This is a genomic window from Delftia sp. Cs1-4, from assembly GCF_000214395.1.
Lineage (GTDB): Bacteria > Pseudomonadota > Gammaproteobacteria > Burkholderiales > Burkholderiaceae_C > Comamonas > Comamonas acidovorans.
Genome location: NC_015563.1, coordinates 4,233,721 through 4,288,478 on the forward strand (window position 1 = coordinate 4,233,721; position 54,758 = coordinate 4,288,478).

At 66.5% G+C, this 54,758-nt stretch carries 55 protein-coding genes and 1 tRNA gene (2 of these 56 only partly in view); 25 read left to right on the top strand and 31 right to left on the bottom strand.

Going from position 1 to position 54,758, the window contains the following annotated elements:
- Positions 1–211, bottom strand: the beginning of a protein-coding gene (guaB, locus tag DELCS14_RS18440) for an IMP dehydrogenase (RefSeq protein WP_013803023.1). It extends 1,265 nt beyond the left edge of the window; the window shows 211 of its 1,476 coding nt (coding positions 1–211); the start codon lies at positions 209–211; its stop codon lies off the left edge, out of view.
- Positions 212–347: 136 nt separating this feature from the next.
- On the opposite strand from guaB, the gene DELCS14_RS18445 reads away from it, so the two are divergent.
- Complete coding sequence (locus tag DELCS14_RS18445; RefSeq protein ID WP_013803024.1) at positions 348–905, top strand: DUF4124 domain-containing protein; 558 nt, start codon at positions 348–350, stop codon at positions 903–905.
- A 13-nt stretch (positions 906–918) separates the two neighbouring features.
- Here DELCS14_RS18445 and DELCS14_RS18450 read toward each other — a convergent pair whose 3' ends face one another.
- Together DELCS14_RS18450 and DELCS14_RS18455 are read right to left on the bottom strand one after the other, a co-directional pair.
- Positions 919–1,263, bottom strand: coding sequence for an RnfH family protein (locus DELCS14_RS18450; protein WP_013803025.1), 345 nt, complete (start codon positions 1,261–1,263; stop codon positions 919–921).
- Positions 1,256–1,708 carry a type II toxin-antitoxin system RatA family toxin gene (locus tag DELCS14_RS18455; RefSeq protein WP_034398355.1) on the bottom strand — a complete coding sequence of 151 codons (453 nt, stop codon included), beginning with the start codon at positions 1,706–1,708 and terminating at the stop codon, positions 1,256–1,258. Before DELCS14_RS18455 ends, DELCS14_RS18450 begins: the two co-directional genes overlap by 8 nt.
- A 168-nt stretch (positions 1,709–1,876) precedes the next feature.
- On the opposite strand from DELCS14_RS18455, the gene smpB reads away from it, so the two are divergent.
- The 4 genes from smpB (at position 1,877) to DELCS14_RS18475 (ending at position 4,323) form a co-directional block, all read left to right on the top strand.
- A complete protein-coding gene (gene smpB / locus DELCS14_RS18460; protein ID WP_013803027.1) occupies positions 1,877–2,350 on the top strand; it encodes an SsrA-binding protein SmpB in 474 nt (157 codons plus the stop codon).
- Positions 2,351–2,459: 109 nt separating this feature from the next.
- Positions 2,460–2,876 (top strand): hypothetical protein, encoded by a 417-nt coding sequence (locus tag DELCS14_RS18465; RefSeq protein WP_012204847.1) that lies wholly within the window; start codon positions 2,460–2,462, stop codon positions 2,874–2,876.
- A gap of 30 nt (positions 2,877–2,906) precedes the next feature.
- Positions 2,907–3,473, top strand: a complete 567-nt coding sequence (locus DELCS14_RS18470) for a sigma-70 family RNA polymerase sigma factor (RefSeq protein WP_013803028.1) — start codon at positions 2,907–2,909, stop codon at positions 3,471–3,473.
- Positions 3,474–3,483: 10 nt separating this feature from the next.
- Positions 3,484–4,323: an anti-sigma factor gene (locus DELCS14_RS18475; RefSeq protein WP_013803029.1), complete on the top strand. Its 840-nt coding sequence runs from the start codon at positions 3,484–3,486 to the stop codon at positions 4,321–4,323.
- A 15-nt stretch (positions 4,324–4,338) separates the two neighbouring features.
- On the opposite strand, the gene DELCS14_RS18480 is transcribed toward DELCS14_RS18475, so the two are convergent.
- On the bottom strand, positions 4,339–5,034 hold the full coding sequence (locus DELCS14_RS18480) for a hypothetical protein (RefSeq protein ID WP_013803030.1): 696 nt from the start codon (positions 5,032–5,034) through the stop codon (positions 4,339–4,341).
- Between the two features lie 156 nt (positions 5,035–5,190).
- On the opposite strand from DELCS14_RS18480, the gene DELCS14_RS18485 reads away from it, so the two are divergent.
- Positions 5,191–5,856, top strand: a complete 666-nt coding sequence (locus tag DELCS14_RS18485) for a TetR/AcrR family transcriptional regulator (protein ID WP_013803031.1) — start codon at positions 5,191–5,193, stop codon at positions 5,854–5,856.
- Between the two features lie 73 nt (positions 5,857–5,929).
- On the opposite strand, the gene DELCS14_RS18490 is transcribed toward DELCS14_RS18485, so the two are convergent.
- The 4 genes from DELCS14_RS18490 to DELCS14_RS18505 all read right to left on the bottom strand — a co-directional run bounded on the left by DELCS14_RS18490 (position 5,930) and on the right by DELCS14_RS18505 (position 9,933).
- Entirely contained in the window at positions 5,930–7,021 is a 1,092-nt protein-coding gene (locus tag DELCS14_RS18490; protein WP_013803032.1) for an enoyl-CoA hydratase/isomerase family protein, read from the bottom strand.
- 142 nt (positions 7,022–7,163) lie between these two features.
- Positions 7,164–8,195 carry a tripartite tricarboxylate transporter substrate binding protein gene (locus DELCS14_RS18495; RefSeq protein WP_013803033.1) on the bottom strand — a complete coding sequence of 344 codons (1,032 nt, stop codon included), beginning with the start codon at positions 8,193–8,195 and terminating at the stop codon, positions 7,164–7,166.
- 42 nt (positions 8,196–8,237) lie between these two features.
- Entirely contained in the window at positions 8,238–8,735 is a 498-nt protein-coding gene (locus DELCS14_RS18500; protein WP_013803034.1) for a MaoC family dehydratase, read from the bottom strand.
- A gap of 1 nt (position 8,736) precedes the next feature.
- Entirely contained in the window at positions 8,737–9,933 is a 1,197-nt protein-coding gene (locus DELCS14_RS18505) for a CoA transferase (protein ID WP_013803035.1), read from the bottom strand.
- An 83-nt stretch (positions 9,934–10,016) separates the two neighbouring features.
- On the opposite strand from DELCS14_RS18505, the gene DELCS14_RS18510 reads away from it, so the two are divergent.
- A complete protein-coding gene (locus DELCS14_RS18510; RefSeq protein ID WP_012204838.1) occupies positions 10,017–10,904 on the top strand; it encodes a LysR family transcriptional regulator in 888 nt (295 codons plus the stop codon).
- Between the two features lie 153 nt (positions 10,905–11,057).
- Here the strand turns inward: DELCS14_RS18510 and typA are convergent, their stop codons facing one another.
- The 9 genes from typA to DELCS14_RS18555 all read right to left on the bottom strand — a co-directional run bounded on the left by typA (position 11,058) and on the right by DELCS14_RS18555 (position 22,157).
- Positions 11,058–12,884 (bottom strand): translational GTPase TypA, encoded by a 1,827-nt coding sequence (typA, locus tag DELCS14_RS18515; RefSeq protein ID WP_034398352.1) that lies wholly within the window; start codon positions 12,882–12,884, stop codon positions 11,058–11,060.
- Between the two features lie 23 nt (positions 12,885–12,907).
- Positions 12,908–13,873 carry a tRNA pseudouridine(55) synthase TruB gene (truB, locus tag DELCS14_RS18520; RefSeq protein WP_012204836.1) on the bottom strand — a complete coding sequence of 322 codons (966 nt, stop codon included), beginning with the start codon at positions 13,871–13,873 and terminating at the stop codon, positions 12,908–12,910.
- 4 nt (positions 13,874–13,877) lie between these two features.
- On the bottom strand, positions 13,878–14,249 hold the full coding sequence (gene rbfA / locus DELCS14_RS18525) for a 30S ribosome-binding factor RbfA (protein WP_012204835.1): 372 nt from the start codon (positions 14,247–14,249) through the stop codon (positions 13,878–13,880).
- Positions 14,250–14,255: 6 nt separating this feature from the next.
- Positions 14,256–17,117: a translation initiation factor IF-2 gene (gene infB / locus DELCS14_RS18530; RefSeq protein WP_013803037.1), complete on the bottom strand. Its 2,862-nt coding sequence runs from the start codon at positions 17,115–17,117 to the stop codon at positions 14,256–14,258.
- Between the two features lie 23 nt (positions 17,118–17,140).
- On the bottom strand, positions 17,141–18,628 hold the full coding sequence (nusA, locus tag DELCS14_RS18535; protein ID WP_012204833.1) for a transcription termination factor NusA: 1,488 nt from the start codon (positions 18,626–18,628) through the stop codon (positions 17,141–17,143).
- 87 nt (positions 18,629–18,715) lie between these two features.
- On the bottom strand, positions 18,716–19,294 hold the full coding sequence (gene rimP / locus DELCS14_RS18540) for a ribosome maturation factor RimP (protein WP_012204832.1): 579 nt from the start codon (positions 19,292–19,294) through the stop codon (positions 18,716–18,718).
- Between the two features lie 266 nt (positions 19,295–19,560).
- Entirely contained in the window at positions 19,561–19,962 is a 402-nt protein-coding gene (locus DELCS14_RS18545; protein ID WP_013803038.1) for a thioredoxin family protein, read from the bottom strand.
- A 9-nt stretch (positions 19,963–19,971) separates the two neighbouring features.
- Positions 19,972–21,315 (bottom strand): cytochrome c, encoded by a 1,344-nt coding sequence (locus DELCS14_RS18550; protein WP_013803039.1) that lies wholly within the window; start codon positions 21,313–21,315, stop codon positions 19,972–19,974.
- Positions 21,312–22,157 carry a c-type cytochrome gene (locus DELCS14_RS18555; RefSeq protein WP_013803040.1) on the bottom strand — a complete coding sequence of 282 codons (846 nt, stop codon included), beginning with the start codon at positions 22,155–22,157 and terminating at the stop codon, positions 21,312–21,314. Before DELCS14_RS18555 ends, DELCS14_RS18550 begins: the two co-directional genes overlap by 4 nt.
- A 168-nt stretch (positions 22,158–22,325) precedes the next feature.
- Between DELCS14_RS18555 and DELCS14_RS18560 the strand changes: the two genes are divergently transcribed.
- Both DELCS14_RS18560 and DELCS14_RS18565 read left to right on the top strand, forming a co-directional pair.
- The gene (locus tag DELCS14_RS18560) at positions 22,326–23,321 is read left to right on the top strand and encodes a J domain-containing protein (protein ID WP_013803041.1); all 996 of its coding nucleotides are present in this window, start codon (positions 22,326–22,328) and stop codon (positions 23,319–23,321) included.
- Positions 23,318–23,653 carry a chaperone modulator CbpM gene (locus tag DELCS14_RS18565; RefSeq protein ID WP_013803042.1) on the top strand — a complete coding sequence of 112 codons (336 nt, stop codon included), beginning with the start codon at positions 23,318–23,320 and terminating at the stop codon, positions 23,651–23,653. Before DELCS14_RS18560 ends, DELCS14_RS18565 begins: the two co-directional genes overlap by 4 nt.
- An 88-nt stretch (positions 23,654–23,741) precedes the next feature.
- Here the strand turns inward: DELCS14_RS18565 and DELCS14_RS31025 are convergent, their stop codons facing one another.
- Entirely contained in the window at positions 23,742–23,903 is a 162-nt protein-coding gene (locus DELCS14_RS31025) for a hypothetical protein (RefSeq protein ID WP_012204826.1), read from the bottom strand.
- Positions 23,904–24,147: 244 nt separating this feature from the next.
- Between DELCS14_RS31025 and DELCS14_RS18570 the strand changes: the two genes are divergently transcribed.
- Positions 24,148–24,774, top strand: coding sequence for a lipocalin family protein (locus DELCS14_RS18570; protein ID WP_013803043.1), 627 nt, complete (start codon positions 24,148–24,150; stop codon positions 24,772–24,774).
- A gap of 18 nt (positions 24,775–24,792) precedes the next feature.
- Here the strand turns inward: DELCS14_RS18570 and DELCS14_RS18575 are convergent, their stop codons facing one another.
- The 4 genes from DELCS14_RS18575 to DELCS14_RS18590 all read right to left on the bottom strand — a co-directional run bounded on the left by DELCS14_RS18575 (position 24,793) and on the right by DELCS14_RS18590 (position 30,691).
- Positions 24,793–26,481, bottom strand: coding sequence for a dipeptide ABC transporter ATP-binding protein (locus DELCS14_RS18575; RefSeq protein ID WP_013803044.1), 1,689 nt, complete (start codon positions 26,479–26,481; stop codon positions 24,793–24,795).
- Entirely contained in the window at positions 26,478–27,605 is a 1,128-nt protein-coding gene (locus DELCS14_RS18580) for an ABC transporter permease (RefSeq protein ID WP_085929073.1), read from the bottom strand. Before DELCS14_RS18580 ends, DELCS14_RS18575 begins: the two co-directional genes overlap by 4 nt.
- A gap of 143 nt (positions 27,606–27,748) precedes the next feature.
- On the bottom strand, positions 27,749–28,777 hold the full coding sequence (locus DELCS14_RS18585) for an ABC transporter permease subunit (RefSeq protein WP_013803046.1): 1,029 nt from the start codon (positions 28,775–28,777) through the stop codon (positions 27,749–27,751).
- 96 nt (positions 28,778–28,873) lie between these two features.
- Positions 28,874–30,691 (bottom strand): extracellular solute-binding protein, encoded by a 1,818-nt coding sequence (locus DELCS14_RS18590; RefSeq protein WP_082848181.1) that lies wholly within the window; start codon positions 30,689–30,691, stop codon positions 28,874–28,876.
- 124 nt (positions 30,692–30,815) lie between these two features.
- On the opposite strand from DELCS14_RS18590, the gene fabI reads away from it, so the two are divergent.
- The gene (gene fabI / locus DELCS14_RS18595) at positions 30,816–31,616 is read left to right on the top strand and encodes an enoyl-ACP reductase FabI (RefSeq protein ID WP_012204820.1); all 801 of its coding nucleotides are present in this window, start codon (positions 30,816–30,818) and stop codon (positions 31,614–31,616) included.
- Here fabI and DELCS14_RS30745 read toward each other — a convergent pair.
- Positions 31,613–31,771, bottom strand: coding sequence for a hypothetical protein (locus tag DELCS14_RS30745; protein WP_157158299.1), 159 nt, complete (start codon positions 31,769–31,771; stop codon positions 31,613–31,615). The two genes, fabI and DELCS14_RS30745, sit on opposite strands and share 4 nt — an antisense overlap.
- Positions 31,772–31,891: 120 nt before the next feature.
- On the opposite strand from DELCS14_RS30745, the gene DELCS14_RS18600 reads away from it, so the two are divergent.
- From DELCS14_RS18600 to DELCS14_RS18610, 3 genes are all read left to right on the top strand, one after another.
- Complete coding sequence (locus tag DELCS14_RS18600) at positions 31,892–32,344, top strand: hypothetical protein (RefSeq protein WP_228676792.1); 453 nt, start codon at positions 31,892–31,894, stop codon at positions 32,342–32,344.
- 62 nt (positions 32,345–32,406) lie between these two features.
- Positions 32,407–33,042 carry a superoxide dismutase gene (locus DELCS14_RS18605; protein ID WP_012204818.1) on the top strand — a complete coding sequence of 212 codons (636 nt, stop codon included), beginning with the start codon at positions 32,407–32,409 and terminating at the stop codon, positions 33,040–33,042.
- A 35-nt stretch (positions 33,043–33,077) separates the two neighbouring features.
- Positions 33,078–33,998: a ZIP family metal transporter gene (locus tag DELCS14_RS18610; RefSeq protein ID WP_012204817.1), complete on the top strand. Its 921-nt coding sequence runs from the start codon at positions 33,078–33,080 to the stop codon at positions 33,996–33,998.
- 27 nt (positions 33,999–34,025) lie between these two features.
- On the opposite strand, the gene DELCS14_RS18615 is transcribed toward DELCS14_RS18610, so the two are convergent.
- Positions 34,026–34,757 carry an IclR family transcriptional regulator gene (locus DELCS14_RS18615; RefSeq protein WP_013803049.1) on the bottom strand — a complete coding sequence of 244 codons (732 nt, stop codon included), beginning with the start codon at positions 34,755–34,757 and terminating at the stop codon, positions 34,026–34,028.
- A gap of 157 nt (positions 34,758–34,914) precedes the next feature.
- Here DELCS14_RS18615 and DELCS14_RS18620 point away from each other — a divergent pair, with 157 nt between their 5' ends.
- The 3 genes from DELCS14_RS18620 to DELCS14_RS18630 all read left to right on the top strand — a co-directional run bounded on the left by DELCS14_RS18620 (position 34,915) and on the right by DELCS14_RS18630 (position 38,362).
- Positions 34,915–35,868 (top strand): hydroxymethylglutaryl-CoA lyase, encoded by a 954-nt coding sequence (locus tag DELCS14_RS18620; protein ID WP_043781550.1) that lies wholly within the window; start codon positions 34,915–34,917, stop codon positions 35,866–35,868.
- Between the two features lie 39 nt (positions 35,869–35,907).
- A complete protein-coding gene (locus tag DELCS14_RS18625; RefSeq protein ID WP_013803050.1) occupies positions 35,908–37,155 on the top strand; it encodes a CaiB/BaiF CoA-transferase family protein in 1,248 nt (415 codons plus the stop codon).
- A gap of 145 nt (positions 37,156–37,300) precedes the next feature.
- Positions 37,301–38,362 (top strand): tripartite tricarboxylate transporter substrate binding protein, encoded by a 1,062-nt coding sequence (locus DELCS14_RS18630; protein WP_013803051.1) that lies wholly within the window; start codon positions 37,301–37,303, stop codon positions 38,360–38,362.
- A gap of 96 nt (positions 38,363–38,458) precedes the next feature.
- On the opposite strand, the gene DELCS14_RS18635 is transcribed toward DELCS14_RS18630, so the two are convergent.
- Positions 38,459–41,062, bottom strand: coding sequence for an arginine/lysine/ornithine decarboxylase (locus DELCS14_RS18635; RefSeq protein WP_013803052.1), 2,604 nt, complete (start codon positions 41,060–41,062; stop codon positions 38,459–38,461).
- 149 nt (positions 41,063–41,211) lie between these two features.
- Here DELCS14_RS18635 and DELCS14_RS18640 point away from each other — a divergent pair, with 149 nt between their 5' ends.
- Together DELCS14_RS18640 and DELCS14_RS18645 are read left to right on the top strand one after the other, a co-directional pair.
- Positions 41,212–41,637: an NfeD family protein gene (locus tag DELCS14_RS18640; protein ID WP_013803053.1), complete on the top strand. Its 426-nt coding sequence runs from the start codon at positions 41,212–41,214 to the stop codon at positions 41,635–41,637.
- Between the two features lie 100 nt (positions 41,638–41,737).
- On the top strand, positions 41,738–42,655 hold the full coding sequence (locus DELCS14_RS18645; protein ID WP_013803054.1) for a stomatin-like protein: 918 nt from the start codon (positions 41,738–41,740) through the stop codon (positions 42,653–42,655).
- Between the two features lie 45 nt (positions 42,656–42,700).
- On the opposite strand, the gene DELCS14_RS18650 is transcribed toward DELCS14_RS18645, so the two are convergent.
- Complete coding sequence (locus DELCS14_RS18650) at positions 42,701–43,105, bottom strand: tautomerase family protein (RefSeq protein WP_012204809.1); 405 nt, start codon at positions 43,103–43,105, stop codon at positions 42,701–42,703.
- Between the two features lie 212 nt (positions 43,106–43,317).
- Between DELCS14_RS18650 and DELCS14_RS18655 the strand changes: the two genes are divergently transcribed.
- A complete protein-coding gene (locus tag DELCS14_RS18655; RefSeq protein ID WP_013803055.1) occupies positions 43,318–44,289 on the top strand; it encodes a LysR substrate-binding domain-containing protein in 972 nt (323 codons plus the stop codon).
- A 13-nt stretch (positions 44,290–44,302) separates the two neighbouring features.
- Positions 44,303–44,392, top strand: a tRNA-Ser gene (locus DELCS14_RS18660).
- Between the two features lie 127 nt (positions 44,393–44,519).
- Here the strand turns inward: DELCS14_RS18660 and DELCS14_RS18665 are convergent.
- Entirely contained in the window at positions 44,520–45,587 is a 1,068-nt protein-coding gene (locus DELCS14_RS18665) for a 2,3-butanediol dehydrogenase (protein ID WP_013803056.1), read from the bottom strand.
- A gap of 69 nt (positions 45,588–45,656) precedes the next feature.
- On the bottom strand, positions 45,657–47,459 hold the full coding sequence (locus tag DELCS14_RS18670) for an NAD(P)/FAD-dependent oxidoreductase (RefSeq protein WP_013803057.1): 1,803 nt from the start codon (positions 47,457–47,459) through the stop codon (positions 45,657–45,659).
- Between the two features lie 320 nt (positions 47,460–47,779).
- Here DELCS14_RS18670 and DELCS14_RS18675 point away from each other — a divergent pair, with 320 nt between their 5' ends.
- From DELCS14_RS18675 to DELCS14_RS18680, 3 genes are all read left to right on the top strand, one after another.
- Entirely contained in the window at positions 47,780–49,729 is a 1,950-nt protein-coding gene (locus DELCS14_RS18675) for a sigma-54-dependent Fis family transcriptional regulator (protein ID WP_013803058.1), read from the top strand.
- Positions 49,730–49,865: 136 nt separating this feature from the next.
- Positions 49,866–49,988 carry a hypothetical protein gene (locus DELCS14_RS31425; protein WP_013803059.1) on the top strand — a complete coding sequence of 41 codons (123 nt, stop codon included), beginning with the start codon at positions 49,866–49,868 and terminating at the stop codon, positions 49,986–49,988.
- Between the two features lie 135 nt (positions 49,989–50,123).
- On the top strand, positions 50,124–50,738 hold the full coding sequence (locus DELCS14_RS18680) for a hypothetical protein (protein WP_013803060.1): 615 nt from the start codon (positions 50,124–50,126) through the stop codon (positions 50,736–50,738).
- A gap of 45 nt (positions 50,739–50,783) precedes the next feature.
- On the opposite strand, the gene DELCS14_RS18685 is transcribed toward DELCS14_RS18680, so the two are convergent.
- Together DELCS14_RS18685 and DELCS14_RS18690 are read right to left on the bottom strand one after the other, a co-directional pair.
- Positions 50,784–52,727: a PAS domain-containing sensor histidine kinase gene (locus DELCS14_RS18685; RefSeq protein ID WP_013803061.1), complete on the bottom strand. Its 1,944-nt coding sequence runs from the start codon at positions 52,725–52,727 to the stop codon at positions 50,784–50,786.
- Positions 52,728–52,813: 86 nt separating this feature from the next.
- Positions 52,814–53,107 carry a DUF2789 domain-containing protein gene (locus DELCS14_RS18690; protein ID WP_013803062.1) on the bottom strand — a complete coding sequence of 98 codons (294 nt, stop codon included), beginning with the start codon at positions 53,105–53,107 and terminating at the stop codon, positions 52,814–52,816.
- Between the two features lie 207 nt (positions 53,108–53,314).
- Here DELCS14_RS18690 and DELCS14_RS18695 point away from each other — a divergent pair, with 207 nt between their 5' ends.
- Positions 53,315–53,578: a hypothetical protein gene (locus DELCS14_RS18695; protein WP_013803063.1), complete on the top strand. Its 264-nt coding sequence runs from the start codon at positions 53,315–53,317 to the stop codon at positions 53,576–53,578.
- A gap of 78 nt (positions 53,579–53,656) precedes the next feature.
- Here the strand turns inward: DELCS14_RS18695 and DELCS14_RS18700 are convergent, their stop codons facing one another.
- On the bottom strand, positions 53,657–54,758 hold the final stretch of the coding sequence (locus DELCS14_RS18700; protein WP_013803064.1) for a TonB-dependent siderophore receptor. The gene runs 1,277 nt beyond the window's last position; 1,102 of the gene's 2,379 nt are visible here — the last part of the coding sequence; its start codon lies beyond the right edge, outside the window; it ends in the stop codon at positions 53,657–53,659.

Sequence of the window (54,758 nt, forward strand, 5' to 3'; positions counted from 1 at the left end):
TGTGGATGACGCCGATACCGCCCTCTTGCGCAATGGCAATGGCCAGACGCGCTTCGGTCACGGTGTCCATGGCGGCGGACACAAGGGGGATGTTCAGGGAGATGTTGCGCGAAAAGCGCGTCTTGAGCGAGGTGTCCTTGGGCAGGACCTGGGAGAAAGCGGGGACCAGGAGGACGTCGTCGAAGGTCAGGGCTTTACCGAGAAGGCGCATGTGAGAGCTCCAAAAGAAGGATTGTACCCGTGCGCCGGATCACAATGTATGCTGTAGGCCATTGTTCCCCGCTATCGCTGCCCGCCATCATTTCCTGCTATTGCTACCTGCAACCGGCCCGATCACCCCAATCACCATGCATGCCACCAAGCTTGTTTTGCTAGCCGCGCTTGCCGCCTGTTCGCTGTCCGCAGCCGCCCAGTGGCAATGGGTCGACGCCACAGGCCGCAAGGTCTTCAGCGACCGCGCGCCACCCCCTGACATTCCGGCCAAGAACATCCTGCGCCAGCCTGGCGGCAGCGCACCCGCTCCAGCAGCGGCGGCGCCATCCACTGCACCGGCAGCTACAGATGCGGCCACGCAGCCCGCTGCAGATGCAACGGCACAGACAGCGCCTGCCGCCACCGCCAAGGACGCCAAGCCCGCAGGCACCGACAAGGCCCTGGAAGAGCAAAAGCGCAAGGCCGAGGCCCAGGAGGCCGCCAAGGCCAAGGCAGAAAAGGACCGCATTGCCAAGGATCGCCAGGAAAACTGTGCGCGGGCAAAACAGGCCAAGACGGCACTGTCATCGGGCGGCCTGCTGGCACACACCAATGCACAGGGCGAACGCGGCTTCATGGACGAAGCCACGCGCAACAGCGAACTCAAGCGCGCCGACGCCACCATCGCCTCGGACTGCGGCCCGGTGCGCTGAGCGCCTCCCTCCTTCAGTAACCGGCCTTGGCCCCGGGCCTTTGGCGCTGGAACAGGCCCGTGGCGCGGGCTCCCTGGCGCGCAAAGCGCTCGCGGCGCGCCACCTTGGGGTCCACGGTCAAGGGCCGGTACAGCTCCACGCGATCGCCGTCGCGCAAGCCTTGCGTCAAAGGGGCGCTGCGGCCCCAAAGGCCAGCGGGCCCCTCCTGTGCAAAGCCCAGCGCCTGCCAGCCACCAGCGGCCTCGACTGCGTCGGCAATCGAGGCACCGGCCGGCAATTGCAGGGTCAGCTCAACGACTTCACCAGGGCGCGGGCTGCATGCCAGCGTGATGCACAGAAACGGCCGGGGTTCAGCCATAGACCTGCTCGGCGCGCTTGACGAAGGCATCGACCATGGAGCCCGCGATGCGGTCGAACACCGGGCCGACCACGGCGGCCAGCGCCATGTTGTCAAAGCCATAGTCCAGCTGCAGCTCCACGCGGCAGGCCCGCTGCGAGCCGTCGCCCACGGGGCGGAACATCCAGTTGCCCTCCAGCCGCGAGAACGGCCCCTTGATCAGGCGGATGCTGACCTGGCGCCCGCCATCGTCGAGCACGCTGTGCGTGTTGCGCGTGACGAAGGACTTGCGCATGCCGCCGAATGCAATGCCCACCTCGGCCGTCATGCCCTGCTCGTCCTGCTCCAGCACCCTGGCCTGGTCGCACCAGGGGAGGAAGTCGGCATAGTGGGCCACGTCCGTCACCAGGGCAAACATTTCTTGGGGGCTGTACCAGATCAGGACGGACTTGTTGACTTTTTTCATGAATGGGGCGGGCTGCACGGCATGCAAAACACCGGCTGCGCGGTCATGGCGCATACGGCTGTCACAATGACGGCAAGGCGAAACTAAAATCCCGCACGGAGGCGAGACGGCAATCCAGTATTGTATGGAGAGCTTTCATCTCCAGGTTTTCGCCGCATCTATTACTCCATGGCCAAGAAACCTGAAACACAGTCGCGCATCGCCGACAACAAAAAAGCCGCGTTCAACTACTTCTTCGAGGAACGCTTCGAGGCCGGCATCGTGCTGCACGGCTGGGAAGTGAAGGCACTGCGCAGCGGCAAGGTGCAGCTGACCGACGGCTACGTCATCGTCAAGGACGGCGAGCTGTTCCTGCTCGGCTGCCAGATCAACCCGCTCAAGACCGCCTCCACCCACGTCAACCCCGACGCGGCGCGCATCAAGAAGCTGCTGCTCAAGAAGGACGACATCCTGCGCCTGATCGGCAAGGTCGAGCAAAAGGGCTTCACGCTGGTGCCCATCAACCTTCACTGGAAGAACGGCTTCGTCAAGTGCGACATCGCCCTTGCCAAGGGCAAGGCCGAGCACGACAAGCGCGACGTGATCAAGGACCGCGAAGGCAAGCGCGAGGTCGAGCGCGCCATGAAGAGCTTCAACCGCTGACGGGCATCCGCAGCTTTTTTTGCACTGCTGCGGAATAAACCGGCACGGCCCAGTGTTCATTGCAATGTCCGGCCGCAATTTCGCGCGCCGGCAAGCACCGGAGACAGCGATGAAGAAGCTCGGCATGAAACTTGGTACCTGTGCCTTCACGGCAGCCCTGACATTGACCCTGGCAGGCTGCTATTCCGCGCCTGCGGCCAACGCCTCTGGCCAGACCCCGCCCAGCGCGGTCAGCGTGCAAAACGGCATGCTGGTCGGCGCCAACGGCATGACGCTCTACACCTTCGACAAGGACACGGCCGGCAGCGGCAAGTCCGTCTGCAACGGCCCCTGCGCGACCAACTGGCCGCCGCTGATGGGCAAGCAGGCGCCCTCTGGCGGCAACTACAGCGTGATCCAGCGCGACGATGGCAGCAGCCAGATCGCCTACAAGGGCAAGCCGCTGTACTACTGGGTGAAGGACGGCAAGGCCGGTGACACCACGGGCGACGGCGTCATGGGCGTCTGGCATACCGCACGCCCCTGATTCCAGTCGCATCCGCCTTCGGACCTGCCCATGGACCGCAGCCAGATCCTGGAGCACCTGCCCGGCCTGCGCCGCTACGCGCGGCTGCTGGCAGGCGATGCCTGGGCCGCCGACGACCTGGTGCAGGACACACTGGAGCGTGCCTGCCGCAAATGGCTGCTGTGGCGCCCCGACGGCGATCTGCGTGCCTGGCTGTTCACGCTGATGCACAACCTCTACCTGAACCAGCGGCGCTCTGCCGCGCGCGGGCAGTGGCTGGACATAGACAGCCTGTCCGAGACCCTGGCCGCACCCGAGGACAGCAGCGATGCGGCCCTGGACCTGGAGCGCTGCCTGCAGCGCCTGCCCGCCGAGCAGCGGGCCGTGCTGCTGCTGGTCAGCGTGGAGGACATGAGCTACGCCGACACGGCGCGCGTGCTGCATCTGCCCCTGGGCACCGTGATGTCGCGGCTGTCGCGCGCACGGTCCCGGCTGCGCGAATTGATGGAGGCCCCATCGGCCACCTCGGCCTCCTCTGCAGCGCCTGCACAGTCAGCACCGACTGCCAAGGCCGCAACACCCCAAGCCGCAGCCCCCGCGCTGCGCCGGCTCAAATGACGAGGCCGCCATGACCGCATCCGCCCCCACCCCTCTTTCATCTTCCTCGCCCTTGCCCCCGCCCATTTCCGACGAGCAGTTGCACGCCCTGGTCGATGGCCGCCTGCCCGCGCAGCAGGCGCAGGCACTGCGCGACCAGCTGGACGAAGACAGTGCCGCGCGCGTGGAGCAATGGCAACGCCAGCGCCAGTTGCTGCGCGCCCTGCATGCCGCCCGGGATGAACCCGGCATGCCCGACGAAATGCGCGCCGCCGCCGAACAGTTGCAGGGCCTGCACCAGCGCCAGCAGCAGTGGTGGCGCTGGGGTGGCATGGCCGCGGGCTGGATGCTGGCCTTCGGCCTGGGCTGGCTGGTGCATGGGCAGCAGGCGGTGCCAGCCGCCGCGCCATCAACGGCGGCCACGCTGGCTGCCGCCACCCCGGCCCGCTTCGCCCACCAGGCGGCCGTCGCACACGCGGTCTACCAGCCCGAGCAACGCCACCCGGTCGAGGTGGAGGCCGCGCAGCAGGCCCATCTGCTGCAGTGGCTGTCCAAGCGCCTGGGCCGGCCGCTGAAGCTGCCGGCCCTCACGGACCTGGGCTATGAGCTGGTGGGCGGCCGATTGCTGCCCGGCGACAGCGGCGCACGCGCCCAGTTCATGTACCAGGACGCGGCCGGCGAGCGCATCACCCTCTACCTGGGCGCGCTGCAGGACCCGGCCACGCGCGGCGAGACTGCCTTTCACTTCAGCAGCGACGGCCCCGTGCCCAGCTTCTACTGGGTGGACCAGGGCTTTGGCTATGCGCTCAGCGGCGCCCTGCCGCGCAACCGGCTGCTGCAGCTGGCCACGGCCGTGCACCAGCAGCTTTGAAGCCTGGGGCCACGTCTACCAGGGCAGCGGCGCCGCCTCGCCGTTGCCATGCTCGCCGTAGTACAGCGAGGGCAGGAAGCGCGACAGGTAGGTGAACTCCGTGTAGCAATGGCGCAGCAGGCCCAGGCCCAGCGCGTCGGGCAGCTCGGCCGCCGGGTCGGCGCAGGACTGGCCCAGCAAAAAGCGGCTGCGCAGCACGCAGCCAAAAGGCGTGTCACGCGCCAGGTGCACCATCTGCCCGTCCATGGGGTCCCCGCTGGCGTCCAGCTGCACATGCTCGCCGAAGCCGATACGCGCATACACGGCGGCCGATGCGCGTTTTTCGGCAAAGGCCAGCTCCAGCTGCGCAGGGTCGAACAGCTCGCGCGGATCGTGGAACTTGAGCCTGGCCGCCACGGGCGGAATATCGGCCAGGGACTCCACGGCCTCGATGGACGCGCCGATGTAGCTCTCGCCCTTCTTCCATTGCGCATCCCAGCCGCGATGCGCGATGTGGTCGTGCGGATGCCACCACTTGATGTGCTGCGTGGTCTCGAAGAACTTGAACCACCAGTCCAGCATGCGGCCGCTGCAGCCATGCAGGTCGGTGCGGCAGGCCACCACCAGGCAGCCGCTGGGCAGGCGCTGGATTCCCGTCTCCAGCCGCAGCGGCGTGATGTGCAGCAGCTCGTCGATGCGGGAAATGTCGGGCTCGAAGGCATGGGGGTTCATGGGTGTTTTCCGTTCCTGGGTTGATGAGGAAAAGCCATCTTATATTAAAGAAACGAACAACGTTTCCAAAAAATCGGATAATCCCTGCCGGGTAACAAAATGCTGCACAACCAGGCACGACCCTGCACAACACCGAACGGAACGACAAGAAATCCAATGGAATCCGAAATCACTCCTGCGGCCCCCAGGCCGCGCGGGCGGCCGGCCCGGCCCGAGCACGAGGCCAACGACGCCGCCCTGGCCGCCGCCACCTGGCTCTTGCTCAACGAAGGCTATGCCGCCACCACCATGGAAGCCGTGGCCAGGCGCGCGGGGCTGGCCAAGAAGACGCTCTACCGCTTTGCAGCCAACCGCGAGGACCTGGTGGCCCTGGTGGTGCGCGGCTGGACCGACGGTTTCCGCCCCGCCCTGTCGGCCGATGCGCAATCGGCCGCAGAGGTGGCGCCAGCGCTGGCCGAGATCCTGCGCGTGATTGCCGCGCGCGTGCTGTCGGCCGAGGCGGTGGGCATGTTCCGCCTGCTCACCACCGACTTTCCCGCCAAGCCCGAGTTGCTGGAGGTCTACCAGCGCAACGGCATTGAGCGCGGCCGCGGCATGCTGGTGGACTGGCTGCGGCGCCAGTGCAGCAAGGGATTGCTGCGGGCCGAACAGCCCGAAGTCGTCTGCGACCTGCTGCTGTCCATGGTCATTGCCGAGCCGCTGCGGCAGATGGCCCTGGGCCTGACGCCGCCCGTGCCCGAATGGGATCCGGGCCCGCGCATTGACGACGCGGTACGGCTGCTGGCAGGCCATTCCTGCCGCATGGAGCCTGCGGATCGTTGAATGCAAAAAGGCCACCCGGCATGGCGCCGGATGGCCTTTTGGAAGCCTGAACGCTGAACGCTCTGCGCCGCGATCAGTCCAGCGCCGCCAGCGGATGCGAATGCGCAGGCCAGGGGCTGTCGAAGAAGGCGCGCCACTGCGCTTCCTGCACATCCTCGATGCGCGCAGGGTTCCAGCGCGGTTGGTGGTCCTTGTCCACGGCCAGTGCGCGTATGCCTTCGATGGTCTCGCTCTGGCCCGGGCGCAGGTAAAAGCAGTGGCGCACCATGTCGCGCTCCATGCGCAGGTCCTGGGCCAGCGTCATGCCGCGCGCGCGGCGGATCTGCTCCAGCACCACGTGCAGCATCAGCGGCGAGCGCTTGCGCAGCGTGGCAGCCGTGTGCTGGGCCCACTCGCCATCTGCCGCTTCCAGCGCCTGCACCATGGCAGCCACCGTAGGCAGGGCAAACACGCGGTCGATCTCGGCGCGGGGCTGGGCCGCTGGCTTGGCCAGGGCCGTGAACTTCGACTTCACCAGGGCCTCGATGGCCGCTGCATCGGCAAAGCTGCCGGCGGCCAGCGCGTCCCACAGCGCAGGCTGCTGGTCCGAGGGCAGGTAACCATCGGCCAGGCCGAAGTCCAGCGCATCGGCCGCGCCGATCACATCGCCCGTCAGCGCCAGCCACTCACCCGCGTGACCCGGGCAGCGCGAGAGGAAGTAGCCGCCACCCACATCGGGGAACAGGCCGATGGCCGTCTCGGGCATGGCCATCTTGGTGCGTTCGGTGACGATGCGCAGCGTGCCGCCCTGGCTGATGCCCATGCCGCCGCCCATGACGATGCCGTCCATGAAGGCGATGTAGGGCTTGCCAAAGGTGTGGATCAGGTGGTTGAGCGCGTACTCCTCGGTGAAGAAGTCCTCCAGTTGCGGATTGCCCGTGCTGCCCGCGCCATGCAGGAAGCGGATGTCCCCGCCCGCGCAGAAGGCGCCGAAGACCCCTTCCTTGCCCATGCCTCGGATGGCCACGGCCAGCACCTGCTCATCCTTTTGCCAGGCCAGCAGGGTGGCCAGCAGATCGCGCACCATGCCCAGCGACAGCGCATTCAGCGCCTTGGCCCGGTTCAAGGTGATCATGCCCATGCGGCCCCGCACTTCGCTGAGGACTTCGCCGGCAGCTCCCGTCATATCTTGCTCCTTGTTGCTATGCATGCCCTGCCCCGGCAGCCCGGGGCAATGAGCCGCAACCATAGCTGAAAAACCGCGCCCGCCCCTGACAAACAGGTGCCAATTTGCGCAACTGCGCGACAGGCGCCGCAACGCCCCGCACTCAGTCCAGAGAGACGCCCGTGCTCTTGACCACGCCGGCCCAGCGCTTGATCTCGCTGCGGATATAGGCGCCGTATTCCTCGGGCGTGGAGCCCAGGCCTTCGGCGCCCTGCAGCTGCAGCTTCTCGACCACGCCCGGGTCCTTGAGCGCGCGCATCAGTTCCTGGTTGAGCCGCTGGATGATGGCGGCCGGCGTTTTGGCCGGCACCATCACGCCCTGCCAGGCACCGGCCTCGAAGCCGGACATGCCGCTTTCGGCCAGCGTGGGTGCATCGGGGAAGTTGGGCAGGCGCTTGGAAGAACTCACGGCCAGCAGCTTGAGCCGCCCCTCCTTGATGAAGGGTGCGACGGAGTTGATGGTGTCGGTCATGAAGTCGATCTGCCCGGCCACCAGATCCACGTCGGCCGGCGCGCTGCCCTTGTAGGGCACGTGGCTGGCCTCGATCTGGTAGTGCTGCACGACCTGGAAGGCCGCCAGGTGGGTGACATTGCCGTTGCCGGCCGAGCCATAGGACAGCTGGCCGGTCTTGTCCCTGGCATGGCGCACGAACTCCTGCACGTTCTTCACCGGCAGCTTGGGGTTGACCACCAGGCCCAGCGGCACCACGGCCGTCAGCGCCACGGGCATCAGGTCCTTGCCCACGTCGTAGCTCATCTTCTTGTAGAGCGACGGGCTCAGCGCAATGGACGAGGTGTTGTAGAGCACGGTATAGCCATCGGGCGCGGCCTTGGCCACCAGGGCATTGCCGATGTTGCCATTGGCTCCGGGCCGGTTGTCCACGATTACGGTCTGGCCCAGTTGCTGGCCGACCTGCTGGGCCAGCACGCGCGCCACCAGGTCGGTGGGCCCGCCCGGCGGGAAGGGCACGACCATCGTGATGGGCTTGCTGGGCCAGGGCTGCTGCGCCTGCGCGGCGCCGGGCAGTGCCGCCCCCACTGCCACCGCCGCAGCCGCCGCAACAGGGGCCGCCAGGGTGACCAGCGCCATGCGGCGCCTTCTATTGCGGGCCGCCTTGTCGATCTGCTTGTCCATGCTTTTGTCTCCTGATGTCGTTATGGGAATGCTTGTGGCCGCCTAGCTGCGCCCGGCCAGCAGGCGCACGGCCGTGTATTCCATGACCTTCTGGTGGCCCTGGTTGAAGACCTCGATGCGCGAGGTGACGACGGCGCGGTTGCCCTTGGAGGTGGGCTTGATGGCGGTGACTTCGACCAGCGCCTCGATGGTGTCGCCCACCAGCACGGGGCCGAGGATCTTCTGGTGCAGCTCCAGCATGGCCAGGCCCGTGCCCTGGATCATGCTTTGCAGGATGAAGCCTTCGATCAGCGCATAGGTCATGGCGCCCGGCACGGGGCGGCCGGCAATGGCGCCGCCGTCGTAGCCCTCCTCGATGAAGATGGCCTCCAGCATGCCCGTGGCGTTGATGAAGGCGACCAGGTCGGACTCGGTCACGGTGCGGCGGAAGGTGCGCAGCTGCTGGCCAACCTGCAGGTCCTGCCAGAAAAAGCCCTGGCCCATGCGGGGCACGGCGTTCCAGGCGGCGCCAGGGTGGGGCTGCGGGGTGTTCACTGTCATCTCATGTCTCCTGTTGCGTGATCTGCAGGCCGGCGATGCGCTCGGCGCTCCAGCCCGCCTGGGCCAGCAGCGCCGCCGTGTGCTCGCCCAGGCGCGGTGGCATGCCCATGGGGGCCTGCCAGCCATCCATGCGCACGGAGGAGCGAGGCAGGTGCACGGTGCCCATGGCGGCGTCGTGCAGCGGCACGAAGAACTCCGTGGCCTGCAGGTGTGGATCGGCGGGCAGATCGTCCATGCGCGCCACCGGGGCGGCGGGAATCTCCAGGCGCTGGCAGGTATCGAGCCAGTACTGGGTGCCGTGCAGCGCCACATGCTCGCCTGCGGTCTCCAGCAGCTCGGCAATGTGGGCAGTGCGGCTGGCCTGGCTGGCAAAGCGCGCGTCCAGGGCCAGCTGCGGCTGGCCCACGGCGGCGAAGAAGCGCTGCCAGTGCGCATCGGTGTACGGCATCATGCAGACGTGGCCGTCCAGCGTTCGGTAGGGCTTGCGCCAGGGCGCCATCACGCGCGGGTAGCCTGCGCCGCTGAGCGCGGGGCTGAAGTGCATGCCGTAGAAATGCTCGACCAGGTTGAAGCCCACCATGGTCTCGTACATGGGCACTTCCACAAAGCAGCCATGGCCGCTGCGCTCGCGCTGGAACAGCGCCGCCAGCACGGCATGCGCGGCCACCAGGGCGCAGGTCTTGTCGGCCGCAATGGTGGGCAGGTAGCGCGCCTCGCCCGTCTGGCGTTCCATCAGGTCGGCCAGGCCGCTCATGCCCTGGATGACGTCGTCGTAGGCGGGCATGCCTGCATAGGGGCCGTCCTCGCCAAAGCCATGAAGGCCTGCATAGACCAGGCGCGGATAGCGCTCGCGCAGCGTTGCGGGGTCCAGGCCCAGCGGAGCCAGCTTTTGCGGGCGCATGCTGTGCATGAACACATCGGCCGTGGCCAGCAGCGCATGCAGGGCCTGGCGCGACTCTTCCTGCTTGAGGTCCAGCACCACGCTCTTCTTGCTGCGGTTGGTGCCCATGAACATGGCCGCCATGCCGGGCTCCACGGCCGGGCCGGTATGGCGCGTGGAGTCGCCGGCCGGCGGCTCGATCTTGATGACTTCGGCGCCGTAGTCGGCCAGCACCTGGCTGGCCAGCGGCCCGAACACCACGCTGGACAGATCCAGCACCCGAATCCCTGTCAACGCAGCCTGCACTGTGGTCTCCATGTTGCTTCAGGAAGCCAGTATTTGATATCTTCAAAGCTGCGTCTAAGACTTAATTCAGCATCTCTGATACACGGTGGATATTAATGGACCTGCGCCAACTGCGTCACTTCGTCACCCTGGCCCGCACGCTCAACTACCGGCAGGCGGCCGAGCAGCTGCACATGTCGCAGCCGCCGCTGTCCCAATCCATACGACGGCTCGAAGACAGCCTGGGCGTGCAGCTGTTCCAGCGCGACCGCCGGGGCACGGCGCTGACCGAGGCAGGCCTGGCGGCCCTGGAAAGTGCCGAGCTGGCCCTGCACCATGCGCGCCAGATGCAGGAGGTCTCGCGCGCCACGGCCGGCGGCGAGCGCGGGCGCCTGCACATAGGCTTCATAGGCTCGGCCACGTTCTCGTTGATTCCGCGGCTGGTGCAGGCCTTTCGCAGCGAATATCCGCTGATCGATCTGGTGCTGACCGAATCGACCACGCGCGAGATCTGCGCGCAGGTGGCCAGCGGCGATTTCGATGCCGGCCTGCTGCGCTACCCGGTGACGCAGGCCACCGACCTGTCCATCACACCCGTGGAAAAGGACGAGCTGGTGGCCGTGCTGCCCGAAGGCAACCCGCTGCTGCAGCGGCCCGCCTTGCGGCTGCGGGACCTGGCGGACCAGCCCTTCATCAACTACCGCCCCAGCGAGGTGCCAGGCCTGCATGCGCTGGTGGTGCTGGCCTGCCAGAACGCGGGCTTCATGCCCCAGGTCAAGCAGCATGCCGTGCAGGCGCAGACCCTGGTCAGCCTGGTGGGTGCGGGCCTGGGCGTGGCGCTGGTGCCAGCCGTGGTGGCCAAGGGCAGCACGCCGGGGGTGGTGTTCCGCGCGCTGGCAGATACCGAGAACCTGCCCTCCATCGGCCTGGCCCTGGCGCTCAATCCGCAGCAAAGCGCAGCGGCCGGGCAGCGCCTGCGCGAGTTGCTGCTGCAGCTGCAATAGCAAGCAGTTGCAAGCAATAGCAGCAGCAGTTCCTTTGCCGTTGCGCCCGCACGCCTGAACGGCGCGCCACAAAAGACAAAGGCCGCAGATGCGGCCTTTGACAGTCAGGGCGGTGAAGCCATGCGGCTTGCGTGCACCCTGGCGCAACAGCGCTTATGCGCCGCGCGAAGCGCGCTTGCGCTCGTTCTCGGACAGGTGGCGCTTGCGAACGCGGATGCTCTTGGGGGTGATTTCCACCAGCTCGTCGTCCTCGATGAATTCCACCGCGTATTCCAGCGACAGGTCGATCGGGGGCGTGATCTTGATGGCATCTTCCTTGCCGGACACGCGGAAGTTGGTCAGCTGCTTGGTACGCGTGGCGTTGACCACCAGGTCGTTGTCACGGCTGTGGATGCCGATGATCATGCCTTCGTACACGGGATCGTTGGCCTTGACGAACATGCGGCCACGGTCATCCAGCTTGCCCAGGGCGTAGGTGAAGATTTCGCCTTCGTCCATGGAGATCAGCACACCGTTCTTGCGGCCGCCGATTTCGCCCTTGTGCGGCTCGTAGCTGTCGAAGATGTTGGAGATCAGGCCGGAACCACGGGTCAGGTTCAGGAATTCGTTGGTGAAGCCGATCAGGCCACGCGCAGGAATGCGGTACTCCAGGCGCACGCGGCCGCGGCCATCGGGTTCCATGTTGACCAGCTCGCCCTTGCGCTCGCCCAGGGCCTGCATCACGCCACCCTGGTGGCCTTCTTCGATGTCGGCCGTCACCAGCTCGATTGGCTCGTGGCGCACGCCGTCCACGTCGCGGTAGACCACGCGGGGCTTGGACACGGCCAGCTCGTAGCCTTCACGGCGCATTTCTTCCAGCAGGATGGTCAGGTGCAGTTCGCCGCGGCCCGACACTTCGAAGATACCGTCTTCGTCGGTTTCCTTGACGCGCAGGGCCACGTTGGAACGCAGTTCCTTTTGCAGGCGGTCCCAGATCTGGCGGCTGGTCACGAACTTGCCTTCACGACCTGCCAGCGGCGAGGTGTTGACGCAGAAGTTCATGGTCAGCGTGGGCTCGTCGATCTTGAGCATCGGCAGCGGCTGGGGGTTCAGCGGGTCGGTCAGCGTGACGCCCATGCCCAGATCGGCGATGCCGTTGACCAGCACGATGTCGCTGGGACCGGCTTCGGTCACTTGCACGCGGTCAATGCCCTGGAACTTCAGAACCTGGTTGATGCGGCCCTTGTAGCTCTTGCCGTCAGGACCTTCCATGACCAGCACGTCGGTCGAAGGCTTGAGCGTGCCGGAGGTGATGCGGCCCACGCCGATACGACCCACGAAGGTGGAGTAGTCCAGCGCCGAGATCTGCATTTGCAGCGGAGCGGCAGGATCGCCCTTGACGGCGGGAACGTGCTTCAGGATGGTGTCGAACAGGGCCGACATGTCGGGGCCCCACTGTTCGCCAGGAGCGCCTTCTTCCAGCGAGGTCCAGCCGTTGATGCCCGAGGCGTACACCACGGGGAAGTCCAGCTGCTCGTCGGTGGCACCCAGCTTGTCGAACAGGTCGAAGGCGGCGTTGACCACGTAGTCGGGACGCGCACCGGGCTTGTCCACCTTGTTGACCACGAGGATGGGCTTCAGGCCCAGGGCCAGTGCCTTCTTGGTCACGAAGCGCGTCTGGGGCATGGGGCCTTCCTGCGCGTCGATCAGCAGCACCACGCCGTCCACCATGGACAGGGCACGCTCCACTTCACCGCCGAAGTCCGCGTGGCCGGGTGTGTCGAGGATGTTGATGTGCGTCTCGTTCCAGCTCACGGCGCAGTTCTTGGCCAGGATGGTGATGCCACGCTCGCGTTCGATGGCGTTGTTGTCCATCACCGTGTCCACGACTTTCTCGTGTTCGGCGAAGGTTCCGGATTGGCGCAGCAGCTGGTCCACCATGGTGGTTTTGCCGTGGTCCACGTGGGCGATGATCGCGATATTGCGGATTTGTTTGCTCATAGTGTTTTCCCATTGCCGCTGCGTCATGGGCGCGGCGTGTCTTCCAAAATCTGTTGAATTTCCAGTGAACTGAGCAGGCGCCCGGGGATCAGTTCCCCACGCACCACGCGCCCCACTCCCAGCAGAGCCTGTGGGTTCTCGCCATACACAGCCACCGCCTCGGCATCGGCCCAAGCGCCCTTGCGGGGCAGGCCCGTGAGAAAACGGGCCGCATCTTGCTCGCCCAGCGTGACAGCCGTGTGGCTGGCCAGCAGGGCGTCGACAGGCTGCAACTGCTGCAGACGCTCGCCCTCGCCCATGGCGGCCAGCGCCTCCAGCGAGATACAGCGCTCGACACCCAGCCCCCCGGTGTCGATACGGCGCAGCGCGCGCAGGTGCGCGCCGCAGCCCAGGGCCTCGCCCACGTCCTCGGCCAGCGTGCGGATGTAGGTGCCCTTGCTGCAGGTCACCAGCATCCGGATCGCAGGCAGCCCTTCGCTGTCTTGCGTCAGCGAAAGCTCCAGTGCGTGGATTGTCACTTCGCGCGCCGGGCGCTCGACTTCGATGCCGGCACGCGCGTATTCATAGAGAGCCTTGCCGTCCTTCTTGAGGGCGCTGTACATGGGTGGCACCTGGCGGATCGCACCCGTGAACTGCGCCTGCACGGCGGCCAATCGCTCGGCCGTGAGGGCGGCGAGGTCAACGGCGCGCTCGCGCAGCACCTCGCCCTCGGCATCGGCCGTGGTCGTGGTCTGGCCCAGGCGCGCAATCGCCTCGTAGGTCTTGGCAGCCTCAAGCTGCAACTGGCTGAACTTGGTCGCCGCACCGAAGCACAGCGGCAGCACGCCGGTGGCCAACGGGTCCAGCGTGCCGGTGTGTCCGGCCTTTTCGGCGCGCAGCAACCACTTGACCTTTTGCAAGGCGTCGTTGCTGGACAGCTCCAGCGGTTTGTCGAGTAGCAACACCCCATGCACAGGGCGCCGCTGCACCCTTGTGCGTGGCGCGTTCATGGGGCTACTCTTCCTTTCCGCGCGAAGAAACGGCCTTGGCGATCAAGGCGTTCATGTCGGCCGCACGCTCGGAGGTGCGGTCGTAGATGAAGTGCAGCGTGGGCACTGTGTGGATATGCAGGCGCTTGAACAGGCCATTGCGCAGGAAGCCTGCGGCCTGGTTCAACGCTTCCTGCGTCGCCTGTGGATCGCCCACGAGCAGGCTGAAGTAGACCTTGGCGTGGGCATAGTCCGGAGTCACCTCCACGCTTTGCAGCGTGACCATGCCCACGCGCGGGTCCTTCAACTCGCGCGCGATCAGCTCTGCCAGATCACGCTGGATCTGGTCAGAGACTTTGAAGCTGCGATTCGGCGCAGCGGACTTGCGTGTTGCCATGGCGAATTACAGCGAGCGCGCGATTTCCTTGATCTCGAACACTTCGAGCACGTCGCCTTCGCGAATGTCGTTGTAGTTCTTGAGCTTGATACCGCACTCGAAGCCTTCCTTGACTTCCTTGACGTCGTCCTTCAGGCGCTTGAGCGATTCGATCTCGCCCGTGTAGATGACCACGTTCTCGCGCAGCAGGCGGAAATGCGCATTGCGCGTGACCTGGCCTTGCGTGATGTACGAGCCGGCCACGGTGCCGATCTTCGAAGCCACGAACACGGTGCGGATCTCGGCCATGCCGATGATCTCTTCCTTGCGCTCGGGAGCCAGCATGCCGGACATGGCCGCCTTCACCTCTTCGACTGCGTCGTAGATGATGTTGTAGTAGCGCAGGTCCACATCGTTGCTCTCGGCCGTCTTGCGAGCCTGGGCATCGGCCCGGACGTTGAAGCCGATGATGATGGCCTTGGAGGCCAGCGCCAGGTTCACGTCGGACTCGCTGATGCCGCCCACGCCCGAGTAGACCAGCTGAACGCGGATCTCGTCGGTCGAGAGCTTGAGCAGCGATGTGCCCAGCGCTTCCTGCGAGCCCTGCATGTCGGCCTTGATGATGATGGGCAGGGTCTGGACCTCGCCTGCACCCATTTCGGCAAACATGTTCTCGAGCTTGGCGGCCTGCTGGCGGGCCAGCTTGGTGTGGCGGAACTTGCCGGCGCGGTAGGTCGCGATTTCGCGGGCACGACGCTCGTCCTGCAGCACCATGAAGTCGTCGCCGGCCTGGGGCACATCGGACAGACCCTGGATTTCCACCGGGATGGAGGGGCCGGCAGACTTGGTCTGCTTGCCGTCTTCGTCCAGCATGGCGCGCACGCGGCCGTAGGTCTGGCCTGCCAGCACCACGTCGCCCACCTTCAGCGTACCGGACTGCACCAGCACCGTGGCCACAGGGCCGCGGCCCTTGTCCAGCTGGGCTTCGATGACCAGGCCCTTGGCAGCGGCTTCCACGGGAGCGGTCAGCTCCAGCACTTCGGCCTGCAGCAGAACCTGCTCCAGCAGCTCGTCGATGCCCTGGCCGGTCTTGGAGGACACGGCGATGAACGGGGACTCGCCGCCGTACTCTTCAGGCACCACCTGCTCGGCCACCAGGCCTTGCTTGACGCGGTCGAGGTTGGCATCGGGCTTGTCGGCCTTGGTGATGGCAACCACGATGGGCACACCAGCAGCCTTCGCGTGCTTGATGGCTTCCTTGGTCTGGGGCATCACGCCGTCGTCGGCAGCGCACACCAGGATGACGATGTCGGTGGCCTGGGCACCACGGGCACGCATGGCCGTGAAGGCCTCGTGGCCCGGGGTATCCAGGAAGGTGACGATGCCGCGGGGCGTCGTCACATGGTAGGCACCGATGTGCTGGGTAATGCCACCGGCTTCGCCCGACGCCACCTTGGTGCGGCGGATGTAGTCCAGCAGCGAGGTCTTGCCGTGGTCCACGTGGCCCATGACGGTGACCACGGGAGCACGCGACTCCTGGGCAGCTTCCTGCTGGGACACTTCCTCGGCCGTGAAGGCTTCGGGATCGTCCAGCGCGGCGACCTTGGCCGTGTGGCCCATTTCCTCGACCACGATCATGGCCGTGTCCTGGTCCAGAGGCTGGTTGATGGTGACCATCTGGCCCATCTTCATCAGAACCTTGATCAGCTCGGACGCCTTGACCGACATCTTGTGCGCCAGTTCGGCCACGGTGATGGTCTCGGGCACGTGCACTTCGATGGCGCGGAATTCCGCTGCCGCGCTCTGGTGCTGACCGTCATGACGGTCATTGCCACGACGGCCGCCACGCGGGCCGCCGCGCCAGTTGGAACGGCCACCCACGCCACCGGAGCTGTCGCCACGGGTCTTGATTTCCTTCTTCTTGCCATCGCCAGCCCAGCTCGACGAGAGCTTGGCGGACTTGACTTCCTTGCCGGCACCGGCAGGCGCACCCGCACGCGCACCGGCTCCACCGGCGGTCGTGCCAGCGGGCTTGTGCAGCGTGGTCTTCTTGGCATCGCCGGCAGCGGGCGCTGCAGGCTTGGCCACGGGCTTGGGCTCTTCAGGCTTCTTGGCCACGAGCACCTTCTTGGGCGCAGCCATCATGGCGCGAATGGCTTCGGCCTCGGCCAGCGCCTTGCGGCGGCGGTCTTCCAGATCCTTGGCGCGTTCGGCTTCCTCGGCCGCACGGGCCTTGGACTCTTCCTCGGCCTTGACGCGAGCCGCAACCTGGGCTTCGGCGCGCGCGGCCTGGCCTGCAGCCTGCTCACGCGAAGCTTCCTGCTTCGCGCGGTTGGCCTCGAGGATCTTTGCGGCTTCTGCAGCCGCATAGGCGCTTGCGCGCTCTTCGGCTTCTCGTTCGCGTTGTTGAACTAGTTCGCGCTCTTCGCGCTCACGGCGTTGCTGTGCCAATTCTTCCTCCTCGCGGCCGATCATTTCGGCCTGGCGACGTGCTTCCCCTTCGCGGCGCACCAGATCCTGGGACTCGCGCTCCGATGCCGCGCGCTGCTCCTGGGCAGCGGCAACGACAGCGGGATCGGAGGCGCCCTCGGCGACCTCGTCACGCTTGACGAAGGTGCGCTTCTTGCGCACTTCCACCTGGATGGTGCGGGCGCGGCCCGACGAATCGGCCTGCTTGATCTCGCTTGTGGACCGTTTGGTCAGCGTGATCTTCTTGGCGCCACTTCCGTGGCTGGCCTGCAGATGGCTGAGCAGTTGCTGCTTGTCGCCGTCGGTCAACGCATCCGATGCGTTGTCCTTGGCGACGCCTGCAGCCTTGAGCTGCTGCAGCAACGTGTCAGGGGTCTTGTTGAGCTCTCTTGCAAACTCGGCAACCGTATTACTGGACATATATGCTCTGAACCTCCCTGACCTTACTCTTGCCCTTCGGTGAACCAGTGTTCACGCGCCTTCATGATCAAAGCCTTCGCTTCTTCCTCGGTCTGCCCGGTCAGCTCGGTCAACTCGTCGATGGCCAGATCGGCCAGATCGTCTCGGGTGTGCACATCGGCCTCAGCCAGCTTGTCCACGATCTCCGGAGTCATTCCCTCGAGCGTCAGCAGATCCTGCGACACTTTGCCCACGTTTTCCTCGTGCGCGATTTCCTGCGTCAGCAGTGCATCTTTCGCCCGGGTGCGCAACTCGTTCACCGTCTCTTCGTCGAACGCCTCGATTTCGAGCATTTCCTGCAGCGGCACATAGGCCACTTCTTCCAGGGTCTCGAAACCTTCCTCGATGAGGATGTTGGCGATTTCCTCGTCCACATCGAGCTTTTCCATGAACAGCTGGCGCGCAACAGCGGACTCGTCCGCCTGCTTTTGCGCAGACTCAGCCGCGTCCATGATGTTGATCTTCCAGCCGGTGAGCTCGGAAGCCAGGCGAACGTTCTGACCGCCACGGCCGATGGCGATGGCGAGGTTTTCCTCGTCAACCACCACGTCCATGGCATGCTTTTCCTCGTCCACAACGATGGACGACACATTGGCCGGAGCCAGCGCGCCGATCACGAACTGTGCAGGGTCTTCGGACCACAGCACGATGTCCACGCGCTCGCCAGCCAGCTCATTGGTGACGGCGTTGACACGGGTGCCTCGCACGCCGACGCAGGTGCCGATGGGATCGACACGCTTGTCATGGCTGAGCACGGCGATCTTGGCGCGGCTGCCGGAATCGCGAGCGCAGCTCTTGATCTCCAGCAGGCCCTGCTCGATCTCGGGCACTTCGTTGCGGAACAACTCGACCATGAACTCGGGCGCCGAGCGCGACAGGATGATGGGCGCGCCGCGCAGCGTGGCGTCCACTTCCATGATCATGGCCCGCACGCGGTCGCCGTTGCGCAGGTTTTCCTTGGGGATCATCTCGTTGCGGCGCAGGCGTCCTTCGACACGGCCGGCCTCGACGATGATGTCGCCCTTGTCCATGCGCTTGACGGTGCCCGTGAAGATCCGGTCGCCGCGCGACAGGAACTCGTTGAGCAGCATTTCGCGTTCGGCGTCACGGATCTTCTGCAGGATGACCTGCTTGGCCGCCATGGCGCCGATGCGGCCGATGGGCACCGACTCGATCTCTTCCTCGATGTACTCGCCTTCGGAGATACCGGGGACGCGGTCCTGTGCGTCCATCAGCATTTCTTCGGCATCGGGGTTTTGCAGGCCCGCATCATCGGGCACCACCAGCCAGCGGCGGAAGGTGTCGTAGTTACCGCTATCGCGATCGATGGCCACGCGGATGTCCACCTCACCTTGGTACAGCTTCTTGGTGGCCTGGGCCAGGGCCGATTCCACTGCACCGAACACCAGATCGCGCTCCACGTTCTTTTCGCGCGAAATGGCTTCTACCAACATCAACAATTCGCGATTCATGCGACGACTCTCCTATTTCAATCACACAGGAAGGGGATGGCAGTGCCCTTCCTGCCCCAATGATTCGACGTACCCTGCCTGCTCCGATCAGACCGGCTTGGCAGAACGCCCCTTGAAATCCACGATGGGAGCCAGACGCGCCTCGCGCAGCTCCTCCAGAGTGAAGCCCAGCGCCTGCAGGGGCGCGGGAACACGCTTTTTGCTGACCTTCTGGCCAGGCTTGACGGGTGGCTCGTCGCTCCAGACGATCTGCCAGCCACCATCTTCGGCACGCTCCAGCGTGCCGCGGAATTTCTTGCGATTGGCGCTGACCTGCCCTTCAGCGGCGGCGCCGATGGGCTCCTTGAGGGTCAGGTCGATGACTTCACCGACAAAGCGGGTGAAGTCCTGCTCGTGCCGCAGGGGGCGGTCGATACCAGGGGAGGAGACCTCAAGGCGCGTGTAATCTGCGCCATCAACCTCAAGCGCGAACTGCAGCTGGCGCGTGATCTTCTCGCAGTCCTCGACTGTCACGAACTGCTCCGGCACCACCGGCCCGCCCTCCACCGGGGGCTGCCAAGGCAAATCAATTGTGACGCGCAACAGCCCGCCCGCCGAGCGTTCTATTTCCACCAGGTCATAGCCCAGACCTGTCACGGTTTGTTCAACGATTTGCTGTAGTGCCACGTGTATTTAAATTCAGTCCTGCAAACACAAAAGACCCGGAACGCCCCTGAAACATTGGCAGCAGCCATGTCCCAACAGCGCCGAGCCCCATGGCAATCCCGAAGGTCGCCCGAAGATCGCCCAAAAAAAAGGGCGGTTGGTACCCGCCCGTTTGGTCGTGAATATGCCATTGTATCCGCAAACGACCTTCAGGCCAAGCCCGCCCCGCACAAAAGCGGGGACAGGACGAGGGACCTCAGGCCCGCCCACCCGCCCTTGCCCGAGACTCAGACGCCAACACGCTCCAGCGCCTGCGCCGACTGGAGCCGCCGCAAGAGGGCCTGCGCCTCGGCGGGATCGGCAGGGGCCGCGCCCGGGTCCTGGGCCAATGACTGCAGCATGCGCGCCACAACCCCCGCCTGGGGCAGCACCGGCCCCAGAAAACGTGCACGCTCGCCATCAGCCACCAGCAGCGAGGGGAAGGTTTCGATGTCCAGATCTCCGGCCACGTCCTCGCGGTCCTCGACATCAAGCCAGACAAAGCGCATCTGCGGGAACTGGCTTGCCAGTTCCGCAAACGTGCTTCGGTATTGGTTGCAAACGCCGCACCATTGCGCGCACAGGCAAACCACCCACCAGGGGCGGGTGGCGTCGCTGTCGTCCGGCAGCTTGCCGGCCATTGAATCCATGAAAGCCTCTCAGAAACCACGCCCTTCCCGGGCGCGATAAACCTCCATGTTACCGATTTCCGCTGCCTTGTTGCCCCAGGCGTTGCGCACATAGCTGGCCACGGCGGCCACCTGTGCGTCGGACAGCACATGACCGAAAGGCGGCATGCCGTGCGGCTGCGGCTGCTGCCGGGTGGAGGGTGGGTAGCCCCCCTCCAGCAACACCAGCAACAGGTTGCGCGGCTCGGCCAGGGTCACGGAGGCATTGCCCGCAAGCGCGGGAAACGCGCCCGGCGTTCCCTGGCCCTCGGCACCGTGGCAAACCGCGCATTGCCGCTCGTAGATGGCCCGCCCCAGGGCCATTTGCCCGGATGGCACGGGCGCGGCAGCAGGCCTGCTCCTGGGCGGGCCTGCTGCCGCGCCCTGCTCCTGCAGGTAGGAAGCGAGGGCCTGCAGATCCTGCGGCTGCCAGTGCTGGGTGCTGCGCGCCACGACTTCGGCCATGGGGCCCAGCGCCGATCCCGAAGGACCCGAACCCGTCTGCAGCAACTGCACCCAGGCGGACTCCCGGCCCGCGCGCACGCCGGCTTCGCCCGGATCAAGCAGCGACGGCGCATACCAGGCCTGCCCTGCCACAAAGCCACCGGACATGGCCTGGGACGAGGCACCCATGCCGTTGCGCGGTGCATGGCATGCCGCGCAGTGCCCCAGGCCCTGGGCAAGATAGGCACCGCGATTCCAGGCAGCCGCCTTCTGCGGCCGGTCCTGCCAATCCTGCGGGGTGAAGAACAGCGCGCGCCAGACAGCCAGCGAGCCCTGCCAGCCATAGGGAAAGTCCAGCGCATGCCGGGGCACCTGCGCGCGCACGGCAGGCAGGCTTTGCAGATAGGCAAACAGCGCGTCCGAGTCGGCGCGCGTCACATGGGTGTAGCTGTCATATGGAAAGGCCGGATACAGCAGGCGCCCTTCCCGTGACCGCCCGTTATGCATTGCACGCCAGAAGTCCTGGGCCGTCCACAGCCCCAGGCCACTTTCCTTGTCAGGCGTGAGATTGCTGGTGTAGAGCGTGCCGAACGAGGTGGGCAGGCCCCGCCCGCCCGCATACTCGGCGCCGCCAGCCGCCGTATGGCAGCCTGCGCAGTTGCCCACGCGGGCCAGGTAGGCACCGCGCTCTATCAAGGCAGTTGGCGTTTCGCGCGCGCCTGACCAGCCGCCATGACCGTAGGCGTGCACGCCCTGCTCGCCCCGCAGGTTGAGCCAGACCAGGAGCGCGCCCAGCAGGGCGATGATCAGCAACGCCAGCCCTGCCACCCTGGCCAGCCGCCGCCGCCCGTGTGTGTTCCCGCTTGCCGCGTTTTCTGCCAGGGTGTTCATGGCTTGCCCTCCTGGCCGGCAACGGCGGCTACGGCGCCGCAGCGCAGCGGCATGGGCAGGGCCAGGGCTTCATGTCCGCCCGGCGCCGCCAGTGCAGGGCGCGATGACAGCCAGGCCGTGACGGCCACAACCTCCTGCGCCGTCAGCGCCTTGGCCACCTGGTCCATGCAGTCGGGCGCTGCCGCCTTGCGCTGGCCGGAGCGCCAGGCACCGATCTGGCTGTTCAGATAGTCGCGCGACAGGCCCAGCAGGCCCGAAATATCGTCACCCGCACCCATGAGCCGCTCACCATGGCATGCAGCGCAGGCGGGCAGGCCGCGCTGCGCGTCGCCCCGCAAGACCAGTTGCTCGCCACGGGCGAGTTCAGCGGGCGGCAGTTGCGCCGGCACAGGCGGGGCATAGGGAAGCTCCAGGCCTGCGAAGTGCGTGGCGATCTGGCGCAGATAGTCGTCCGACATGAATTCGATCAGCCGGTTCATGGCCGGATAGCTGCGGCGCCCTTGCTGGAAGTTCTTGAGCTGGCGGTACAGATAGCCTGCGGGCTTGCCCGCAATGCGCGGAAAGTAGCCGCTGGGCGTGGCCCGGCCCTCGGGACCATGGCAGGCCGTGCAGGCCAGCACCCTGGAGGCCATGGAGCCCACATCGGGCAGCGGGGCGCTGACCACGGCGGGCGGCAGGTCTGCCATGGGCACGCCCGGTGCTGGCTGCATGGTCTGCGCGGTCTGCGCCATCACCCCGCAGGTTCCACACGCGCCGGCCACCAGCCATGCGCCCAGCAGGGCCCTCCATCCCCTGGAGCCTGTGCGCCCCCGCCCAGCCCGCCACCGACTGCCATGTGCCATGTCCGACGCCTCCTGTTCCGTCCTGCCGACGCGCGAATGTAATGAACCCGTCACAAGATGCCAGTCAAGCAGGAAAAGGCCCATCGGTTGAGACCCTGCCATGACCGGGCTATGCTGCTTTCGGGTTTGTCCAGAACATCGCCCGCAAGGGCCGGAGGACGGAAATTCATGGATTACAAGGACTACTACCGCATCCTGGCCGTGGACAGGCAGGCCAGTGCCGATGACATCAAGAAGGCTTATCGCAAGCTGGCGCGCAAGTACCACCCCGATGTCAGCAAGGAGGCGGACGCCTCCGAGCGCATGGCCGAAGTCAACGAAGCCAATGCCGTGCTGTCGGACCCCGAAAAGCGCGCAGCCTATGACGCCCTGGCCGATGCGCCGCGCCGCAGCGGGCCCGGCGCCGGCGGCTTCCAGCCACCACCTGGCTGGGAAGGGCAGGACTTTCACTTTCGCAGCAGCGACGGCGCCATGCCGGAGGGCGACGCGGACTTCAGCGAGTTCTTCTCACAGATGTTCGGCCAGGGCGCGCGTGCCCGCCATGCGGGCGGAGGCGGCCAGCATCGCGCTCCGCCTGACCTGCGCGGGCAGGACCAGCACGCCAGCATCGAGCTGGACCTGCTGGACAGCTACCAGGGCGCGCAGCGCAGCCTGCACCTGCGCACCACGGTGCTGGATGAGGACGGACACCCGGTGGCGCGCGACAAGGAATTGCAGGTCAGCATTCCCAAGGGCGTGCGCGAAGGCCAGATGATCCGCCTGGCCGGCCAGGGCGGCCCGGGCCTGGGCAACGGCCCGGCAGGCGATCTGCTGCTGGAAGTGCACCTGCGCCACGACCCGCGCTGGTGGGCCGAGGGCAAGGATGTCTACCAGCCCGTGTCCCTGGCCCCCTGGGAAGCCGCACTGGGCGGCCCGGTCCGCGTGGCCACCATTGCCGGTGAATTCGAGGTCAGCGTGCCCGCAGGCAGCCGCGCTGGCCGCAAGCTGCGCATCAAGGGCAAGGGCTTGCCCGCCGCCACGCCGGGCGACCTGTACCTGGTACTGGGCATCGCCCTGCCCGAACCCCAGACCGAAGCCCAGCGCCAGGCCTATGCGGCACTGGCCCAGGCCTTTCCCTCGTTCGATGCCCGCCAGCACGCGGCGGGCCAAGGAGCCACGCGATGAGCACGCCGCTGTACCCCTTCTACGAGCCCGCAGAACTGCTGGACGAAGGCGCTCTGGACCTGCAGGATCTGGCCCGCCACTGCCAGCGCAACACCGCCTGGGTGGTGGAGCGTGTGCAGACCGGCGTGCTGTACTGCGAAAACGAGCCGTCCGACGAAGCGGCCGCGCCGCAGGCACAGTGGCGCTTCAGCAGCCAGACCCTGGTGCGCGCGCGCCGCATAGCCCATCTGGAGCACAGCTTCGATGCCGACCCTCAGCTGGCCGCGCTGACGGCGGACCTGATCGAGGAAGTGCAGATGCTGCGCCGCAAGCTTCAGGCACTGCAGCATTGAGAACGCCGCCTCAAAAGCAAAAGCCCTCGTAAGAGGGCTTTTGCTTTCAGAACGTGGCCGCAGCAGGCATGCATGCGGCCCGCCGTGCTCAGCGGTGACGCTTGCCGGGGTTCTTCTTGGTATGGGTGTGGGCGCCACGGGCGCGGCTCACGCGCTGGCCACGGCCGGGCGTCGGCAGGGTGACGCCGTTGGGCAGGGGGGGCTGGGGAGTGAACTTGCGGTCGGCTTCGGTAACGATCTTGTTGCCCATGGCATTTCCTTCTTCAAAAAAATGAGAACGCGCAATTAGGCCATAGACCTGCATGACCGCGCACAAAAAAACACATGGCCTGCTCTGGCATAGGGAAAGTTCCAGCGTTGCGCGGCCCGCACAGCACCGGCGCAGGCAGCGCCGGCCTACACTGCGGCCCGGTTTTCTGTCCTAAAGTAGGAGCACGCTGCCAAGCGCGCAAGACCCTGGCATGCACGTCTGCCTGAACACGGAGTTCCGCACCATGTCACCCCGCCACCCCAATACAGAGTCAACCACCCCATCCACTTCCCGCCCCGCCTGGGTGCTGCCCACGGCCGGCCTGGCGGGGCTTGCCGTAGGCGCCGCCGCAGCAGCGTTGCTGTGGAAGGGCCTGCGCAACCCACCCATCCCCCCTACCGTGGAGCCGGTGCGCGGCTGGGAAATCCAGCGCTACATGGGCCGCTGGTATGAAGTGGCCCGCATCGACCACAGTTTCGAAAAAGGCCTGGAGCGCACCCAGGCCGAGTACACACAGCTTCCCGACGGCACGGTGCACGTGCTGAACCGGGGCTACGACGCCCGCCACCGGCGCTGGAAATCCTCCGAGGGCAAGGCCCGCACGGTGCACGGCCCGGACGTTGCGGCGCTCAAGGTCTCTTTCTTCGGCCCGTTCTACGGCGGCTACAACGTGGTGGCTCTTGATGCCGAGTACCGCTGGGCCATGGTGGTGGGATCGGACCTGCGCTATTTCTGGATTCTTTCGCGCACGCCCGAACTGGCCGAGGGCGTGGCGGCACGCCTGCTGGCACAGGCCCGGCTGCTGGGCGTGCCCGTGGACAAGGTCCAGTGGATCCTGCAGGACGGAGTCAATCCCACGGGCAGCTGGTAGCGCGGACCGGCAACTGCCTCAGAACCCCTCGGGCATGCCGTCGCCCGAGAAGCCGGCGGCCTCCACCAGCCGCTGCGTGTACGCCTGGCGCGGCGCGCCCAGCACCTGGGCGACGGGGCCGGATTCGACGATGGCGCCATCCTTCATGACCACCACGTCATGGGCCATGGCGCGGATCACGTCCACGTCATGCGTGATCAGCAGATAGGCCAGTCCCCGCTCGCGCTGTAGCCGCTGCAGCAGGCCCAGCACCTGCTGCTGAATGGTCACATCCAGCGCGCTGGTGGGCTCGTCGAGCACCAGCACCTCGGGCTCCAGCACCAGGGCGCGTGCAATGGCGATGCGCTGGCGCTGGCCTCCCGAGAATTCGTGGGGATAGCGGTCAAGCAGGCCGGGAAACTGTTCCTGCGTCAGGCCCACGGCCGACAGCATCTCCACGATGCGGTCGCGTTGCTGCGGCGCCGCCAGCGACGGCGCATGCACGCGCAGGCCTTCGCCAACGATCTGCTCCAGCGTCAGCCGGGGCGACAGCGATGAATACGGGTCCTGGAACACCACCTGCACCTTGCGCCGCAGCGCACGGTTGGCGGGCGAGTTGCGCGTGGCTGGCTGTTGCCAGGCATGGCCGGCAATGCGCAGCCGTCCTTCATGGGGCAGCAGCCCCAGCACGGCCTGGGCCAGCGTGGATTTGCCCGATCCCGATTCACCGACCACACCCACGGTGCGCCCGGGCAACAGCGCCAGGTCTGCGGACTGCACGGCGACGAAGCGCCCCTGGCCGAACCATCCGCGCATGCCTGCCACCGGCACCGGATAGCTGACCTTGAGGCCCTGTGCCTGCACCAGCGGCTCGCCAGCCGTGGCCTCGGCGCCTGCCTCCACCTCGATCAGTTCGCGGCGCGGCACGCTGGCCAGCAGCTTGCGCGTATAGGCATGGCGCGGAGCCGCCATGACCGCCGACACCCCGCCCTGCTCCACCAGTTGCCCGCGCTCCATCACCGCCACGCGGTCGGCAAAGCGCCGCACCAGGTGCAGGTCGTGCGTGATCATCAGCACGGCCATGCCGGTCTGGCGCTGCAGGTCATCGAGCAACTGCAGGATCTGGCCGCGCAGCGTGACATCGAGTGCCGTCGTCGGCTCGTCGGCCAGGAGCAGGCGCGGGCTGCTGGCCAGCGCCATGGCGATCATGGCGCGCTGGCGCTGCCCGCCACTGAGCTGGTGGGGAAAGGCCCGGGCGCGGCGCACAGGCTCGGCAATGCCGGTGGTCGCCAGCAATTCGGTGGCCTGGACCAGGGATTGCGCTCGCGTCAGCCCCTGCTTGAGGCGAAGCACCTCGCCCACCTGCTCGCCCACCGTCATCAGCGGGTTGAGCGCCGTCATGGGCTCCTGGAAAATCATGGCCACGTCGCCGCCGCGCACGGCGCGCATCTCGCGCTCGGGCAGGCGCAGCAGGTCGCGGCCGTCGAACAGGGCCTGGCCGCCCAGCTGAGCGTCTCCAGCCAGCCGCAGCAGCGACAGCGCGGTGATGGTCTTGCCCGAGCCGGACTCGCCCACCAGCGCCAGCTTCTCGCCTGCCGCCAGGTCGAAGCTCACGCCGTGCACCACATCCTTGCTGCCGAAGCGCACGCGCAGGTTGCGCACGGACAGCAATGTCCGGCCACGGCCCGGGGGTGAAGGCAGCTCCATTGCCAGCTGCTCTGCGTTCATGCGGCGTCCTTTGCATCGACACCGGGGGCGGCATCGCTGGCAGCGGCCTTGCGCGGGTCCAGCGCATCGCGCAGCGCATCGCCCATGAAGGTCAGCAGCAGCAGCGTCACCACCAGCACGGCAAAGGTGGACAGCGAGATCCACCAGGCATCGATGCTGTTCTTGCCCTGGTTCAGCAGCTCACCCAGGCTGGGGGTGTCAGGCGGCACGCCCAGCCCCAGGAAGTCCAGCGAGGTCAGGGCCAGGATGGCCGCACTCATGCGAAACGGCAAAAAGGTCACCACGGGCGTCATGCTGTTGGGCAGCAGATGGCGCCAGATCAGCGCGCCATTGCCCACGCCCAGCGCCCGAGCCGACTTCACATAGTCCAGCTGGCGGTTGCGCAGGAACTCGGCACGCACGTAGTCCGACAGGCCCATCCAGCCGAACAGCGACAGCAGCACCAGCAGCAGCGAGACGCTGGGCGCCAGCACCGCGCTGAAGATGATCAGCAGATACAGCTCGGGCATGGAGCCCCAGATCTCGATGAAGCGCTGGAATGCCAGATCGGTCCTGCCGCCGAAAAAACCCTGGACGGCCCCCGTCACCACGCCCAGCACCACGCCCGACGCCGTCAGCGCCAGCGCAAACAGCACGCTGACGCGAAACCCGTAGATCAGCTGGGCCAGCAGGTCGCGCCCCCGGTCATCGGTACCCAGCAGGTTGTCGCGCGAGGGCGGCGCCGGATTGGGCGAGGTCGCGAAGTAGTTCAGCGCCTGTGGCCCATAGGGATTGAGCGTATACAGCGCCCAGTTGTCGCCCTGGCTCAGGCGGTCGCGGATGAAGGGGTCCAGGTAGTCGGTGGCCGTCTCGAAGTCGCCGCCGAAAGTCTTCTCGGAATAATCGTTCCACAGCGGCCAGTAGGTCTGGCCCTCATAGCGCACCACCAGGGGCCGGTCGTTGCTGATCAGCTCGGCGCCCAGGCTCAGCACCACCATCACGCAAAAAGCGACCAGGCTCCAATACCCCAGCCGATTGCGCCTGAACCGCATCCAGGCCCGCCGCGCTGGCGACACTGCCACCACAGCCAGCGGTACAGGCGCTGCTCCGGGCAGCCCTGCGCCTGGAGCGGCAAGGGAGTGCATCTCAGTTTCCATGTTGCTGCATCACAGTGGCGCGACCGCCCAAAGTCAGGGACACCAGGCAAGGGCCTGCGCCAGCCGCCAATGGCCCGAACGCTCCCCCCGCAAAGCAGGAGGGGGAGACGGCGCAGCCGTTCAGGGGGTGCTCAATCAAACCGTACACGCGGATCCACCCACACATAACAAAGGTCACTGACCAGCTTGGTCACCAGGCCGATCAGCGTGAACAGATACAGCGTGCCCAGCACCACGGGATAGTCGCGCCGAATCACGCTGTCATAGCTGAGCAGGCCCAGGCCGTCCAGCGAGAACAGTGTCTCTATCAGCAGCGAGCCCGTGAAGAAGGCCCCGATGAAGGCGGCCGGAAATCCGGTGACGATGGGGATCAGCGCGTTGCGCAGCACGTGGCGATAGAGCACCTGCCGCTCGGACAGGCCCTTGGCACGCGCAGTCAGCACGTACTGCTTGCGGATCTCTTCCAGGAAGGCATTCTTGGTCAGCATGGCCGTGATGGCGAAGCTGCCCGCCACCATGGCCGTCACCGGCAGCGCGATATGCCAGAGATAGTCCACGATGCGCGCGCCCCAGGACAGCTCGTCCCAGTTGGAGGAAGTCAGCCCGCGCAGCGGAAACCACTGCAACTGGCCGCCAAAGATCACCAACAGCGCCACGCCCAGCACGAAACCCGGAATCGCATAGCCGACCAAGATCAGCAGCGTGGTGGCGAAGTCGAACCGCGAGCCGGCCCGCACGGCCTTGGCAATGCCCAGCGGCACGGCAACGAGGTAGCTGATGAAAAAGGTCCACAGTCCCAGGCTGGCCGAGACCGGCAGCTTCTCCTTGATCAGCTGCCAGACATCCTTGTTCTGAAAGAAACTGCGCCCCAGGTCGAACCGCGCGAACTGCCCGAGCATCTGGAAGAAGCGCTCATGGGCCGGCTTGTCAAAGCCGTAGAGGGCCTTGATCTGCTCTATGCGCTGGGGGTCCACCCCCTGGTTGCCACGGTAGGCCAGGCCACCGCCCTCGCCGCCACGGCCCACGCTGGCCTTGGCCTCGGCCAGATACTGCTCGACCGGGCCACCGGGCACGAACTGCACGACCACGAAGGTCAGCAGAAGTACGCCCAGCAGGGTCGGCACCATCAGCAGCAAGCGTTTGAATATGTAGGCCCACATAAGAAGTCTTGCATTATGTCCATTGCGGGGAGGGACCCCGGCCGGGGGACGCCCTCATCATGCAACGGATCGCAACGACACAGCCGCAACGCCGGCTCATGGAGGCGGCGCGGTCAGCACCGGCATGCGCGCCCACCAGGTGTCCATGGCCCAGCTCTCGCCCTTCGCATAGGCCGGAACTACGGCCGGCCGCACCAGGCGCCAGGAGTCGTAGACCATGCGGTGCGTGCCCGCGCTCCACTGCGGAATCAGATAGTGGCCGTGCGTGATGATGCGTTCGAGTGCGTGGCAGGCAGGCAACAGTTGCGCCTCTGTCTTGGCCTCGGTCATGCGGCGGATCATGGCGTCGACCGCCGGGTTCTTCACGCCGGGGAAATTGCCGGAACCCTCGGTTGCCGCCGCCTGGCTGCCGAACAGGTCGGCGAACTCCTGGCCCGGATTGTTCGTGCCCTGGTAGGCGATGGAGATGATGTCGTAGTCGAACTTCTCCACGCGCTGCTGGTACAGCGCAAAGTCCGCCGAGCGAAAGCGCAGCCGGATGCCCAGCTTTTCCAGATTGCGTATCCAGGGCGAGACCTGGCGTATGCCCGACTCGCTGCTGTCCAGGTACTCCAGCTCCATGGCCTGGCCCCGCGCGTTGCGCAGCACGCCATCCTGAATGGTCCAGCCGGCATCGGCCAGCAGTTGCCGCGCCTGGCGCAGATTTCCGCGCAACGAGCTGTCGCCATCGGTGCGCGGCGGCTCGGCCATGGGGCCGAAGGCCTCCGGCGGAATGCTCTTGCGCAAGGGCTCCATCAGCGCCAGCTCCTCTGGCGAGGGCTCGCCATGGGTCTCGCAGGCCGTGTTGCCGAACAGCCCGCGCACGCGCTGGTAGGAACCGTAGAACATCTGCCGGTTCATCCACTCGTAGTCCATGGCCAGGCCCAGGGCGCGGCGCACCCGGACGTCCTGCAGCACAGGCCGGCGCACGTTGAGCACGTAGCTCTGGAATCCCGATGGCAGCTTGTTGCTGAACTCGCCCTTGACCAGCTCGCCCCGGTCGAAGCGCTTGCCGTACAGGCGCCGCGCCCAGTCACCGGCGCTGTAAAAGCGCATGAGGTCGAACTCCCCGGCCTTCAGCGCCTCCAGCCTCGCCGTGTTGTCGCGGTAGATCTTGACGGAGATGCGATCGAAATTGGCCGTGCCAACGCGCACAGGCAGATCGCGGCCCCAGTAGTCCGGGTCACGCACATAGGTGATGTCCTTGCCGAATCGCACGGGACCTATCTTGTAGGGCCCGCTGCCGATGGGCGTGTCCGTCACCACCTGGTCGAAGGGCTTGGCCTTGCCGTTTTCCACGCCCCAGTCGCGGCTGAACACTGGAATGGCCCCCACGGTCAGCGGCAATTCCCGGTTCGGCTGCTTGAAGCGAAAGCGCACGGTGCGCTCGTCCAGCACATCGACGCCCGCCACATCGAAGAACAGCGTTCTGTAGCCGGGCAGTGCATGCGGGCCCACCAGCGTGTCATAGCTGAACTTGACATCGGCGGCCAGCACGGGCTTGCCGTTGTGAAAGCGTGCCTGGGGCCGCAACCGGAATGTGGCGGACAGGCCGTCGGCCGCGGCCTGCACGTCTTCGGCCAGCAATCCGTAGCCGGTGGCGGTCTCGTCCAGCGAGGGCCACAGCAAGGTGTCGAACATCAGCTCCGCCAGATAGGCGGGCGACGACCCCTTGATGGTGAACGGGTTGTATTTGTCAAAGGTGGAGATGCGCAGATTGCTCACCAGGCGCAGCTCGCCGCCCTTGGGGGCCTTGGCGTTGACATAGTCGAAATGGCTGAAGCCCTCGGCATAGCGGGGCTCGCCCCACAGGGCATAGGCATGCGAGCCCCAGGCCGGCACACACGCCGAGGCCAGCAGCAGCGAAGAAATCATCCAATGGCGCATGCGACAATTCTGCACCACGCAGCCAGCCCTTCCGCTGGCAAACGCTGACGCGGGCCCCGGCCGTCGCCGCCAGCTGGTGCGCACTTCCACTCACTTTCTCTGGAGAACAACAATGGGCTTTCTCGCCGGTAAAAAACTGCTGATCACGGGCGTTCTGTCCAACCGCTCCATCGCCTACGGCATCGCCAAGGCCTGCCATGCACAGGGCGCGGAGCTGGCCTTCAGCTATGTGGGCGAGCGCTTCAAGGACCGCATCACCGAGTTCGCCGCCGAATTCGACTCCAAGCTGATCTTTGACTGCGACGTGGCAGACGATGCCCAGATCGACAAGCTGTTCGCCGACCTGGGCGCGACCTGGGGCAAGTTCGACGGCTTCGTGCACAGCATCGGCTTTGCACCGCGCGAGGCCATCGCCGGCAACTTCCTGGACGGCCTGTCGCGCGAAGGCTTCAAGATCGCGCACGACATCAGCGCCTACAGCTTCCCCGCGATGGCCAAGGCGGCCCTGCCCTACCTCAACGACAAGTCCTCGCTGCTGACGCTGTCGTACCTTGGCGCGCTGCGCTCCATCCCCAACTACAACACCATGGGCCTGGCCAAGGCATCGCTGGAAGCCTCGGTGCGCTACCTGGCCGAGGCCGTGGGCCGCACGGCAGACGGCCGCGCCATCCGCGCCAACGGCATCTCGGCCGGCCCCATCAAGACCCTGGCCGCCTCGGGCATCAAGGACTTCGGCAAGCTGCTGGGCCGCGTGGCAGATGCATCGCCGCTGCGCCGCAACGTGACCATCGAGGACGTGGGCAATGTGGCCGCCTTCCTGCTGTCGGACCTCGCCTCGGGCGTGACGGCCGAGATCACCTACGTGGACGGCGGCTTCAGCCAGACCGCAGGCCTGTCGGCCGACCAGGTCTAAGTCACCGCCAGACTGCGACCCGCCCCGCAGGCATTGCCGCCTGCGGGGCTTTTTTTCGCCTGGAATCCAGGCATCCGCATCCTGCCGATGCGCGAAAGGAAATACACATCGGATTGCATACGGTCATTTTTGTTTTGAATGAGAATGATTCTCATGAATAATACAATTCTCAGATCAATATCAAAGAACCTCTGAAAACCTCGGAGCCAGCAGATATGCAAGCAACCTCTGACCTCAGTCTGCCCTCTCCCGTCCCGGCACCCTCCCAAGCATCCTTGAATCAATGGGAACAGCTGGCGCGCCGCGCCCATGGGCATTTCCATGCAGGCCAGATCGAAAGCGCGCTCGCCATGCAGATGAAGGCCCTGCACGTGGCGCAGCGCCTCATCGCCGGCCCGCTGCTGGCGGAACACGCCGATCACTGCATGGCCGCCTGGGTGGTCTCCCACCACAACCTGGCCGAGCTGCTGGCATTGCGCCAGCAGCCCGCACTGGCCATCGAATACCTGTGCGAGGCGCACCAGGGCCTGCTGGCCCTGGGTGATGCGCGCCACCATGCGGCCGCCGTGTGCAGCGCCGCCTGGCGCCATATGCGCGAAACCCATTCAGCCCTGTTGCAGTGGCAGCGCCAGCACGGCAGCCAGCCCCGCATCGATGCGGTGCTTCAGGCCTCGGCCCGCGTCTTCGACTGCACAGCCACCGCCCTGCCACCCCGGCTGGCGCATTGATTGCCGCCGCACAGACATCGCAACGCACCGATTTTTTCCCCGTAGTCCCTGAAAGAAACCACATGAGCAACTACACCCTGCCTCCCCTGAACTACGCCTACGACGCGCTGGAGCCCCATATCGATGCGCAGACCATGGAGATCCACTACACCAAGCACCATCAGGCCTACGTGAACAACCTGAATGCCGCGCTCAAGGACACGCCGCACGGCAGCCAGCCCGTGGAGCAGTTGATCGCCGACCTGTCCCTGCTGCCCGAAGGCGTTCGCGGTGCCGTGCGCAACAACGGCGGCGGGCACGCCAACCACAGCCTGTTCTGGACCGTGATGGCCCCCGTGGACCAGGGCGGCGGCGGTGCTCCCTCGGGCGAACTGGCACAGGCCATTGACCGTGAACTGGGCGGCTTCGATGCCTTCAAGGCCGCCTTCACCCAGGCCGCGCTCACGCGCTTTGGCAGCGGCTGGGCCTGGCTGGTGGTGGGCAAGGACGGCAAGCTGGCCGTGGAAAGCAGCGGCAACCAGGACAGCCCGCTGATGGCCGGCATCGGCTCCGGCGCCACCCCCATCCTGGGCCTGGACGTGTGGGAACACGCCTACTACCTCAAGTACCAGAACCGCCGCCCTGAATACATCGCGGCGTTCTACAACGTAGTCAACTGGGCCGAAGTGGCCCGCCGCTACGCCGCCGCACGCGGCTGAACGGTCCGCAACGCCAACCTCTGACCTCGACCAGCATGGATCTGCCACAACGCTTCCGCTCCAAGACCAGCGTACGGTCCAACATCCGCCTGTGGATAGGCCTAGCCATCATGATGGCCGGCGCCTGGGCGCTCACCAGCCAGTTCTGGGCCTACGCCCAGAACCATCCGGTGGTCTTCCAGGCCCTGGCCGGAGGCTCGGCCGCCGCGCTGGCGACCGCACTGGGCACCGTGCCCGTGATGCTGTCCCAGCGCTTGTCCGAACGCACGCAGGACACCCTGTTCGGCTTTGGCGCCGGGGTCATGCTGGCCGCCTGCGCCTTCTCGCTGATCCTGCCGGGACTGGAGGCCGTGCGCACCCAGGAACTGTTCGGTGGCGGCAGCTGGGCGGCTGGCGGGGTCATAGGTTCGGCCATCCTGATGGGCGGTGCCGCCCTCATGCTCATGGACAGGCTCCTGCCCCATGAGCACTTCATCAAGGGCCGCGAAGGCCTGGACCCGCAAGGCGCGCGCAAGCTGCAGCGCACCTGGCTGTTCGTCTTCGCCATCACCCTGCACAACCTGCCCGAAGGCCTGGCCATCGGCGTGGGCTATGCGGGCAACGACGGACTGCGCGCCAATGCGCTGGCCACGGGCATTGCCATACAGGATGTGCCCGAAGGCCTGGTGGTGGCCGTGGCCCTGCTGGCCGCAGGCTACAAGCGCAGCTTTGCCGTGTTGCTGGGCATGGCCTCCGGCCTGGTGGAGCCCGTGGGCGCCGTGCTGGGGGCAGCCATCGTGAGCGGCTCGGCAGCCATGCTGCCCTGGGGCCTGGGCTTTGCAGCGGGCGCCATGCTGTTCGTGATCAGCCACGAAATCATTCCCGAGTCGCACCGCAAGGGCCATGAAGCCTTTGCCACGGGCGGCCTCATGCTGGGCTTCGTGCTGATGATGGTGCTGGACACGGCCCTGGGCTGAGTCCACGCACCGCACACGCCTCCTGGCTCAGGGTAGCAAAAGCCCCAGTTCCCGCGCCGCCGCCAGCACATGGCGGGCGTGGCGCTCTTCATAGCGGTGGGCTGGCATGGTCAGTGTCAGCGCCGCTGCCAATTCCCCATCGCGCTTGAACACGGGGGCCGAAATCCCGGCGATCTCGCGGTGCCTGTCTCCCACCATGGCGCAGTAGCCATCGGCACGCACACGGGCCAGCTGCGTGCGGCTGCCGCCGCGCGATGCGGCGTACAGCTCAGCATCGAACGCGGACAGCACGCGCCCGCCTGCGCCCTGGCCCAGCGGCAGCAGATCGCCCGTCCGTGCATGGTCGCGCACGGGATGGGGCGAATCCACGCGATACAGGCACAGCCGGTCCTGGCCCTGGCGCACGTGGTAGGCCGCACTTTCGCCCGTGGCCTGCACCAGGGTGCGCAGCACGGGCATGACCACGCTGTCCAGCGAGAAATACCGGGCATAGACGGTGTTCAGCCGCGCCACGGCCGGGCCCACGGCGTAGCGGCCGTCATCCATGCGCAGCACCCAGCCGCCATGCTCCAGCGAGGCCAGCAGCCGCAGCACGGTGCTCTTGTACAGGCGCGTGCGCTCCGACAACTGGGCCAGCGTCAGCCCGTCGTCGCCGTCGCGAAACGCTGCCAGCAGGCTCAAGGCCCTGTCCACGGCCGCCACGCCGCCCGGCGCGGCGTTCTCGTCGGCCACCGATTCCGTCACTGATTTGCGAGGCATAAAAAGGCACCCAAGGGAAAACCCCAGGCACGCAGGCTTGACGATGGCGCGTGCAGCAGGGAATATTTCAATAGAGAGAATATAGTTCTATCTATTAGAACCACACAGAACCCCGATGTCAACAGGTGAATCCGCCACCATCGACACCCACCACCGGATGCAACTGCCCATGTCCTCCCACCGTTTTGACGTACTCATCAGCGAAGTCGGCCCGCGCGACGGCCTGCAGTCCGTGGCCTCCACCATGTCCACGGCGCACAAGCTGGCCTGGATCGCCGCGCTGGCCCATGCAGGCCTGCAGGAGATCGAGGTCGGCTCCTTCGTCTCGCCCAAGCTGCTGCCGCAGATGGCCGACGCAGCCGAGGTGGTCGCCCAGGCCATCACCCTGCCGGGCGTCACCGTGATGGCCCTGGCCCCCAATCTGCGCGGCGCCGAGGCCGCGCTGCGCGCCGGCGCCCACAAGGTCACGCTGCCCGTCTCGGCCAGCCCCGCGCACTCCATGGCCAATGTGCGCAAGACGCCCATGCAGATGGTGGACGAGGTGCGGGCCATTGCCGCGCTGCGCGACGAGATCGCGCCGCAGGCCCTGATCGAGGCGGGCATCTCCACGGCCTTCGGCTGCACGCTGCAAGGGCTGGTGCCCGAGGACGAAGTGATTGCACTGGCCCTGGCCTGCGTGGCGGCGGGCGCCGATGAATCGGGCCTGTCCGACACCACGGGCATGGCCAACCCGGCCCAGGTGCGGCGCCTGTTCACACGGCTGCGCGCCGAGCTGGGCGAACATGCAGGCGCGGCCCACATGCACAATACGCGCGGCCTGGGCCTGGCCAACTGCCTGGCCGCCTACGAGGCCGGCGTGCGCACCTTCGATGCCTCGCTGGCCGGCCTGGGCGGCTGCCCGTATGCGCCCGGCGCCTCGGGCAACGTGGTCACCGAAGACCTGGTCTTCATGTTCGAGGCCATGGGCATCCGCACCGGCGTGGACATCGATCGCCTGATCGCCGCCCGCCAGCCGCTGGCCGCAGGCCTGCCCGGTGAGGAGCTGCACGGCATGACGCCGCTGGCCGGACTGCCCAAGGGCTTTGTGCCCCGCATCTACGCACCGGCCTGAGCCGCAGCGACAAACCACACATTCATTCACCGTTTTTCCATGAGCCAACCCAACTCCCCCGACACGGCCGCAGGCCAGGCCACGCCACTGCCCTACGCAGGCATCCGCGTGGTCGAGTTCACCCACATGGTCATGGGCCCGTCCTGCGGCATGATGCTGGCCGACCTGGGCGCCGAAGTCATCAAGATCGAGCCCGTGGGCCACGGCCGCGACGGCGATGCCACGCGCAAGCTGCTGGGCTCGGGCTCGGGCTTTTTCCCGCTGTTCAACCGCAACAAGAAAAGCCTGACGCTGGACCTGCAGACCGAGGAAGGCAAGCAGGCCGCGCTGCGCCTGATCGCCACGGCCGACGTGGTCTGCGAGAACTTCAAGCCCGGCACCATGCGCAAGCTGGGCCTGGACTACGACAGCCTCAAGGACCGCTTCGAGCGCCTCATCTACGTGAGCCACAAGGGCTTTCTGCCCGGCCCCTACGAGCACCGCACGGCGCTGGACGAAGTGGTGCAGATGATGGGCGGCCTGGCCTACATGACGGGCCGCCCCGGCGACCCGCTGCGCGCGGGCGCCAGCGTCAACGACATCATGGGCGGCATGTTCGGCGCCATGGGCGCGATGGCCGCCCTGGCCCAGCGCGAGAAGACCGGGCGCGGCCAGGAAGTGCAAAGCGCGCTGTTCGAGAACAACATCTTCCTGGTCGCCCAGCACATGATGCAGTTCGCCGTCACCGGCAAGCCGGCCGCGCCCATGCCGGCACGCATCTCGGCCTGGGCCATCTACGACGTGTTCGAAGTCCGGGACGGCGAGCAGATCTTCCTGGCCGTGGTCAGCGATGGCGCCTGGCGCCTGTTCTGCGACGCCTTCGGCCTGGGCGAGCTGCGCGACGATCCGCGCCTTGGCAGCAACAACGACCGCGTGCTGGCGCGCAGCTGGCTGATGCCGCTGCTGCGCGAGAAGATGGCCCCGCACAGCGCCGCCCACATTGCGGAGATCTTCGAGAAGAACGGCCTGCCCTTCGCGCCCATCGCACGCCCGCAGGACCTGCTGGAAGACCCGCACCTGAACGCCACGGGCGCGCTGGCCCCCATCACCCTGCCCGATGGCCGCGAGACCAAGACCGTGCTGCTGCCCTTCACGCTGGACGGCAAGCGCCTGGACGTGCGCCTGTCGCCACCGCGCCTGGGCGAGCACAGCCTGGAGATCCTCACCGCCCTGGGCTACAGCAGCGAGCAGGCCCTGGCCCTGGCCCGGGGCGACGCCACCGACAGCCACGCCAAGGCTTCCCACTGAAGCCAGGCTGAGCCGCTGAAGGCGCCGCCGTCCACCCGGCGCGCGGCGCCCCTGAAACCTTGCACCCCATCCACCCCACACCGGACGACGCTTGCCGCGCGCCCGGCGGGGTGGCCTTTTCCCAAAAATTCCCGGAGACAACACCATGCCCGCCATCCACCGCAACCCGGCCGCCCAAAACCGGACACAGGCACTGACACAGACCCACGCCCGCCCTTGTTCCGCCCCGCGCCGCCAGTTGCTGCTGTGCGCCCTGCCCGCATTGGCTGCCGCCCTGCTCCCGCTGGCGGCCCAGGCCCAGCCTGACCACTGGCCCTCACGCGCCGTGCGCATGGTCGTGCCCTACACGCCGGGCGGCGGCACGGACGCGGTCGCGCGCCAGATCAGCGAGCGCGTGGGCACGCTGAACAAATGGACCGTGGTCGTGGACAACAAGCCCGGCGCGGGCGGCAACATCGGCCTGGATGCAGTGGCCAAGTCCGCGCCGGATGGCTATACCTTCGGCATGGGCCAGACTGCCAACCTCGCCATCAACCCCGCCCTGCTGCCCAGCATGCCCTTCAACCCGCGCACCGACCTGATCCCCGTGGCCCTGGTCGCTGCCCAGCCCACGGTGCTGGTCGTGCCGCAGGACTCGCCATGGAAGTCGGTGCAGGACCTGGTCAAGGCCGCCAAGGCCGACCCGGGCGGCATCCGCCAGGGCCTGGCATCGACGGGCACGGTAGGCCACCTGGCCGGCGAGATGCTGGCCTTCAAGGCCGGCATCCAGGTGCTCAACGTGCCCTACAAGGGCGCAGCGCCGGCCGTGACCGACCTGCTGGGCAAGCAGACGCACTACATGTTCGGCACGCCCCAGGCCGTCTATCCGCTGCTCAAGGGCAGCAAGCTGCGCGCCCTGGCCGTGACCTCGACCAAGCGCCTGCCCATCCTGCCCGAGGTGCCCACCGTGGCCGAGTCGGGCTATGCAGGCTTCGAGGCCGTGGACTGGAAGCTCATCGTCGCGCCCAAGGGCACGCCGGCTGCCATCGTGCAGAAGATGAACACCGCCGTGAACGCGGCCCTGCAGCAGCCCGCCGTGCAGCAGCAACTGCAGGCCGAGGGCAGCACGGCCCTGGGCGGCAGCATCCAGGACGCGGCCCAATACCTGCTCAAGGAACAGACGGACTGGGCCGCGCTGATCCGCGACGCAAAGATACGCCTGGAGTGACCACGGAATAACAACGCCGCAGCGGCGCAATGGAAAAGGCGCGGAGCCCCTTTCGGGACCCGCGCCTTTTTGATGGGCCGTCAGCCGGCCCGGCGATCAGATCGTGCGGCCGAAGGGGCCATCGTCCCCCACCTGCACCATCTTGCGGCCGCGCGCAGGCTTGGCTGCGGTGCCGACTTCAGGCGCGGCGGGCTGCGCCTTGCGCGCTGCGGGGCGCTTGGCAGGCGCCTTGACCGCGGCGGCCTTGGCAACCTTGGCGGCCGGCTTGGCTGCCGGTTTTGCGGCTGCCTTGGCGGCTGTCTTGGCGGCTGTCTTGGCCGCAGGCTTGGCTGCATTCTTCACGGCCTTCTTCGCAGCAGGCTTGCCCCCTGCCGGCGTCTTGCGGGCCGGCGCGGTCCCGGCCACGCAGTCGGCGTAGTAGCGCACTTCGCCATCTTCGCTTTGCAATTCCACCAGGCCGTGGATGTCGGTCTCGAAGCCCGGGCACTCCTTGGCGAACTCGCGCGCAAACAGCAGGTAGTCCACGATCTTGCGGTTGAACACTTCGCCGGGAATCAGCAGCGGAATGCCGGGCGGGTACGGCGTGACCAGGCCCACGGTGATGCGGCCTTCCAGGTGGTCGATCTCCACGCGCTCGGTCTTGCGCTGCGCGATGTGGGCGTAGGCATCGGTGGGCTTCATGGCGGGCTGCAGGTCCGACAGGTACATCTCGGTCGTCAGGCGGGCGATGTCGTACTTGGCGTACAGCTGGTGCACGTGCTGGCACAGGTCGCGCAGGCCCATGCGCTCGTAGCGGCGGTGCTGCTGGCAGAACTCGGGCAGGATGCGCGCCAGCGGCTGGTTGCGGTCGTAGTCGTCCTTGAACTGCTGCAGCGCCGTCAGCATGGTGTTCCAGCGGCCCTTGGTGATGCCGATGGTGAACATGATGAAGAACGAGTACAGGCCCGTCTTCTCCACCACCACGCCATGCTCGGCCAGGTACTTGGTCACGATGGAGGCGGGGATGCCCGTGTCCGAGAAATCGCCGTCCAGGTCCAGGCCCGGCGTCACGATGGTGGACTTGATCGGGTCCAGCATGTTGAAGCCGTCGGCCAGCTCGCCGAAGCCGTGCCAGTTGTCGAACTCCTTGCCGTTCTTGGCCTTGGAGCGCTTGGGCGCCGCGTCATGGCCGCGGATGATCCAGTCCTGGGCCGAGCCCACGCCTTCATCGGCCAGCTTCTCGGGACCCCAGACCTCGAACCACCAGTCGTCGTCGCCGAACTCGTCCTCCACCTTGCGCATGGCGCGGCGGAAGTCCAGCGCCTCCAGAATGGACTCCTCCACCAGGGCCGTGCCGCCGGGCGGCTCCATCATCGCGGCGGCCACGTCGCAGCTGGCGATGATGCTGTACTGCGGGCTGGTCGAGGTGTGCATCAGGTACGCCTCGTTGAACAGGTGGTGGTCCAGCTTTTCGGTCTGGCTGTCCTGCACCAGCACATGCGAGGCCTGGCTGATGCCGGCCAGCAGCTTGTGGATGGACTGCGTGGCATACACCACCGAGTGCTTGGGGCGCGCGCGCTTCTTGCCCATGGCGTGGTAGCTGCCATAGAACGGGTGGAAGGCCGCGTGCGGCAGCCAGGCCTCATCGAAGTGCAGGTTGGCCACATAGCCGTCCAGCATGCTCTTGATGGTCTCGGTGTTGTAGAGCACGCCGTCGTAGGTGGACTGCGTCAGCGTCAGCACGCGCGGCTTGACCGTCTTGGCATCCACGCCCTTGAGCAGCGGATTGGCCGCGATCTTGGCCTGGATGGACTCCACCGAGAACTCGCTTTGCGGGATCGGGCCGATGATGCCGAAGTGGTTGCGCGTGGGCTTGAGGAACACCGGAATCGCACCCGTCATGATGATGGAGTGCAGGATGGACTTGTGGCAGTTGCGGTCCACCACCACCACGTCGCCGGGCGCCACGGCGTGGTGCCACACGATCTTGTTCGACGTGGACGTGCCGTTGGTCACGAAGTAGCAATGGTCGGCATTGAAGATGCGGGCGGCATTGCGCTCGCTCTCGCCGATGGCGCCGTTGTGGTCCAGCAGCTGGCCCAGCTCCTCCACCGCGTTGCACACGTCGGCGCGCAGCATGTTCTCGCCGTAGAACTGGTGGTACATCTGGCCCACGGGGCTTTTCAGGAAGGCCACGCCGCCCGAGTGACCGGGGCAGTGCCAGCTGTAGGAGCCGTCTTCCGCATAGTCCAGCAGCGCCTTGAAGAACGGCGGCTGCACGCCTTCCAGGTAGCTCTTGGCTTCGCGGATGATGTGCTTGGCCACGAACTCCGGCGTATCCTCGAACATGTGGATGAAACCGTGCAGCTCGCGCAGGATGTCGTTGGGCAGGTGGCGGCTGGTCTTGGTCTCGCCGTAGATGTAGATCGGCACATCGGCGTTCTTGCGGCGCACTTCGCCGATGAAGCTGCGCAGGCTGTGGATCACGGGATCGGTTCCGCCATCGCCCAGCGAGAACTCCTCGTCATCGATGGACAGAATGAAGGCACTGGCCCGGCTTTGCTGCTGCGCGAATTGCGACAGGTCGCCGTAGCTGGTCACGCCCAGCACCTCGAAACCTTCTTCCTCGATGGCCTGGGCCAGGGCGCGGATGCCCAGGCCCGAGGTGTTCTCGGAGCGGTAGTCCTCGTCGATGATGACGATGGGAAAGCGAAACTTCATGGGGGCAGCCTCCGTAACCTGAGCGGGCCAAAAAACGAAACAGGCGCGAAGTGTAAGGAATATCCTTATTGCGCCTTTGAAGCGTGCGGATTTTCACCCAGAATGTGCTGCACTAAACACAAGCAACTGTCACAAAGGGAGTCTCACGCATGGAATATTCCACCATCTGGTGGCTAGTCGCCGGCGCCTTGGTCATCGCCGAGCTGCTGACCGGCAGCTTCTATCTGCTGATGCTGGCGCTGGGCGCCATCATCGGCGCGCTGTGCGCGCATGCGGGCCTGGCGCCCATTGCACAGATCATCATCGCCGCCGCGCTGGGCAGCGCCTTCGTGCTGGCCTGCTATCTGGTGCGCCGCCGCCAGCCCAGCCGCCAGCCGGCATCGAGCAACCGCGATGTCAATCTCGACATAGGCGAGTCCGTCATGGTCGAGCAATGGAATTCCGACGGCACGGCCCAGGTCCGCTACCGTGGCGCCCAATGGACCGTGATCGGCCGCCCGGGCAACCTGCCCTCGGCCGGCATGCACCGCGTGGCCGAGGTCGTCGGCAACCGGCTGCTCGTGGACAAGCTCTGAGCCACCGCTGCACTTCTTGCGCACACCTGGGGATGCAGTCCTCGCGCCCCTTCGCCCCACCCTCTTGTTTCACTGAATGCCCTCCGGGCTTGGAGACACCATGGAAATCGCCATCGTCATCGCCGTCATCGCGGCCATCTTCATCGCACGATCCGTCAAGGTCGTGCCCCAGCAGCACGCATGGGTCAAGGAACGCCTTGGCAAGTACGCGGGCACGCTCACGCCGGGCCTGAACTTCCTCGTGCCCTTCGTGGACCGCGTGGCCTACAAGCACAGCCTCAAGGAAATCCCGCTGGATGTGCCCAGCCAGGTCTGCATCACGCGCGACAACACCCAGTTGCAGGTGGACGGCATCCTCTACTTCCAGGTCACCGATCCCATGCGCGCCAGCTACGGCTCGTCCAACTACATCATGGCCGTCACCCAGCTGGCCCAGACCTCGCTGCGCAGCGTGATCGGCAAGCTCGAACTGGACAAGACCTTCGAGGAACGCGACATGATCAACGCCCAGATCGTCTCCGCCATCGACGAGGCCGCGCTCAACTGGGGCGTGAAGGTGCTGCGCTATGAAATCAAGGACCTGACGCCGCCGGCCGAAATCCTGCGCTCCATGCAGGCCCAGATCACGGCCGAGCGCGAAAAGCGCGCCCTGATCGCCGCCTCCGAAGGCCGCCGCCAGGAACAGATCAACATCGCCACCGGCGAGCGCGAAGCCTTCATCGCACGCTCCGAAGGCGAGAAGCAGGCCGTCATCAACAAGGCCCAGGGCGAGGCCGAATCCATCAAGGCCGTGGCTGACGCCACCGCCCAGGCCATCGAACGCGTGGCCACCGCCATCCGCCAGCCCGGCGGCGAACAGGCCGTGCAGCTCAAGGTGGCCGAAAAGGCCGTCGAGGCCTACAGCCAGGTGGCATCGGACGCCACCACCACCTTAATCGTTCCCAGCAACATGACCGAGGTATCGAGCCTGATCACCTCGGCCATGAAGATGATCCAGACCGGGCAGCGCACCAGCTGAGATCCGCCGGAACCCCACGAAGAACGGGCCATCGCGGCCCGTTTTTCATTGCGCGCCGGTCTGCTGCACCAGTGCCATGGCGAAGCGCCCATGGCCCACGGACCAGTCCGAGTAGTCGTTCTCATGCATGAAGATGAACACATCGGCCGGCGCAACCCCGGCCCCCTCGTGCAGATTGCGCGCAATGGCCGCATACAAGGCCTTCTTCATCGCATCGCTGCGTCCGCGCCGCATGGTGATCTCGACCACCACCACCGCATCCGAACGCGCCACCCCGTTGAAACTGCGGCTGAACGCGAACTGCCCGGGAGCGTACGGGTGCACCATGTTGAACAGCTCGTCCTCAGGCATGCCAATGCCTTGCACCAGCGCCTGGTGGATGCCCTGCACGACGGCATCGCGCTGGGAAGTGGAGGTGGACTGGGGCAGATAGGTGTGGACGAACGGCATGGTGCTATGTGCTATGTGCTATGTGCTTTGGGATCGAATGGAGAGGGAGAGTCCGGCCAGAATCCACGCAGGAATTGCCGGCCGAAGCGGCAAATCTATCCACCGGCCCATTGCCTGAAAAGCGATGATTTGGCCGGTTCTATGTACCTGGAACTCACATAGCCTCCACCCGCCTCGTGACCCGCCCCGTGACCCGACTCATGACCCCACCCATGACCCGCCGCCTGCCCCCGCTGGCCGCCCTGCGCGCCTTTGAAGCTGCCGCACGCCTGGGCCGCATGACGGCGGCGGCAGACGAGCTGTGCGTCTCGCCCGGCGCCGTCAGCCGTCAGGTACGGCAGCTGGAGCAGCACCTGGGCCTGGCGCTGTTCGCGGGCACCAAGGCCCGCCCCACGCTCACCGCAGCGGCGCGCACCCTGCAGCCCGCGCTCACCCAGGCCTTCGAGCAGATCCAGGAGGCGGTGCGCAGCCTGGGCGACGCCCACGAAGGCCCGCTGGACGTGGCCTGCTTCAGCACCTTCACCGTCAAATGGCTGATCCCCCGGCTGTTCGACTTCCACGCGCACCACCCCGGCATCGAGGTGCGCCTGCGCACCACGGACACCGGCACCGACGCTGCACGCGAAGGCTGCGACCTGCTCATTACGGCCATCCCCACCGACAGCAGCGGCAACAGCGGCCAGGCCATTGCAGACGACGAGTTGGCCCTGCCGCTTTTCGACGAGTACCTGGGCCCCGTGATGTCCCCCGCCATGGCCGGGCCTGTCGCGCGGCCCCAGGACCTGGCCAGCCTCCCCTTGCTGCACACGCGCGGCCGGCGCGATGCCTGGGACCTGTGGGCCGCCTCCATGGACATGGCCCCACCCGCAGCGGCCGGCCCCGTCTACGAGCACTACTACTTCACGCTGGAAGCGGCCCTGCGCGGCCTGGGTGCAGCCGTTGCTCCCTGGCACCTGGTGATGGACGACGTGCAGGCCGGCCGCCTGCTGGCCCCCTTCGGCTTCACGGCCTCCGGCTACCGCTACCTGGCACTGCGCCGCAGCACCGCCGCGCCTGCCCGGCTCGACACCCTGTGCACGTGGCTGCAGGCGCAGGTGCGGGCCATGCCGCAAGTGCCAGCCGTCCAAGGCATGCCGATCACGCAGGCAGGCAACTTCGCCGCAGCTCCCAAAAATCGATGCTAGAATCGCGGTCTTCGGAGAGGTGGATGAGCGGTTTAAGTCGCACGCCTGGAAAGCGTGTGTGGGCTAATCCCCACCGCGGGTTCGAATCCCGCCCTCTCCGCCAAAATGATCTAAGCCCTTGATTGATTCAATCAAGGGCTTTTTTCTTTGTGCAGCGTGTGACCGCACGGCAGGCATCAGGCGAACCCGCTCCTGATCGCAGCGGGTTCGATTCAGGCCTGCCGCCCGGGCTACCTGAGCCGTGGCTGCACGATGATCTTCACCGCCGATTCGTTGTTGTGAATCAGCGTGTCAAAGCCCTGCGCCACCAGGTCATCGAGCTGGATGCGCTGGGTGATGAAGGGCTCAAGGTTGATCTTGCCCTCCTCGACCAGCTTGATGGTTTCCTGGTGGTCGTTGCAGTAGGCAATGGTGCCGCGCACGTCCAGCTCCTTCATGACCACGCTGTGCACGTTGATGGTGGCCGGATGGCTCCAGATGGACACGATCACCACCACGCCCGTGGCCTTCGTCACGGCCACCAGCGTGTCCAGCACCTTGTTCACGCTGGAGCATTCGAACGACACATCCACGCCCTTGCCGCCGGTGAGCTTCATCACCTCGGCCACCACGTCCACTTCGGAGGGGTCGAGGATGTGATCGGCCACGCCCGATTCACGCGCCTTCTGCTTGCGCTTGGCGCTCAGTTCGGTGATGACCACCGTCAGGCCCTTGGCCTTCAGGATGGCGGACAGCAGCAGGCCGATGGGCCCTGCGCCGCCGACCAGCGCCACATCACCCGCCTTCGCGCCGCTGCGGGTGTAGGCATGGTGGCCCACGGACAGCGGCTCGATCAGCGCGGCCTGGTCCAGTGGAATGGCATTGGAGATCGGGTGCACCCAGCGGCGCTTGACCGCAATCCGCTCGGACAGCCCGCCGCCGCGCCCGCCCAGGCCGATGAAATTCATGTCCTTGGACAGGTGGTAGTGGTCGCCCGGCCCCGTGGGCACGTCGTCGGCCACGATGTAGGGCTCCACCACGACGTGCTGACCGACCTTGATATCGTCGACGCCCGCGCCCACGGCGTACACCACGCCGGAGAACTCGTGCCCCATGGTGATGGGTGCGGACTCGCCCGAGATGGGGTGCGGATGGCCGCAGGGCGGAATGAAGATCGGCCCTTCCATGAACTCATGCAAATCCGTGCCGCAGATGCCGCACCAGGCCACCTCGATGCCCACGGTGCCGGGCTCCACCACGGGTTCGGGGATGTCTTCGATGCGGATGTCGCCCCGGTCGTAGAAACGTGCTGCTTTCATGATTGAACTTTCTGTTTTGCAAGGCTGGGTTGGCGGGCGGCACAGCCGCCCCATGGCGATTATTCGGCCTTACCGCAGGTGATGAACTTGCTGCAGGTCATAGACACGCACTGGCAGGCCTTCCTGCCGCGCCTTGAGCTGCAGCGCCAGGTACAGCGAGTAGTGGCGCGACTGGTGCAGGTTGCCGCCGTGGAACCACAGCGCCTCTTGCTGCGTGGGCTTCCACATGTTGCGCTGCTCACCCTCCCACGGTCCCGGGTCCTTGGTGGTGTCCGAGCCCAGGCCCCAGACCTTGCCCACCTTGTCTGCCACCTCCTGGCTGATCAGGTCGGCCACCCAGCCGTTCATGGAGCCATAGCCGGTCGCGTAGACCACCAGGTCCGCCGGCAGCTCGGTGCCATCGGCCAGCACCACCGCGTTTTCCGACAGGTGGCTGATCTGCTTGCCCGCCTGCAGCTTGATGCTGCCGTCGATCACCAGATCGCAGGCCCCCACGTCGATGTAGTAGCCCGAGGCGCGGCGCAGGTACTTCATGAAAAGACCCGAGTTGTCATCCCCGAAGTCCAGCATGAAGCCGGTCGCCTCCAGCTGGCGGTAGAACTGAGCGTCGCGCTCGCGGATGCGGTCGTACACCGGCACCTGGAAGTCGGCCATGATGCGGTAGGGCAGCGAGGCGAAGATCAGGTCCGCCTTCCTGGTCGTCACGCCGCTGGCCACGGCGCGCTCCGAATACAGGTCGCCCAGGCCGATGTCCATCAGCGAATCGGAGCGCACGATGTGCGTGGACGAGCGCTGCACCATGGTCACATCGGCGCCGTGCTCCCACAGGGCCGCGCAGATGTCGTGCGCCGAATTGTTGGCGCCGATCACCACCACCTTCTTGCCCGCATAGGCATCCGGGCCATGGTGCTGGGACGAGTGCTGCTGCTCGCCCTTGAAGACGTCCTGGCCCTTGATCTTGGGCACATTCGCCTTGCCCGACATGCCGGTGGCGAACACCACATGCCTGGGGCGCAGCACCTGCGTCTCGCCGTTGCGCTCCACGGTCACTTCCCATTCCTGCCCGTCCTCATCGAAGCGGGCGTTCAGGCAATCGGTGGAGGGCCAGTAGTTGACCTCCATCACCTTGGTGTACATCTCCAGCCAGTCGCCGATCTTGTCCTTGGGCGCGAACACGGGCCAGTTGTCCGGGAACGGCATGTACGGCAGGTGGTCGTACCAGACCGGGTCGTGCAGGCACAGCGATTTATAGCGGTTGCGCCACTGGTCGCCGGGGCGCGCCTGGCGGTCGATGACGATGTGCGATACCCCCAGCTGGCGCAGCCGCGCGCCCAGCGCAATGCCGCCCTGGCCGCCGCCGATGACGAGCACGAAAGGCTGCTTGTCGCGGCCCAGCTCCTGCGCCTCCTGCTGGCGGCGCTCCAGCCAGGTCTGGCGGCCACGCCGGATGCCGTGCTCGGCCCCCATCGGGCGGCGCGTTCCCATGGGTTCCTCATGGCCCTTGAGCTCCTGGGCGGCCGTCAGCAGCGTCCAGATGCGCCCGTCCCTGATGCGGACATGGCCGCCGCCGCGCGCATGGCGCGTGTCGATCACGATCCAGGCGGACACCACGCCATCGGCCTCCTCCACCGACTCGCGCTCGTCCAGCGAAAAGCGCACGGGCGCCGCGGCGTCCAGCTGCGCAGCCAGCATGTCGGCGATCTGGCTGCGCCCTTCCATGGTCTTGATGTTCCAGGTCAGCAGCACCAGGTCGCGCCAATAGCATTCATCGGCGAACAGGCGGCTGGCGGCCACGAAGTCGCGGTCTCCCAGGGCATGGTTGAGTTGGTCAAGCAGCGCCTTGGCGCGGGCGTTGGGCGTCGTATCTGTCATGGTTGTCTCCTTGATGCGGTCATGCCCGCTGGTTTTTCTTCGGGCAGGCACTCTTACGCAATCACCATGCCAGGCAGGCCCGGCGGCAGGATGCGCCAGGCAAATCAAGGGGTTGCCTGCGCGTCTCCGGTACAAACCCTGCGCCTTGCACCCCGCTGCCCGGCGTTGCCGCCCGCGACAGGTGGGGCAGCCCTGCGACACCTGTCGCACCAGGCGTGCTGCAGCGCGGCAGAGGCAGTGGGTAAGTCTTGATTGGCGCTGCGCCGCACAGGGCACAGAATCGTCTGCGGCACGTTCAAAGCCCGCATCGACTCCACGCCATGCCCCTGCAGTCCTACGCCTCGCACATCCAGGAAATCGAAGCCTTCGGCCTGGGCTACTCCAACCGCGGCCAAGAGCGCGACCGCGCCGTGCTGCGCAGCTGGCGCCGCTGCATCGACTCCCACCGGCTCGACCCGGCGCATACCAGCGAAGCCCACATCGTGACCGACGGCCAGCTGCGCGCGCACCGCGAGGAGTCCGAGCCGCTGATCCACATCGCCCGCCATGCGCTGGAGCGGCTGTACCAGCAGCTCAAGGGCCTGGACTACGTGCTGCTGCTGGCGGACCGGCACGGCGTGGCCGTGGACTTCCTCGGGCACGAGGCCGACGCTGGCGACCTGCGCCGCGCAGGCCTGTACCTGGGCGCGCAGTGGCGCGAGGACCACTCGGGCACCTCGGCCGTGGGCGCCTGCCTGGAAACGGGCGAGGCGCTGACCGTGCACCAGAGCGACCATTTCGACTTCACCCACACCGGCCTGTCCTGCACGGCCGCGCCCATCTACGACATGCACGGCGAACTCGCGGCGGTGCTGGACCTGTCGCTGCTGCGCTCACCCGCCGAGCGGGCCAGCCAGAACCTGGCGCTCAACCTCGTCGTGGCCGCCGCGCGGCGCGTGGAGCAGGCCAACCTGATGGCCCAGTCCGGCCAGGACTGGGTGGTGCGCCTGGCACAGTCGCCCGATTTCCTCGACGTCGATCCCGACGCCTCCATCAGCGTGGACGCACGGGGCCGCATCCGCGCCATGACCCACGCGGGCGCCCGCCTGCTGGTGGCCGCCGCGCAGCTGGACTGGCGCCAGCGCCACAAGCTCATCGGCCAGCCGCTGGAGAGCTTCTTCGACGTGGACCTGCGCCACCTGCCCGAGCTGCGCCGCCATCGCCCGGCGCAGGAGCGCATCATCCGCGCCCGCGACGGCAGCATCCTCTTCGCCCATGCCATGGAGCCACAGCGCCCGACACGCCGCCTGCGCGCGCAGGCCATGCCGGCGCAGCCCCCGCTGCCGGCAGCGCTGCAGGCGCTGGACACGGGCGATGCCAAGCTGCAGACGCTGCTGCGCAAGGCCGCACGGCTCGCGCCGCAAACGCTGCCCATCCTGGTGCAGGGGGAGACCGGCGCAGGCAAGGAATACCTGGCCCGCGCGCTGCATGCCAGCAGCGGCCGCAGCGGCGCCTTCGTCGCCATCAACTGCGCGGCCATTCCCGAGGCGCTGCTGGAAAGCGAGCTGTTCGGCTACCTGCCCGGCACCTGGACCGGCGGCGCCAGCAAGGGCCGCGAGGGCCTGATCGCCGCGGCGCACGAAGGCACGCTGTTCCTCGACGAGATCGGCGATATGCCACTGGCCCTGCAAGCCAAGCTGCTGCGTGTCCTGTCCGAATCCGAAATCACCCCGCTGGGCGCCCGCGCGCCACGGGCGGTGTCCGTTCGCGTCATCTCGGCCTCACACCGCCCGCTGGCCGAATTGGTGCGGCGCGGCAGCTTCCGCGAAGACCTGCTTTACCGCCTCAATGCCGCCGAGCTGCAACTGCCCGCCCTGCGCCAGCGCAGCGACCTGCAGGCCATTGCCGACCAGATGCTGGCCACGCTGGGCAGCCATCTGCACCTGGGCGACGCGGCCCGCGCGCTGCTGGCCGCGCACGCCTGGCCCGGCAACCTGCGCGAACTGCACAACGCGCTGCGCTACGCCGCAGCCCTGTGCGGGAACGATGGCGACGGCAGCATCGAGCCCGACCACCTGCCCGACGCGCTGCACGGCACCCCGCCCTGCACCGCCGCCCTGGCCAGCAACACCAGCGAGCCCGCCGCACAGGCGCTGGAGCAACTGCTTGCCCAATGCCAGGGCAACGTCTCAGAGGCGGCGCGCCAGCTCGGCGTCAGCCGCTCCACCATCCACCGCCGCATCCAGCAGCTGCAGCTTGGCGTGCGGCATGCCCAATGGCGCGGCCCATAGGGCCGAGCGCCAACGGGCAACCGGCAACCGGCAACCGGCAACCGGCAATCCCGAAGCATCGCTGACACGGTGTTACAGGAGCTGCGGCGTTCACCAGTAGATTGGCGCGTTTCGTCCATTGCACCCCCAAAAAAAGATGAAACCCAAGATCAACTTCATTGAACGCGAGCGCCTGTTCCGGCGGGAACTGAAACGGCGAAAGGTCAGGTTCCTGCCCATGCAGGTATTGCGCCGGCTGTTCGAGAAGGCAGGTGTCTGAGCCCTCCCCCACGGCTGCAACAACTGGAGCAGGTCCGGCTGCGCATGCAGCCTGGTCAAACCCGCCGCATTCAGCGCTACACTGCCCGGCTCGCTGCCCATGGGCCATGCAATGAATACGGCCGGGTGACTTGGCATGTATGGGCAGCTTTGGCTTTGGATTGCCCCAGAAAAACGGGAGAGTGGCTTGCCGATATACAGCTTGTCTTGTGCCAATTGCTCCGCTCCACTGGAGATTGGAAGTGACACGGAACGCTTCATCTGCGCGCATTGCGGAAGCGCCCAAATTCTTGAACGTCAAGGCGGAATCATTTCACTGAAAAAGGTGGAAAACTCCCTTCACGCCATCCAACGGGGCACGGATCGCACAGCGGCAGAACTGGCCATTCCAAGGCTGACGCAAGAAAAGCAGCAGATTCTTGCGCTGCGTGCACAAGCGTTGGAAGCCCATAAAAAGAAGCGTGCACACGCACGCGGCCGAAGGTTGAAGCTGGCCGGCATCAGCTTCCTCGTCCTGCTTCTTGCGGGTCCTACGGCGATAAACCAGATCAAGATGACTGCCCTCAACACTGCGCTCACGTTGGCGTGGATGCTTTCCTTGATCGTCATACCCGTTCTTGTTTTTCTAAAAACAAGGATGCCGCGGAGTACCTCCGCACAGCAAGTCATCAGTGATTACGACGCGCAATTGGCGTCGATTGAAGCCCACCTGCAGGCCAATCGCGCCATTGTTTCCACCCTGCCATCTTGATGTGATGGCTTGCGAAAACGCTTCGCAGGCCATCTCCATGGGTGCTCACGCCCTCATCAACTGATGCAGCAACTGGCTCAGATCCTCCTGTGAATACGGCTTGGCCAGCCGCGTCATTCCAGGCGGCAGCGCCGGGATGTCTGCAAAGCCGCTGGCCAGGATGAAATTCAAGCCCGGATACCGCTGCGCAATGTGTTCGGCCAGCTCGACGCCGTTCATGCCGGGCATGGCGTAGTCGGAGATGACCACGTCAAAGCGTGCCTGGCGCGCCAGCAGGTCGATGGCCTCCTGCCCGGCGCCAAGGGCCGTGACACGGTGGCCCAGGTCCTCCAGCAGGGCCGAGGCGTTGGCCAGCACCAGCGGGTCGTCGTCCACCAGCAGCACGTCCATGGGTCCCACGTCCTGCGTGCGCTGGGCACCCAGGTGGCAGGCCGTGCTCTCGTCCTTGGAGATGGGCATCCACATCTCCACCGTCGTGCCGTTGCCCGGTGTGCTGTGCAGCACGAGCTTGCCGCCGGATTGGGCCACCAGCCCGTCCACCATGGCCAGGCCCAGGCCGGTGCCCTTGCCCACGCCCTTGGTAGTGAAGAAGGGCTCGACCACGCGGGACAGCGTCTGCTCGTCCATGCCCTCGCCGGTGTCCTCCACGCGCACGCAGACATACGAGCCTGCGGCAAGGCCTGCAAGCTGGCGCGGCAGCGTCGTTTCCACGGCCGCCGCGATCTTGATGACGCCGCCGCCCGGCATGGCATCGCGCGAGTTGGCGACGAGGTTGAGCATGCTGCTCTCGAACTGGCTGGGGTCGGTGAGGATGCGCGGCAGGTTGGCGGCCAGGGCCATCTTGAGAAAGATATGCGGGCCGGCCGCCTGCTGCAGCAGGCCTTGCAGGCCCGACAGCAGCACCGCCACGTCCACGGCCTCCGTCTTCAATTCCTGCTGCCGCGCAAAGGCCATCATGCGCTGGGTCAGCGAGGCGCCACGCTGGGCGCCGCGCGTGGCGGTCTCCACCAGCGCGCGCAGCCGCTCGTCGGGCGGCATGCGCTTGCGCAGCAGCTCCAGGCTGCTGAGCACGGCCATCAGCAGGTTGTTGAAGTCATGGGCCACGCCGCCCGTGAAGCGGCCGATGGCCTCCATCTTCAAGGCCTGGCGCAGCTGGGATTCGGCGGCCTTGCGCTCGGTCACATCGCGGGTGACCTTGGCAAAGCCGATCAGCCGGCCGTCATCGTAGATGGCATCGATGACCACCGAGGCCCAAAAGCGCGAGCCATCCTTGCGCACGCGCAGGCCTTCGGCCTCCATGCGGCCCGTGCTGACCGCCGTGCGCAGCCCCGCCTGCGGCAGCCCGGCCTGCTGGTCTTCGGGCGTGTAAAAGCGCGAGAAATGGGTGTTGAGGACCTCCTCCTCCTCATAGCCCTTGATGCGCTTGGCGCCCAGGTTCCAGCTCACGATGCGGCCTTCGGGGTCGAGCATGTAGATCGCATAGTCGGTCACGCTTTGCACCAGCAAGGCAAAGCTGCGCTCGGCGCTGGAAAGCGGGCTGGACAGGGGCGGCGGCGCGGACGGCGGCGCTGCAGGCGGGTGCGCATCGGCCTCGCGCACGCACAGCAGCAACGCCAGGCTGCCGTCCGGCAGCCGTATGCGCGATGTGCTCGAAGCCACGGGCCGCTCGCGCCCTGAACAGGTCAGAAGCGGCCAGCAGCTGGCCTGCCGGGGCTGTGCGGCCTGGGCAGGAGGCTCCCATTGGCGGCTTGCCCAGCCTGAACGCGCAGCCTGGGCCACGAAACGCTCTTCGAAAACGCTGCCCTCCAGCGCATCTCCGGAGTGGTCCAGCAGGCTGCGGGCCTGGCGGTTGCAGTGGGCCAGACGGCCGTCGAGCCCGACGACAAAGACGGCGTCGGGAAACGCATCCAAAACGGCGTGGCCCGGGTCAAGGGGCAAGAGAGCGTCGGAGCCTGGAGAGGCCGACGCCAGACCATTCGAGGTCAGCATGTGAGCGACTCCGTAGGCAAATGGGTTGAATGCGCCGCGAAAATTGTAAGCAGCACGGATTCATCGCAAGCGGTTGCATCACAGGATCAGGGACGCGCTTCCTGCTCGTGCTCGGAAGCCGCTGGGGCAGGCACGGTGTCCAGGTCGGGCTCGGAATGCAAGGCCTCGCTGAGCTGGTCCACCACCAGCGCCCAGGTCGCATCGGCATGCCACTGCTGCGAGAACAGGGCGCGTTGCGCATCGGTCCAGAACGGCGCGTCCACCAGCAGCGTGTTTTTCTCCAGGCGGTGCGAAAGGATGAACTGACGGATGCCCTCCGGGCTGGAGTCCAGTCCCAGCTGATCGAAGAGGTTGGTCATGGTGGGTTCGGCTGTGATCATGGTGTGTCCTTCTTGGGTGTTGGCGGGGGTTGGTCCAAGGCTAGAAGCTCGGCCGGCAGCCCCATGTCGGACACCGAAGCAAGCTACCGTCGGAAGCCCTTCTGCGCTTGGGCCGCAGTGCCCGCGCACAGCACAGCCCTGCTCCTACAAGGCGGCACCAGCGCACTGGCGCACCATGCAGCCACCTCATCACAGGACACCTATTCCATGAAAAAACTGCTGCTTGCCACTGCCATCTCCCTTGCCTTCGCCGCAGGCCTGTCGCCCGCCCACGCCCAGGTGGGCAAGGCCGCCTCCGAGGCCGCCGACGCCGCAGACCACAAGGTGAAGGAAAAGCAGGCCGACGCCAAGGCCAAGGACAGCGGGCCGGTCGGCAAGGCCGTGAACAACGTCAAGTCGGACTACCACAAGAAGCGCTCCAAGCAGTCGGCAGACAACGCCAAGGACTCGCTGAAGAAGGCGACCGAGTAAACGGCGCGGCCCACATGGACAAAGGCCCACTTGCGTGGGCCTTTGTCTTTTGCAGAGGCCGGCGCTGCCGGCGCCGCCTCAGAAGCTGTGCCGCAGCGTCACCATCACATTGCGCGGCGCACCGGGCAGGTTCAGGTTGGGGCTGGTGCCGTGGGCCGAGACGATGTAGCGGCGGTCGAACAGGTTGCGCAGGTTCAGCTGCACCGTGGTGGCACGGCCGATGCGGTACTGGGCCATGGCATCCACCACCGTGTAGGCGGGCAGCGTGACGGTGTTGCCGGGGTTGGCAAAGCGGTCGCCCACGTAGTTGAGGCCGCCGCCCACGGTCCAGGCATCGCCCAGGCGCTGGGTCAGCCAGACAGACAGGGAGTTCCTGGGCGTGATGGTGGCGCGCTTGCCCTGCACTGGCTGGCCGGCGTCCACGGTGGTGGATTCGGTGACCACGGCATCCAGGTAAGCGTAGCTGAAGGTGGCCTGGGTGCCGGGGCGCAGTTCGCCAGACAGCGACAGCTCCAGGCCGCGCGTGCGCTGCGTGCCGATGGGGATCAGTTGGGTGGGCTGGGCCGGGTTGGTGGTCTTGATGTCGGTGCGTTCCAGCTGGAACAGCGATGCCGTCGCCATGGCCTTGCCGTCCATCAGGTCCCATTTGCCGCCCACTTCATAGTTGGTGGTGCTTTCCGGCTTGATGGCGGCATTGGTGGCCGACAGCGCAAACATCTCGGCCGAAGGCTGGTAGGAGCGGCTGACCGACAGGTAATAGGACTGCACGGCATCGGGCTGCCACACCAGGCCGGCGCGCGGGCTCCAGGTGGAGTCCGTGCGGCTGAAGTCGCTCTGGCCGGCCAGGCGGTTGTCGGTTTCCTGGCCGAAGCGGTCATAGCGCAGGCCCACCAGCAGCTTCCACTGCGGCGACAGCGTGACCTGGTCCTGCAGGTACAGGGCCCGCGTGAGGTAGCGGTTGAGCGTGCTGCCGCTCAGGGTGCCGCCGCCGTTGAGCGGGGCCACGGGCAGCACGGGGTTCCAGAGGTTCACGTTGGCCAGGGTGCCGCCGCTGTAGGACAGCGCATCCTTGTTCTGCTGGCCCAGCTCCAGGCCGTAGAGCACTTCATGCTGCACGCTGCCGGTGCGCAAGTTCTGGATCAGCTCGGTCTGGTTGAAGATGCCGTGCTCGTTGCGGTCC

Coding starts and splice junctions, on each gene's coding strand:
- DELCS14_RS18445 (WP_013803024.1), top strand. CDS start 348: ATGCATGCCACCAAGCTTGTTTTGCTAGCCGCGCTTGCCGCCTGTTCG.
- DELCS14_RS18450 (WP_013803025.1), bottom strand. CDS start 1,263: ATGGCTGAACCCCGGCCGTTTCTGTGCATCACGCTGGCATGCAGCCCG.
- DELCS14_RS18455 (WP_034398355.1), bottom strand. CDS start 1,708: ATGAAAAAAGTCAACAAGTCCGTCCTGATCTGGTACAGCCCCCAAGAA.
- smpB (WP_013803027.1), top strand. CDS start 1,877: ATGGCCAAGAAACCTGAAACACAGTCGCGCATCGCCGACAACAAAAAA.
- DELCS14_RS18465 (WP_012204847.1), top strand. CDS start 2,460: ATGAAGAAGCTCGGCATGAAACTTGGTACCTGTGCCTTCACGGCAGCC.
- DELCS14_RS18470 (WP_013803028.1), top strand. CDS start 2,907: ATGGACCGCAGCCAGATCCTGGAGCACCTGCCCGGCCTGCGCCGCTAC.
- DELCS14_RS18475 (WP_013803029.1), top strand. CDS start 3,484: ATGACCGCATCCGCCCCCACCCCTCTTTCATCTTCCTCGCCCTTGCCC.
- DELCS14_RS18480 (WP_013803030.1), bottom strand. CDS start 5,034: ATGAACCCCCATGCCTTCGAGCCCGACATTTCCCGCATCGACGAGCTG.
- DELCS14_RS18485 (WP_013803031.1), top strand. CDS start 5,191: ATGGAATCCGAAATCACTCCTGCGGCCCCCAGGCCGCGCGGGCGGCCG.
- DELCS14_RS18490 (WP_013803032.1), bottom strand. CDS start 7,021: ATGACGGGAGCTGCCGGCGAAGTCCTCAGCGAAGTGCGGGGCCGCATG.
- DELCS14_RS18495 (WP_013803033.1), bottom strand. CDS start 8,195: ATGGACAAGCAGATCGACAAGGCGGCCCGCAATAGAAGGCGCCGCATG.
- DELCS14_RS18500 (WP_013803034.1), bottom strand. CDS start 8,735: ATGACAGTGAACACCCCGCAGCCCCACCCTGGCGCCGCCTGGAACGCC.
- DELCS14_RS18505 (WP_013803035.1), bottom strand. CDS start 9,933: ATGGAGACCACAGTGCAGGCTGCGTTGACAGGGATTCGGGTGCTGGAT.
- DELCS14_RS18510 (WP_012204838.1), top strand. CDS start 10,017: ATGGACCTGCGCCAACTGCGTCACTTCGTCACCCTGGCCCGCACGCTC.
- typA (WP_034398352.1), bottom strand. CDS start 12,884: ATGAGCAAACAAATCCGCAATATCGCGATCATCGCCCACGTGGACCAC.
- truB (WP_012204836.1), bottom strand. CDS start 13,873: ATGAACGCGCCACGCACAAGGGTGCAGCGGCGCCCTGTGCATGGGGTG.
- rbfA (WP_012204835.1), bottom strand. CDS start 14,249: ATGGCAACACGCAAGTCCGCTGCGCCGAATCGCAGCTTCAAAGTCTCT.
- infB (WP_013803037.1), bottom strand. CDS start 17,117: ATGTCCAGTAATACGGTTGCCGAGTTTGCAAGAGAGCTCAACAAGACC.
- nusA (WP_012204833.1), bottom strand. CDS start 18,628: ATGAATCGCGAATTGTTGATGTTGGTAGAAGCCATTTCGCGCGAAAAG.
- DELCS14_RS18545 (WP_013803038.1), bottom strand. CDS start 19,962: ATGGATTCAATGGCCGGCAAGCTGCCGGACGACAGCGACGCCACCCGC.
- DELCS14_RS18550 (WP_013803039.1), bottom strand. CDS start 21,315: ATGAACACCCTGGCAGAAAACGCGGCAAGCGGGAACACACACGGGCGG.
- DELCS14_RS18555 (WP_013803040.1), bottom strand. CDS start 22,157: ATGGCACATGGCAGTCGGTGGCGGGCTGGGCGGGGGCGCACAGGCTCC.
- DELCS14_RS18560 (WP_013803041.1), top strand. CDS start 22,326: ATGGATTACAAGGACTACTACCGCATCCTGGCCGTGGACAGGCAGGCC.
- DELCS14_RS18565 (WP_013803042.1), top strand. CDS start 23,318: ATGAGCACGCCGCTGTACCCCTTCTACGAGCCCGCAGAACTGCTGGAC.
- DELCS14_RS31025 (WP_012204826.1), bottom strand. CDS start 23,903: ATGGGCAACAAGATCGTTACCGAAGCCGACCGCAAGTTCACTCCCCAG.
- DELCS14_RS18570 (WP_013803043.1), top strand. CDS start 24,148: ATGTCACCCCGCCACCCCAATACAGAGTCAACCACCCCATCCACTTCC.
- DELCS14_RS18575 (WP_013803044.1), bottom strand. CDS start 26,481: ATGAACGCAGAGCAGCTGGCAATGGAGCTGCCTTCACCCCCGGGCCGT.
- DELCS14_RS18580 (WP_085929073.1), bottom strand. CDS start 27,605: ATGCACTCCCTTGCCGCTCCAGGCGCAGGGCTGCCCGGAGCAGCGCCT.
- DELCS14_RS18585 (WP_013803046.1), bottom strand. CDS start 28,777: ATGTGGGCCTACATATTCAAACGCTTGCTGCTGATGGTGCCGACCCTG.
- DELCS14_RS18590 (WP_082848181.1), bottom strand. CDS start 30,691: ATGATTTCTTCGCTGCTGCTGGCCTCGGCGTGTGTGCCGGCCTGGGGC.
- fabI (WP_012204820.1), top strand. CDS start 30,816: ATGGGCTTTCTCGCCGGTAAAAAACTGCTGATCACGGGCGTTCTGTCC.
- DELCS14_RS30745 (WP_157158299.1), bottom strand. CDS start 31,771: ATGAGAATCATTCTCATTCAAAACAAAAATGACCGTATGCAATCCGAT.
- DELCS14_RS18605 (WP_012204818.1), top strand. CDS start 32,407: ATGAGCAACTACACCCTGCCTCCCCTGAACTACGCCTACGACGCGCTG.
- DELCS14_RS18610 (WP_012204817.1), top strand. CDS start 33,078: ATGGATCTGCCACAACGCTTCCGCTCCAAGACCAGCGTACGGTCCAAC.
- DELCS14_RS18615 (WP_013803049.1), bottom strand. CDS start 34,757: ATGCCTCGCAAATCAGTGACGGAATCGGTGGCCGACGAGAACGCCGCG.
- DELCS14_RS18620 (WP_043781550.1), top strand. CDS start 34,915: ATGCAACTGCCCATGTCCTCCCACCGTTTTGACGTACTCATCAGCGAA.
- DELCS14_RS18625 (WP_013803050.1), top strand. CDS start 35,908: ATGAGCCAACCCAACTCCCCCGACACGGCCGCAGGCCAGGCCACGCCA.
- DELCS14_RS18630 (WP_013803051.1), top strand. CDS start 37,301: ATGCCCGCCATCCACCGCAACCCGGCCGCCCAAAACCGGACACAGGCA.
- DELCS14_RS18635 (WP_013803052.1), bottom strand. CDS start 41,062: ATGAAGTTTCGCTTTCCCATCGTCATCATCGACGAGGACTACCGCTCC.
- DELCS14_RS18640 (WP_013803053.1), top strand. CDS start 41,212: ATGGAATATTCCACCATCTGGTGGCTAGTCGCCGGCGCCTTGGTCATC.
- DELCS14_RS18645 (WP_013803054.1), top strand. CDS start 41,738: ATGGAAATCGCCATCGTCATCGCCGTCATCGCGGCCATCTTCATCGCA.
- DELCS14_RS18650 (WP_012204809.1), bottom strand. CDS start 43,105: ATGCCGTTCGTCCACACCTATCTGCCCCAGTCCACCTCCACTTCCCAG.
- DELCS14_RS18655 (WP_013803055.1), top strand. CDS start 43,318: ATGACCCGCCGCCTGCCCCCGCTGGCCGCCCTGCGCGCCTTTGAAGCT.
- DELCS14_RS18665 (WP_013803056.1), bottom strand. CDS start 45,587: ATGAAAGCAGCACGTTTCTACGACCGGGGCGACATCCGCATCGAAGAC.
- DELCS14_RS18670 (WP_013803057.1), bottom strand. CDS start 47,459: ATGACAGATACGACGCCCAACGCCCGCGCCAAGGCGCTGCTTGACCAA.
- DELCS14_RS18675 (WP_013803058.1), top strand. CDS start 47,780: ATGCCCCTGCAGTCCTACGCCTCGCACATCCAGGAAATCGAAGCCTTC.
- DELCS14_RS31425 (WP_013803059.1), top strand. CDS start 49,866: ATGAAACCCAAGATCAACTTCATTGAACGCGAGCGCCTGTTCCGGCGG.
- DELCS14_RS18680 (WP_013803060.1), top strand. CDS start 50,124: ATGTATGGGCAGCTTTGGCTTTGGATTGCCCCAGAAAAACGGGAGAGT.
- DELCS14_RS18685 (WP_013803061.1), bottom strand. CDS start 52,727: ATGCTGACCTCGAATGGTCTGGCGTCGGCCTCTCCAGGCTCCGACGCT.
- DELCS14_RS18690 (WP_013803062.1), bottom strand. CDS start 53,107: ATGATCACAGCCGAACCCACCATGACCAACCTCTTCGATCAGCTGGGA.
- DELCS14_RS18695 (WP_013803063.1), top strand. CDS start 53,315: ATGAAAAAACTGCTGCTTGCCACTGCCATCTCCCTTGCCTTCGCCGCA.